At 60.3% G+C, this 52,872-nt stretch carries 38 protein-coding genes, 1 rRNA gene, 1 pseudogene and 1 CRISPR repeat array; of the genes and pseudogenes, 21 read left to right on the plus strand and 19 right to left on the minus strand.

Features of this window, described 5'->3' with window-relative positions; genetic code table 11:
• Positions 1-269: 269 nt before the first annotated feature.
• Positions 270-386, plus strand: a 5S ribosomal RNA gene (gene rrf / locus VGM51_01555).
• 253 nt (positions 387-639) lie between these two features.
• Here rrf and VGM51_01560 read toward each other — a convergent pair.
• Positions 640-921 (minus strand): hypothetical protein, encoded by a 282-nt coding sequence (locus VGM51_01560; GenBank protein HEY3411722.1) that lies wholly within the window; start codon positions 919-921, stop codon positions 640-642.
• 146 nt (positions 922-1,067) lie between these two features.
• On the opposite strand from VGM51_01560, the gene VGM51_01565 reads away from it, so the two are divergent.
• The 4 genes from VGM51_01565 to VGM51_01580 all read left to right on the plus strand — a co-directional run bounded on the left by VGM51_01565 (position 1,068) and on the right by VGM51_01580 (position 4,191).
• Positions 1,068-1,334: a transposase gene (locus tag VGM51_01565; GenBank protein ID HEY3411723.1), complete on the plus strand. Its 267-nt coding sequence runs from the start codon at positions 1,068-1,070 to the stop codon at positions 1,332-1,334.
• Between the two features lie 450 nt (positions 1,335-1,784).
• The gene (istA, locus tag VGM51_01570; GenBank protein ID HEY3411724.1) at positions 1,785-3,053 is read left to right on the plus strand and encodes an IS21 family transposase; all 1,269 of its coding nucleotides are present in this window, start codon (positions 1,785-1,787) and stop codon (positions 3,051-3,053) included.
• A gap of 14 nt (positions 3,054-3,067) precedes the next feature.
• Positions 3,068-3,850: an IS21-like element helper ATPase IstB gene (gene istB / locus VGM51_01575; protein HEY3411725.1), complete on the plus strand. Its 783-nt coding sequence runs from the start codon at positions 3,068-3,070 to the stop codon at positions 3,848-3,850.
• Between the two features lie 80 nt (positions 3,851-3,930).
• On the plus strand, positions 3,931-4,191 hold the full coding sequence (locus VGM51_01580) for a hypothetical protein (GenBank protein ID HEY3411726.1): 261 nt from the start codon (positions 3,931-3,933) through the stop codon (positions 4,189-4,191).
• Positions 4,192-4,720: 529 nt separating this feature from the next.
• Here VGM51_01580 and istB (VGM51_01585) read toward each other — a convergent pair.
• The 3 genes and pseudogenes from istB (VGM51_01585) to VGM51_01595 all read right to left on the minus strand — a co-directional run bounded on the left by istB (VGM51_01585) (position 4,721) and on the right by VGM51_01595 (position 7,817).
• Positions 4,721-5,521 (minus strand): IS21-like element helper ATPase IstB, encoded by an 801-nt coding sequence (gene istB, locus VGM51_01585; protein HEY3411727.1) that lies wholly within the window; start codon positions 5,519-5,521, stop codon positions 4,721-4,723.
• Positions 5,514-6,965, minus strand: coding sequence for an IS21 family transposase (istA, locus tag VGM51_01590; protein HEY3411728.1), 1,452 nt, complete (start codon positions 6,963-6,965; stop codon positions 5,514-5,516). Before istA (VGM51_01590) ends, istB (VGM51_01585) begins: the two co-directional genes overlap by 8 nt.
• 149 nt (positions 6,966-7,114) lie before the next feature.
• Positions 7,115-7,817: pseudogene (locus tag VGM51_01595) on the minus strand (integrase core domain-containing protein).
• Positions 7,818-8,150: 333 nt separating this feature from the next.
• Here VGM51_01595 and VGM51_01600 point away from each other — a divergent pair.
• Together VGM51_01600 and VGM51_01605 are read left to right on the plus strand one after the other, a co-directional pair.
• A complete protein-coding gene (locus VGM51_01600; GenBank protein HEY3411729.1) occupies positions 8,151-8,402 on the plus strand; it encodes a hypothetical protein in 252 nt (83 codons plus the stop codon).
• Positions 8,403-8,600: 198 nt separating this feature from the next.
• Complete coding sequence (locus VGM51_01605) at positions 8,601-10,646, plus strand: recombinase family protein (GenBank protein ID HEY3411730.1); 2,046 nt, start codon at positions 8,601-8,603, stop codon at positions 10,644-10,646.
• A gap of 336 nt (positions 10,647-10,982) precedes the next feature.
• On the opposite strand, the gene VGM51_01610 is transcribed toward VGM51_01605, so the two are convergent.
• From VGM51_01610 to VGM51_01625, 4 genes are all read right to left on the minus strand, one after another.
• The gene (locus VGM51_01610; protein ID HEY3411731.1) at positions 10,983-14,039 is read right to left on the minus strand and encodes an SMC family ATPase; all 3,057 of its coding nucleotides are present in this window, start codon (positions 14,037-14,039) and stop codon (positions 10,983-10,985) included.
• On the minus strand, positions 14,036-15,193 hold the full coding sequence (locus tag VGM51_01615) for an exonuclease SbcCD subunit D (protein ID HEY3411732.1): 1,158 nt from the start codon (positions 15,191-15,193) through the stop codon (positions 14,036-14,038). Before VGM51_01615 ends, VGM51_01610 begins: the two co-directional genes overlap by 4 nt.
• Before the next feature lie 196 nt (positions 15,194-15,389).
• Complete coding sequence (locus VGM51_01620) at positions 15,390-16,106, minus strand: ImmA/IrrE family metallo-endopeptidase (protein ID HEY3411733.1); 717 nt, start codon at positions 16,104-16,106, stop codon at positions 15,390-15,392.
• Positions 16,103-16,420, minus strand: a complete 318-nt coding sequence (locus VGM51_01625; GenBank protein HEY3411734.1) for a helix-turn-helix transcriptional regulator — start codon at positions 16,418-16,420, stop codon at positions 16,103-16,105. The genes VGM51_01620 and VGM51_01625 overlap by 4 nt, the downstream gene beginning before the upstream one ends.
• 644 nt (positions 16,421-17,064) lie before the next feature.
• Between VGM51_01625 and cas3 the strand changes: the two genes are divergently transcribed.
• The 7 genes from cas3 to cas2 are packed head-to-tail and all read left to right on the plus strand — an operon-like array spanning position 17,065 to position 24,971.
• Complete coding sequence (gene cas3 / locus VGM51_01630; protein ID HEY3411735.1) at positions 17,065-19,461, plus strand: CRISPR-associated helicase Cas3'; 2,397 nt, start codon at positions 17,065-17,067, stop codon at positions 19,459-19,461.
• Positions 19,462-19,471: 10 nt separating this feature from the next.
• Positions 19,472-20,164: a type I-C CRISPR-associated protein Cas5c gene (cas5c, locus tag VGM51_01635; protein ID HEY3411736.1), complete on the plus strand. Its 693-nt coding sequence runs from the start codon at positions 19,472-19,474 to the stop codon at positions 20,162-20,164.
• Entirely contained in the window at positions 20,161-22,068 is a 1,908-nt protein-coding gene (gene cas8c, locus VGM51_01640) for a type I-C CRISPR-associated protein Cas8c/Csd1 (protein ID HEY3411737.1), read from the plus strand. The genes cas5c and cas8c overlap by 4 nt, the downstream gene beginning before the upstream one ends.
• Before the next feature lie 32 nt (positions 22,069-22,100).
• A complete protein-coding gene (cas7c, locus tag VGM51_01645; GenBank protein HEY3411738.1) occupies positions 22,101-22,991 on the plus strand; it encodes a type I-C CRISPR-associated protein Cas7/Csd2 in 891 nt (296 codons plus the stop codon).
• Between the two features lie 11 nt (positions 22,992-23,002).
• A complete protein-coding gene (gene cas4, locus VGM51_01650; GenBank protein ID HEY3411739.1) occupies positions 23,003-23,641 on the plus strand; it encodes a CRISPR-associated protein Cas4 in 639 nt (212 codons plus the stop codon).
• Positions 23,631-24,671 (plus strand): type I-C CRISPR-associated endonuclease Cas1c, encoded by a 1,041-nt coding sequence (gene cas1c / locus VGM51_01655; protein HEY3411740.1) that lies wholly within the window; start codon positions 23,631-23,633, stop codon positions 24,669-24,671. Before cas4 ends, cas1c begins: the two co-directional genes overlap by 11 nt.
• 9 nt (positions 24,672-24,680) lie before the next feature.
• A complete protein-coding gene (gene cas2 / locus VGM51_01660) occupies positions 24,681-24,971 on the plus strand; it encodes a CRISPR-associated endonuclease Cas2 (protein ID HEY3411741.1) in 291 nt (96 codons plus the stop codon).
• Positions 24,972-25,100: 129 nt separating this feature from the next.
• Positions 25,101-29,188: a CRISPR direct-repeat array (repeat unit 37 nt; unit sequence GTTGCACCCGGCGGAAACGCCGGGTGAGGATTGAAAC).
• Between the two features lie 187 nt (positions 29,189-29,375).
• On the opposite strand, the gene VGM51_01665 is transcribed toward cas2, so the two are convergent.
• From VGM51_01665 to VGM51_01710, 10 genes are all read right to left on the minus strand, one after another.
• Positions 29,376-30,380 (minus strand): carbohydrate ABC transporter permease, encoded by a 1,005-nt coding sequence (locus VGM51_01665; GenBank protein ID HEY3411742.1) that lies wholly within the window; start codon positions 30,378-30,380, stop codon positions 29,376-29,378.
• A 79-nt stretch (positions 30,381-30,459) separates the two neighbouring features.
• Entirely contained in the window at positions 30,460-31,377 is a 918-nt protein-coding gene (locus VGM51_01670; GenBank protein ID HEY3411743.1) for a sugar ABC transporter permease, read from the minus strand.
• The gene (locus VGM51_01675; GenBank protein HEY3411744.1) at positions 31,359-32,714 is read right to left on the minus strand and encodes a sugar ABC transporter substrate-binding protein; all 1,356 of its coding nucleotides are present in this window, start codon (positions 32,712-32,714) and stop codon (positions 31,359-31,361) included. The genes VGM51_01670 and VGM51_01675 overlap by 19 nt, the downstream gene beginning before the upstream one ends.
• Before the next feature lie 138 nt (positions 32,715-32,852).
• A complete protein-coding gene (locus tag VGM51_01680) occupies positions 32,853-33,911 on the minus strand; it encodes a carbohydrate ABC transporter permease (protein ID HEY3411745.1) in 1,059 nt (352 codons plus the stop codon).
• A gap of 99 nt (positions 33,912-34,010) precedes the next feature.
• Positions 34,011-36,296 carry an extracellular solute-binding protein gene (locus VGM51_01685; GenBank protein ID HEY3411746.1) on the minus strand — a complete coding sequence of 762 codons (2,286 nt, stop codon included), beginning with the start codon at positions 36,294-36,296 and terminating at the stop codon, positions 34,011-34,013.
• A gap of 92 nt (positions 36,297-36,388) precedes the next feature.
• Positions 36,389-38,383, minus strand: coding sequence for a hypothetical protein (locus VGM51_01690; GenBank protein ID HEY3411747.1), 1,995 nt, complete (start codon positions 38,381-38,383; stop codon positions 36,389-36,391).
• Positions 38,384-38,440: 57 nt separating this feature from the next.
• On the minus strand, positions 38,441-39,229 hold the full coding sequence (locus tag VGM51_01695) for a DUF1559 domain-containing protein (protein ID HEY3411748.1): 789 nt from the start codon (positions 39,227-39,229) through the stop codon (positions 38,441-38,443).
• A 126-nt stretch (positions 39,230-39,355) separates the two neighbouring features.
• A complete protein-coding gene (locus VGM51_01700; protein ID HEY3411749.1) occupies positions 39,356-41,530 on the minus strand; it encodes an alpha-amylase family glycosyl hydrolase in 2,175 nt (724 codons plus the stop codon).
• An 11-nt stretch (positions 41,531-41,541) separates the two neighbouring features.
• Positions 41,542-42,546, minus strand: coding sequence for a LacI family DNA-binding transcriptional regulator (locus VGM51_01705; protein ID HEY3411750.1), 1,005 nt, complete (start codon positions 42,544-42,546; stop codon positions 41,542-41,544).
• Between the two features lie 181 nt (positions 42,547-42,727).
• Entirely contained in the window at positions 42,728-44,161 is a 1,434-nt protein-coding gene (locus VGM51_01710; protein ID HEY3411751.1) for a menaquinone biosynthesis decarboxylase, read from the minus strand.
• Between the two features lie 215 nt (positions 44,162-44,376).
• On the opposite strand from VGM51_01710, the gene VGM51_01715 reads away from it, so the two are divergent.
• The 3 genes from VGM51_01715 (at position 44,377) to VGM51_01725 (ending at position 46,140) form a co-directional block, all read left to right on the plus strand.
• Positions 44,377-45,030 carry a hypothetical protein gene (locus tag VGM51_01715; protein HEY3411752.1) on the plus strand — a complete coding sequence of 218 codons (654 nt, stop codon included), beginning with the start codon at positions 44,377-44,379 and terminating at the stop codon, positions 45,028-45,030.
• Between the two features lie 74 nt (positions 45,031-45,104).
• Positions 45,105-45,728, plus strand: a complete 624-nt coding sequence (locus tag VGM51_01720; GenBank protein ID HEY3411753.1) for an HAD-IA family hydrolase — start codon at positions 45,105-45,107, stop codon at positions 45,726-45,728.
• A gap of 160 nt (positions 45,729-45,888) precedes the next feature.
• Positions 45,889-46,140 (plus strand): hypothetical protein, encoded by a 252-nt coding sequence (locus tag VGM51_01725; protein HEY3411754.1) that lies wholly within the window; start codon positions 45,889-45,891, stop codon positions 46,138-46,140.
• 153 nt (positions 46,141-46,293) lie between these two features.
• Here VGM51_01725 and VGM51_01730 read toward each other — a convergent pair whose 3' ends face one another.
• Positions 46,294-47,286 carry a DUF2330 domain-containing protein gene (locus VGM51_01730; GenBank protein HEY3411755.1) on the minus strand — a complete coding sequence of 331 codons (993 nt, stop codon included), beginning with the start codon at positions 47,284-47,286 and terminating at the stop codon, positions 46,294-46,296.
• 203 nt (positions 47,287-47,489) lie between these two features.
• Between VGM51_01730 and selB the strand changes: the two genes are divergently transcribed.
• The 4 genes from selB (at position 47,490) to VGM51_01750 (ending at position 52,810) form a co-directional block, all read left to right on the plus strand.
• Positions 47,490-49,388: a selenocysteine-specific translation elongation factor gene (gene selB / locus VGM51_01735; protein HEY3411756.1), complete on the plus strand. Its 1,899-nt coding sequence runs from the start codon at positions 47,490-47,492 to the stop codon at positions 49,386-49,388.
• A gap of 234 nt (positions 49,389-49,622) precedes the next feature.
• Positions 49,623-50,252 (plus strand): hypothetical protein, encoded by a 630-nt coding sequence (locus tag VGM51_01740; protein ID HEY3411757.1) that lies wholly within the window; start codon positions 49,623-49,625, stop codon positions 50,250-50,252.
• A 200-nt stretch (positions 50,253-50,452) separates the two neighbouring features.
• Entirely contained in the window at positions 50,453-51,682 is a 1,230-nt protein-coding gene (locus tag VGM51_01745) for a glycosyltransferase family 4 protein (GenBank protein ID HEY3411758.1), read from the plus strand.
• A 75-nt stretch (positions 51,683-51,757) separates the two neighbouring features.
• Complete coding sequence (locus VGM51_01750; protein ID HEY3411759.1) at positions 51,758-52,810, plus strand: hypothetical protein; 1,053 nt, start codon at positions 51,758-51,760, stop codon at positions 52,808-52,810.
• Positions 52,811-52,872: the final 62 nt, after the last annotated feature.

Genomic DNA, 52,872 nt, shown 5'->3' on the forward strand with positions numbered 1-52,872 from the left:
ATGAACGATGAAGTATGAATGATGAATTCCGGACTCCGGCATTCATCGCTCATCGTTCATAATTCATCGTTTCCCTTCCTTCCCTCGTTTGCAGTTTTCAGGGCACAGAAACCCGGAGGATAGATGATGGAGTATGGAGGATGGAAAACGTCTTTCGCCATCCACACCTGTTCCTTCAGGCGTATCTTGACAATTTGACGAAGACGGTCGGTTGGTGATGAAGCGGTGGTTCGGTCCATCTTCCATCTTCCAACCTCCATCTTCCAGTTTCTGGCGGGAATGCCGGCGCGGAACCACACGTTCCCATCCCGAACACGACCGTGAAACGCGCCAGGGCCTATGGTACTCGGAGGGTAACCTCCCGGGAGATACGGTCCCCGCCAGATTACTTTACAGAACAACCTCACCTTAACCGGTGGGGTTGTTCTGCGTTATGGGGCTGAGGGCTGGGGGCTGAGGGCTGAGGGCCGAGGGGTTCCTAGTTCCTAGTTCCTAGTTCCGAGATCCGAGAGAGCCGGGTTCACCGCAGTGGGGCACGGAGGGGCGCGTAGAATATGCAGAAGGCACAATGATGATTGATGAATGGAGGGCGGCTGGTAGTGTCGGCGGGGACGCCGACACTACTGTGATGCCAGGCCCTTAGGATTTGTGGCGTTTGGCGAGCGCATCCGCCAGGCGGCGGAACTCCTTAAGCGCGGCGGCCGATTTGGCGGGCGTGCCGAGATCCTGCACCAGCATCACCGGAACGTAGTCCTTGCCGCCGATGCTGTTCAAGGACCGTGCGGCGTTCTGACGGTAGCCGTCCATCCCCATTCTGAGATTCTCCTGCGTGAAGAGACCCTCATTGCGGGGATCGTCGATCAACTGTGCGAGGCGGAGAGACTTCTCCCCGGTGTGGGGCGGCTCGCCCAAGGCTTTCAAGATTCCGATCCGCGCGTCGGAACCAGCGAACGGCTTCTCCGAGTAGAAAACGTCCTCTAATACGGGCCACTGAGCCTTTGGCCCTCCCCCCGTGGATTGGTCCACTTGAGTTGATAGGATGAGCTCCAGGAGAGGAGTCATCCGAAGTGAAGGGGAAACGCTACAGCGAGGAGCAGATCCTACGCGTTTTGCAGGAGATCGATTCCGGCAAGACGATCGCGGCTGTGTGCCGTGAACAGGGCTTGTCGGAGCAGACGGTCTACCGCTGGCGGTCGAAGTACGCTGGTATGCAGGAAGCGGACGTCCATCGCCTCCGGGTGCTGGAAGATGAGAACCGTCGGCTGAAGCACCTGGTGGCGGAGTTATCCCTGGACAACCAGGCGCTGAAAGAGCTGGCCAAGGGAAACTGGTAAGCCCCGTCCGCCGCAGACAGGCGGCGGGGCACCTGATACGAAGTGGGTTCTCGACGCGGAGGGCTTGCCGTCTGGTGTCGTTGTCGCGCGCGTCGCTCCAGCACAAAGGGGAATTGCGCTCCGCTCGCGACAACGAGGTTGTGGGGCATATCCGCGACATTCTGACGAAGCACCGGGACTACGGTTGCCCCCGGGTCCATGCGGAGCTGGCGCGGCGTGGGGTGGTTCTGAACCGGAAGCGGCTGCACCGTCTTTGGATGCAGGAGGGGTTCAGTTTGCGGTGCCGTCATCGGAAGCGGCGCCGGATACAGGGCAGCGGGGAGCGCGGCCTTGTGGCCAATCGGCCGAACTGTCAGCGGCGGGTGTAAAATGGACAAAAGGGCGCGGTTGAAAATTCCCCACCTGTAGGCGAGAGCGCCACCCTTTCCTGTAAGGGAAGGAGGTGGCCGTATGCTACGAGGAGGGACCGTGGAGAGAATACGGGAACTGAGGGATTCGGGTCTGTCGGTAAGCGAGATCGCCCGCCAGACCGGCTACGACCGCAAGACCATTCGGAAGTACCTGAAAACGACGGAGCCGCCGAGGTACGGGCCGAGGAGGCCGCGGCCGCCCAGGGAGTTGCCTTACGGGTACGCGAAGCTCGGTGCCTACCACCCTTACCTGGACCGACGCATGGACGAAGGCGTCTGGAGTGCCGTGGTCCTGTTCCGGGAGCTGCAGGCCCAGGGCTACGACGGCGGCTACACCCGGGTGAAAGACTACATCCGTCCCAAGAGGAAGGACGCCAAAGAGCTTGCGGTGCGGCGGTACGAGACGCCGCCGGGCAAGCAGGCTCAGGTGGACTGGGCGCAGATCGGCACCTACGAGGAGGACGGGGAGCGGCATCGGCTGTATGCTTTCGTCTTCACTCTGGGCTGCAGCCGGGCGCTGTTCGCCGATGCCTGCACCAGCCAGAGCATGAGCGTGTTCCTGAGGATGCATGAAGCCGCCTTCCTGGAGTTGGGCGGTGTACCCTCTGAAATCCTGTACGACTGGATGAAGACGGTGGCTTCCGGGGTGGACGAACGCGGCGAAGTACGTTGGAACCCGAAGTTTCTGGACTTTGCTAGTCACTGGGGCTTCACTCCAAAGCTCTGCCACCCGTACCGGCCCCAGACCAAGGGGAAGATCGAGAGCAGCGTCGGCTACGTGAGGAAGAGTTTCGTGACGGGGTTGAAAGCGGTTAGCGTGTCTGACACCAGCCGGCAGCTGAAAAGCTGGGTATGGGAGGTGGCGAACCGCCGGGTGCACGGAACAACGCACCGGGTGGTGCTGCAAGCCTGGAAAGAGGAAAGGGCATACCTTCAGCCGGCTGCCGGCCGTCCCTCCTACCCGTATGTGGAAGAGGAAACGCGCAAGGTCAGCCGCGATGCCTTTGTCGCCTACCACGCCAACCGGCTCTCGGTGCCGTGGGTGCTGGCAGGCTCACAGGTGACGGTTCGAGAGGGGCTGGAGCGCATCGAGGTGGTGAAGGACGGCGCGACGGTGGCGGTCCACCCGCTCCCTTTGGGCAAGCACCAGGTGCTCATCCAGAAGGAGCACCATGCCGGGATGCCGTACGCCCTGGAAGAGGCCAACAGTCACAAGCCGATGCTGCGGCTTTTGCGGCCGACGCCCGAGGTCGAGATCCGTTCTCTGTCTGTCTATGACGACCTCCTAGTCCTGGGAGGTGCCCAGTGACAGCAGTGACAGTTATCGAGCAACTCCACGATCACCTGCTACCACTGGGGCTGGCCGGTGTGGACAACAACTTGGAGACGCACTTGGAGCGGGCCGGCCGGGAGAACCCCTCTTACGCGGATTTCCTTTTAGGGTTGGTGGCCGAGGAGACGAGCTTCCGCAAGGACAAGAGCCTGACGGGAAGGATACAGCAATCCCGGCTCCCCTATGTGAAAACGCTGGAGCAGTTTGACTTCGCCTTCCAGCCGAGCATCGACAAGCGGCAGATCCAGGAGTTGCAGACGCTGCGCTTCGTGCACGAGGCGGAGAACGTGGTGTTTCTCGGACCGCCGGGAGTCGGAAAGACCCATCTGTCGGTCGCACTCGCCATGGAGGCGATGAAAGCCGGCTTCTCCGCCCATTACAGCACCGCCCAGGACCTGGTGACGGACCTCGGGAAGGCGGCCAGGGAGGGGAAGCTCGCTCAGAAACTGAAGACGTACCTGCGGCCGAAGGTGCTGGTCATTGACGAGATCGGCTACCTGCCGCTGGATGAACTGGGGGCTACGCTACTGTTCCAGTTGGTGAGCACGCGCTACGAGAGGGGAAGCATTCTTCTCACCAGCAACAAGAGCTTTGCCGACTGGGGAAGCATCTTCAACGACACGGTGCTGGCCTCCGCCATTCTAGACCGCCTGCTGCACCACGCCACGACAGTCAACATCCGCGGCCAGAGCTACCGGCTCAAGGAACGCAAGAAGGCAGGACTGTTGTCCGCTCCGGCGATAGCGCTGGAAGACAGCAAACCAAAGAACTGACCCACAAGGTCAGACAGGTGGGGAATTTTCACCCGCGCCCAATTGGGGATTTTTCAGGCGCCGTTGACAGGTGTCACAGGGTGATTGAAAACGCTGCCGACAATAAGGTCTCCGAAGGCGTCGATCCCGCGACAAACAACCCCGGCTGGAATACGATCAAGAAGCACTGTCCGAATCTAGCGAAGGTCGAGCTCTGTGGTGTTAACGTACCAGATTGGGTCAAGAAATGCATCAATTGCATACAGAAGGCCAAGGGTCATCTGACAATCGACGGTACGATCCGCAACTGGATCGACATCTATGGTGATGTGATCAAGGGGGCAACTAAAGGTGCAAAGTAATAAAGTGAGCACCGGGCGCTGGTTGCTGATGGCGTGTTTCTTTCTCGTCGGAATCGTGTGTGCTGCAGGAGGTTACACGGCAGGCGTTCGGGCAAGAGGCGAGGCGATCCGCCGTGCTTTGATACAACGGGACGCTGAGGACCAACTCCGCGCCGCATCCGCTTATCTCGGAGCCTTCACACGGGGCGACATGAACAATTTCGTATCGGTAGCCTCAGCACATACTTGGTCTCCTCGGGCTCTGTATTACGGAAAGTACCCCATTTCTCACTGGGTCCGTTTCTGGTACGATACACAGACGGTGGCACCGCGTCTTCAAGGGATCCGGAACATCAGACTCGGCCCGACCCTTACGAAGGACTTCCTAGAGTCCGCAGCCCCGTACGAGCTGCACGAAACCGGCTGGCGAGCCCTTGATCGCGGAAAATGATGAACGTCAACTAGAATTTCTGTTGGCGACAATTAGAATTACCGGGCCGTTGCCTCACGTAAAATCCAACCCGTCACACTCGGTACTTGCGATTGGTATCTACGTCTCACCCTCTCCCGCGGAACCGGCATCCGACGGGTCTTTCGGTTTCTGTCCATTCTTCCTCGCGGCCTCCATGCGGTAGCTCGGAAGATTTAGTTCCAAGATTACGCTGTGGTGGACCAGCCGGTCGATCGCCGCCGCAGTCGTCATCGGATCCTTAAAGATGCTTTCCCACTTCGAGAACGGCAGGTTGCTCGTAATCAACACGCTACCCCTCTCATACCGTTCGGCGAGGAGCGTGAATAAGACTTCCATCTCTTCGCGGTTCTGTTGCACGTAACCGAGATCGTCGATCAAGAGCGCGTCGTAGACACCCAGTCTCCGAAGCTTATTGGGCAGGACCAGGTCCCGCTTTGCCGCGAGCAGTTCCTGAACCAGCAGGCTCGTCGTCGTGTACCGCACCCGGTATCCCTTATGCACCATCTCCTGGCAAAGTCCGCACAACAGGTGCGTCTTACCGCTGCCCGGGTTCCCAAACGCCAGCACGTTCTCCTTGCGACCAAGGAAACCTCCGTCAAGGAGCGCCGCCACCTGTTGCTGCAACCGTCTCGGAAAGCGTGACAAGTCAAAGCTCTCCAGCGTCTTCTCCAGCGGCAGCCGCGATTCCCGTAGAAGCCTCTCGATCCGGTTTCGGCGCCGCACCTCGCACTCGCAGGTGAGAAGCTCGCAGAGGTATGCCTCGTAGGACAGCGATTCGGCGATGGCGGTCCTGGTCACCTCCTGGTAGGAGGCGCGCATCGCCGGCAGATGTAGTTCCTTCAACAACTCCTCCAGGCGGTTGGCGGTTGTGTCAGACATACGCTGCCTCCCGGCTCAGAAGACTGTCGTACGCGTAAAGATCCGCCACCGGCACCGCGATATCCGTCACCTTGGGCAATAACGCCGCCGTTGCCACCAGCGCCCTCACTGCCTCGACTGTCAAAACCTCTTCCTTTCCCAGCAAGTAGGAAAGTGCCGCGTCAACGCGCTCCTCGCTCTCCTTGGCCGCCATCTCCAGGATGCACAGATAGGCCCGAACACCCGTCCGTTCGTCGTTTGCGACCAGTCTGTCGTACGCTTCCCGGAACCGGCTGGTCGGGTACAGATCCTCCCTGTATCGGTACGAGAGGAACGCTCCCGGCTTTCTCACAAGGCTGTCGATGACGTGGCGGTACTGGATGTAGTGCTGGTTCTGGCCGATGAGCCGGGGCAGCGTCTCCACCAACACGCCGCCATACCGCACTTCGATCCGCTCTGAGAAAGCTTTGGCCTCCACCGTCTCACCGATGAGACGCGAGGGCAACGAATATGTGTTGTGGATCACCCGGATCGTGCTGCCGGGCCCCACAGTCAATCGCATCTGTCGACCGGCCGGAAAACGGGAAAGAGGCAACAGCGATAGACACGCCTGCTCCTCCCGGAACCGGACGGTCCGCCCTTTGTTCAGCCGTGTAAAGAGATCGGACAGGTATCGCTCGTATTCGGTCCGGCTTCCAAACTCCCGGCTGCCTCGAAGTCTCAGAGCCTGGTCCAACTTCTCCACGAAGCGGTGATGGCGCTGCTCCACATCGCCATTCTCGTTGGGCCTTCCCGGAGAGATGTGCTCGCCGGGGAAACCGCAGTGTTTCAAGAGTGCCTGGTACCTTTGTGTGAACTCGTCCTGGCTCTCCGGCTTCCTGACCGCCGCCGACAGGGAATCGGTCCGGTGGCGCTTCGGCACACCGCCCAGGGTCCACAGTGCGTTCTGCAGACCCTCCGACAGGCTCTCGAAACTCTCCGAGAAAACGAATGTTCCCGTCTCCCAGTTCGAGTACGTGAGCACGAAATGGTACAGCATGTGCCGAAACAGCACGCCGCCAATCGTCACGCCGAGCTTCGTCAGATGACAGAAGTCGCTCTCGCACACGTCGCCAGCACGGTGCAGTTGCGCAAAGAAGACTTCCTTCTGCGGCCCTTCGGTGGCCCGCCAGTGTTTCACCTGGCGCTGAAGAGTGCGCAACTGGCCGTCCTGGAATCGACCGGGATAGCGCCTCTGCAGATCCTCGAATAGAGTCAACGCCTGGAGGTCAGGATCCTTATTCAAAAGCTCTTCTACTTCATCCCATACGCCGACGAATGGATTCTCCCGTGTCCGATAGGCACGCGGCTTTCGCGTCGCGCTCGGGCTTTGCCCCCGATTGCGCCATGTCCTTCCCGTCTTTTCACACATTCCGGCTTTGGCCGCCGCTGCGGACAAAGGCTTTCCCGCTACAATCTCCCGCATCAGAATCACCACCTGTTGGTCTGTGACCATCGGCTGTCTCTACCTCCTTACTGTTCAAGAAGGATAGAAACCAGCCTCAGATCGACTCACAAAGCGGTAACTCTAGTTGTCGTCAACCATACTTTCATATTGTCGCTCATCACGGCCCTTCATCGGGCTGTGAATGCCTCTGGCATCAGCAACCCCAGGGCCGTGTGGGGCCGTTCTGAAATGTAATCTCGGTGCCAGGCCTTCAGTTTCCGGTGGACGTCCTCCAGTTACAGAAACCAGTTCTGGCTCAGGCACTCCTGGCGGAGTCTGCCATTGAAGGCCTCAACGTACGCTTTGTCGGTTGGTTTACCCGGGCGGCTGAACTCTACCGTCACCCCTTCACGATGCGCCCACTCGTCAAGGTCTTTCCCGATGAACTCAGGACCGATATCCACGTGGATGATCTTCGGCAGGCCCATCCGGCTCGCTGTCTGGTCCTTTGCCGTGCTCACATATCGATGGCTTGATCGATTCACCTGAAGCACGGCGCACGCCCTTCGCTCGCTCACGTCAAAGCCGACGCGCAGAAAAGAAACCAGATCTCTCTTCTGGGCCGGCTTCAGAACTTATTTCGCAGCACCTCCTGAAGCATGTGCTTGACGAGCGTCAGATAGGCGACCAAGCCCTTCTCCGCTTGTTCTCGTCATCGAGTTGGCGCAGCCGCTGCAGTTCCGCGACACCCATGCCGGCAAACTTGCGCTTCCAGCGGTAATACATCGGCTCCGTGATGCCCGTCTTCCGGCACACCTCGGTTACAGCCGTACCGCTCTCCGCCTGCCGTAAGTCATAGGCGATCTGCTGGTTCGTGTACCCCTTCTTCATCTGATTCCTCCTGGACACCGTCAGTATCCCAAATTCGGTAAATACTAGCGCAACCTGTGGATCAGTTTTCTGGGGACCAAGCAATCCTATCCGCGACACAGTGTCGCACCGTACGGATCTTTCCGTTTCGTGAGCGGATCCCTACATCGATGTCAATCCGCTGGACGTCGAGCCTCGTTAAGCGTCGCGGTACGCTCTCGGTATAAAATTCAGGCCAAATGCCACTATACAACATGACCGACTTCAACGTTTCGAAGTAGCCCGCCAACAGAGCGCTGGCAAGATTGCCCCGGGCAACAGGTCGGTTCCGGCGCAAGGCGGAAGGAGGGTCATATGGCCAAGGCAACAATCATTGGGACACTGCTCGAATCGCAGGAGGCAGGAGGGGTCGAGCGTGATCCCGGCGCGGCATTCACATCGTACTCCGACAGTGGGTCGGGCGCAGAATCCGGTGCAATCGCGCTATTCAACTTGGGTTCGCCGACATCCGAGGCGGACCTGAACCGCCGCCTCAACGAGGCGGCAAAGATCTTGGTGAGGGGGGCAATTCGGGCAGCGATGGCAGCCAAGTTGGGAGGCGAATGAGTCGGCAAAAGCTGCAATGAAAGATAAACAATGCATATAAAAATAAGATAGATATGTATAACGCTAACACCTGCCTCGGATAGCGCCTATATATGTTATCGGTATATAGGCGCCAACGTTTTCGCTGCAGGACATAACATTAATGTGTGCTATATTAATATGCAGCAGTCAAGTTGACGGCTGCGAAGGGAGCATCGCATGAAGATTGATCTCACACCTCCACGCGACGGTAGCGTCTACCGCGTTGGAGCGTACGTTCGGGTGTCTGTCGACGACGAGAGGAACGGCAGCCATACATTTGAGACGCAGAGGGCCCGTATTACTGAAAAACTCGACCGGATCTACGGCAAGGGCAACTACGTCGCCGACGAGTTCATTGACAACGGCTTGTCGGGAGGATACGGTCCGGAGCCCACTGGAAGTGAGAAACGAACCCGCCCAGGCTTCAAGAAATTCGAGACCGCACTGAAGACAGGTGCATACGACGCTATGATCGTCTATGACCTAAGCCGGTTTACACGGACGCCTCGATGGTTGGAGGTCTTCATAGACGACGTAGTTGAGCCATTTGGCATTCGGTTCATCTCCGCCAGAGAAGACGTGGACCTGGCAACAACAGAAGGGCGGAGCATGGCCCGCTTTTTGACGCTGGGGAATACGATGTTCCGGGAGGGTTTGAAGAAACGAATACAAGACGCTGTCGACACTCGCACCTCGCAAGGCTTTCTCCATGGCAACCCGGGTTATGGTTGGGCCTGGGAGCCCATACAGAACGTTCCCATCAAGGGACGCCGCAGGATAATTCGCAACGAGGAGCAGGGCCGCTGGGTGATCCAGATCAAGGACTGGGCTCTCGCAGGCTGGGGCACGGTTCGCATCGCGGATGAACTCAACAGATTGGGTGTGAGGACGCCTTCAGGTAATGGCGTATGGGCCTTCGGTAGCGCTCGCAATATTCTTGACAGCGTGCATCACGCGGGGTACATCAAGCCGAGACGCGGGGAGCTGACGCGAGGCGACCACTTCGACCGTCGCTACTACGACCTTGAAGACTACGAGCGCATCCAGGCGGTCCGCCCGAAGCGCGGCGTCCACAAACGAACCCCGCACGCCGCGAGTGAGCTCCTGAACGGAGTCGCCACTTGCGCCCGATGCGGTACACGCTTGTACATCAGTCTCTCCCGGAAAAGTGCATACCACAGTTACCGCTGCATCACGAAGGACGAGCGCGGGAACAAGACATGTCCGAAGGTGACTGTCCGAGGGGAATCGCTCGAGGCACTGGTGATCGGGCAGTTGGAGGAGTTCGCCGGCAGCCCTGACTTCAACGATACGATCGACCGCGAGGCCGCCCGTTCGGCCACGGAGGAAGAGCAGCGGAATATCGACCGCAGAGCGCACGTTCAACGAGAACTCGAGGGGATTAGCGTCCAATTCTCCAGGTGGGCGAATATGGTGACCAGGGAACTAATCACCGAAAACCAGTTCGCCGAATTCAACGTCGAACTCGGTTCCAAACAGTCGGCGCTGAACGCCGAGCTCTCGGACATCGAGAAGGCGCTGAGCGATCGGACTTCCCGCGAGCAGACACTGGTCCGTGTGCGCAAGGCCGTCGCGGATTTCCCCGCCGTCTGGAGGCATCTCAACCCAGACGAGCGCCGGGGAATGATCGCGCTCCTCGTCGAGCGACTTTTCGTTGACCGAGACGGAGACACGGCGACTGTAACCTTCAAGATGGCATGCCTTCCTGAGGTTGTGCTGCCCATGTCAGCGGTTCCGCCGCCCCGCAGCCGTCCAACAGGGGTCGAAACGCTGACGCTGCGGCAACTGGCGATCCTGCAGCACCTGCGGATGGGGAAAACCCCCTCGGAGGCGGCGGATGCGATGGGCGTGACCTACGGTTGCGTACAAATCACGCTAAGGCTGATCCGCAAGCACCTGGGCTACCACGAATTCAAGGACCTGATCGAGGTCGCGACACCCAAACTGAATGAGATGCTGCCATTCCTACCGATGGGACCCAGTGAGAAGCGTGATCCGGGCACGGTGCCAACTCTCACCGAGGCTGAGGGTCAGGTGTTCCGCCCGTTGGCGGCCGGGGCGACTTCTAAGGAAGTGGCCAGGCTCACGGGGTTCCCAAAGAAGAAAGTGGACGGCCACCGCGCGAACATCCTCCGGAAACTCGGTGCGAAGACGATTTTCGAAGCGTCACAGAAGGCCAGACCGCTCGGGTTGCTCGCGTGAGATGGCCGGCATCGGCGCGGGGAATCTCTGTCTGACGCGGCGGACGACCCCTAGTTCTCTGATCGCGGCGCCGTATGAGTCTGGGCCGGCGCGAACCGGCCCAGATATAACACAACACCAGCATCCGATCTCTGACGCCTGGCCGGGAGTTCTTGCATCCGTCTAGTACGGAATCCCTATCACCCGACAGAATGAATGCAAACAGACACCGGCCGCTGGCGCAGCGGGCTAGCCCATATGCGCCAGCGGCTTCACCGTGTGTCGACCGGGCCCAAATCCAAAGCCATCCGTGTGTGCTCTCGACTTCCGCTCGGACTGTCTCCTGCCTCTGATAAGTTACGCTGCAGATGTCGAGTGCTCGAAATGGGCCGTACTCCGGCCGGTTCCGTCATCTTGCACCACGAGGCGCGTGTCGATGCGTTGCCGTAGTTCCTCGACATGCGAAATGATCCCGACCAGACGCCCGCCCGCCTGCAGCCCCTCCAGCGTTGCGATCGTCTCGTCCAGTGCCTCGGGGTCCAGATGCCCAAAACCTTCATCAACGAAGATGGTGTCCAAACGAGCCCCGACGCTCTCCGCACAGACCACGTCGGACAGCGCAAGCGCGAGCGACAGAGCCGCCTGGAAAGTCTCACCACCGGACAGAGTATTGACGGGGCGATCCTTTCCGGTGTGGGCGTCTTCAGCGAGGATCTCGAGGCCCGCCGATCGGCGGCGATCGGAATTGTTTAGTCCTCTTAACAATCTGTACCGTCCGCTACTCATCGCGTGCAGCCGATGAGACGCAAAATCGAGAACCTGATCAAGGTACCTGGCGAGGACCCATCGCTGAAAGGAAACCGTGCCGTTGGCAACTTCGGCGATGTGCCCGATGACCTCACAGCGTGCCCGGCGTGCGACCACCCTGGTCTCGATCTCCTCGGCGCGGGCGATACACGAATGTAGGTTTTCGATCTCCTGTTCCTGCGTAGCGATAGAACCCACCAAATCGTCGTGGAACCGTTCGGTCTCCTCTTTGCGGGTGAGTAGGAGGGCGAGGTTCGGGGCTTCGGTGCTGGCGGTTGCCGTCGCGGCACGTTGGGCACGATCTTCCGCGGCGAAGTAGTCGCTATCGAACTGCCGAATCTCCATTTCCAGATGAGAGAGGCTTGGAACGCTCGCAGCGGCCAGGTCAAGGGACTCTTCATCAGCGAAGTCGGAACCCTGCATGAGGGCCTCGAGATGCTGCTGCGCCGCAGCCGCCTCAGCGGTGCGTTCGGCCATGCCTTCTGTGGTTGCTTTGAGCGCTGCGCCGGCGCGGACAACCTCAATGTGGGCGGAATGCGCGTCCGACTGAGCGGATTGCAGAGCCGTTCGCAACAATTCAGCCGATTCGTGCGCGGCGACGATGGAGTTCTCCAGGGCGGAGGCATCGGCAAACTCGGTCGGCAAGGCCCCACGACGTGCTTCAAGCACGGCGTTGCGGCCGCTGAGATCGAGTTGTGCCGCCTCTCGCTGTTTTCCTGCCTCAGCCAAGGCAGTGGAAGCGCCTGCATGCACAGCCGTCAGGCACTGCAATTCCCCCTGAAGGGACGGCAGGCGATCCGATGCTTCCTTGGCAACGGTAACCGCGTCCCTATGCAGCGCCAGTTCGACACCGAGTTCTTCAGTGTCCTTAGGTGCCGCTGCACCGAGCGTCTTCAGCAGCGCCGCGCGTTGCTTTTGTGTCGCCGTGATTGCCTGACGTTGGTCGCGGACGTCTCCCTGGGCCACTCGCGCTGCCGCCTCCAGAGCGCGAGCGTCTGTTTCCGCCTGTGTGACGGCCGACTGTTCCGGGACGCTCTCCTCCAACGTAGCGGGAGCGGGGTGTTTGAGCGACCCGCATACCGGGCAGGGCTTGCCTTCGGTCAGGTTTCGGGCCAGCATGCCTGCGGCCCCCTCGTCCCATTGGCGCCGCCAATCGTCTGCTACATTGCGGGCTGCCGCGGCCGATTCATCAGCCGTGCTGGAGGTCGCCTCACGGTCGACCAGTTCATCCTCCTCAACAAGCAGTCTCGTTTCGACAGCATTCAGATCCTGGCGTTGATCATAGGTTTGTTGCGCTGCCCTGAATCTCGCCTCTGCGAGGGCTAACTCGCCAGCGGCCGCGGTCGCGCCAGCCAAAGCCTTGTCGGCGGCGTTAACCGCGGCCTGGGCGGCGTGAACCCGTTCAGTATCCGTCCGCTCGACGTCCATGGCGACGTCCAATGCAGCCTGCGCGGCATCAACGGCTCGGAGCGCTTCATCTACGTCCGCTGCCGCCTTCCGAAGCCCCTCCAAATACTGGACCCTCTTGTCGGCGTCGGTTCGCTCGCCCGCCCGCGCGTTCTCCCGCTCCACAAGTGCTACCTTATCCTGCGCGACGGCCTCAGCCCGGGCCAGATTCACTTGGGCAGCGGCTACGGCCACTTGAGCAGTCTTCACCGCACCTTCCGCCTTATTCCTGGCGTCGAGCACGGGAACGACTGGCTGTGCCCGCCGGGCGGATCCCGCCGTTGCCCGGTACGCTTCGATGAGAGGAGACCGCTCCGTCACCTCCAGCAACGCTGCATCCGCCTCCGATTTCTCCGCCAACGCCGCTGCCTGACGCTGTCCTTCGGCGAGGTGGGATTGAGCCAATGCACACGCTGCCCTGGCAATCCCCAACTGCTGATTCTGATCTACCAGCGTAGCGGCCCGGAGAACTAGCCACTCGCGGTAGTCATCAACCGTGTCCTCATCCAGGACGCCACGTAACTCATCAATGTCACTCTTGATCTCGGATTCCAGGGCCTTCTGCCGGTCGCGCAATCCCTCCTGCAGAACCCGGCATCGGTCGGTCGAGAAGAGGCGTTCGAGGATGGGCTCCCGTTCTTTCGAGGATGCGCGAAGGAAAGCTTCGAATTTCCCCTGGGGGAGCACAACCACCTGTCGGAACTGCTCCAACGTGAATCCCAGGATCTCCGCGACGCGTTCGGTCACCGTTGTTGGTCTGTCAGCGATCACGTGACCATCGCCATTGGAATTGCAATCAGTACGGTCCCACAGGATCGCCTGGGGCGGCTGGGTGGTCATACCCGCCCCCTTCTTTCGTGGCCGAGCACACTCGAGCGAGCGCCGGACACGGTATTCCTTGTTACCGTGGTTGAAGTCGAGAACTACCTCCGTTGCCTGATCGGGGTGCGCATAATCGCTGCGCAGTTGCTCGGGCGTGCGGTCACCGCCAGACGTCCCACCATAGAGTCCAAGGCACATCGCGTCAAGGATTGTCGTCTTCCCGGATCCGGTCTTGCCGTGGATGAGGAACAGGAGTTCCGGGCCGAGCGCATCGAAATCGATAACGACCTCGTCGGCAAATGGTCCAAATGCTTGCAGTGTGAGCCGGGTTGGCTTCATAGAGTACCACCTTTCATCCCATCGTCAATTACACTGAGGAGTTCGCGTGTGTGCTCTGCTCCAATCTCGTTACCCGTTACGTCGGCGTAGAACTGCTTGAACAGGTCCTCAAGGCTCAGAATGCGGGCGTCCGCAGGCGAAATGCCGCCGAGTTCGCCCGCCACCCCAATCTCTTTTCGCCTGACGGCAAGGCAGTGTGGATACACCCCGGCCAATCGCGCCGCGGCATCGGACACGAGCGCATCGTCCGTGTAGACGATCTCCAGGTAATCGTCCGTTGGCCCATAGCGATCCGAGCGGGTGATAAGGTCGTCGAAGCGGCCCTCAATGGACCGCACGTCATGGATCGGCGTGAGCGGTTCCTGCCGTATCGTCACCATGCCTCGCTTACAGATTTCCACCACGGAAACAGACTTTTGGTGATCCTCGTGGAATGAGTACTTCAATGGTGACCCGGCGTAATGGACATGTTGGCGCGTGCCGTGCGTTTGCGGTCTGTGCAGATGGCCCAACGCTACGTAGGAGAATCCGTTAAAGATGGACGTCGGAATCTCGCCGGCGCCCCCGACGCTGAGTTCCCGTTCGGCCTCTTCCGTGGATTGTCCGCCCGCCACGAAAGCATGGGCGACCAGTATGCAGCGCTCGCCCTCGACGAGCTTTTCGCGGGCTCGCGCAACGAGTGCCGCCATCGCCGCCTCGTGGTCGTGCAGCCCGACGGTTGAATCATCCAGCAGTTCGCGCACGACGGCCGGGTGAGTGTACGGCAGGGCAATGACTCTGACGGGTCCGTGCCGATCGGTGACATCGAAGGCAGTGATCGCCGGGTCCAGTGGGCCGACGATATGAAGGCCCATCGACTCCAACATCCCGGAGGCGAACCCAAGGCGATCCGGGCCATCGTGATTCCCTGCGATCAACAGGACCTTGAACCCGTGATTTTGGACCAGGGTGCTCAGTACGTCGTCCAACAGGCGTACCGCCTCAGCGCCTGGGATGGCGCGGTCGTAGACATCGCCGGCGATAACAATCAGGTCGGGCTTTTCCCGGACCGCGATGCCCGTGATCCGATCCAGGACAAGGCGCTGGTCTTCGAGCAAACTTCGGCCGCAAAGCCTGCGACCGAGATGCCAATCAGCGGTGTGAAGTACTTTCATTATTCCGTCCTCCTTTGCGCCCAGCGTGCCAGGGCAACCAAGATGCGCGATCCTTTTACGTCCACTCGATTCTCCTTTTTGAGCCGGTCTAGTTCGGCCCTCTGTTCACAAGACCTGCATACGCATTGTACGCTAATATGCGGATTAGCGTAGTATCGATGCAATGATGGCAGTCTTCGGAGTCGAACGACAAGGATCATCGAACGAGGGTGGGTGTTAAACCGTGTCGCACCAGGTAGCCCAGGCGCGAAAGGCGAATTTGTGCCGCTTCGGACGAGACATTGAACATTTCGGCGATCCTTGCAGTGAGGTGCGCACCTTCAGTCGAGGATTCGTACACAGGACAAGGCATGCCGGTAGCATCCAGGTAATCAACTACGGCACGGCGAGTCCCTGTGGCAGGCATCAGGAGGGCGCCACAGCAGAACCCCGCCTGCCATTCCATCCAGTCTGATTGCTTTGCCCGTAGGATGGTGCGTCGCTGGCAGACCTGCCGATTGGTGGTCTCGGTGTCGAGGAAAAGACCCGAGGTCGGCTCTCTGCGTTCAAACAGTGGAGCATGAAAGTGTACATGCCCATACTCGTGTGCCAGCGTAGTACGAAGGCGGTGCTCGCGCTGGCTGTTCGTTGTCAGAGTAGATGCAATCTTGACGCGAGGCAGCTTTCCGCGGATGAACTCGGTCATACCTTCAACGTCCGGCCCTTCAGCGGTCAGGTCGGCATATACATCGAGGTCGTCAGCATCACATTCGATCAGGGTCGTGAGCGCATTCGTCGGCACCGGCAGCACCACCTCGCCGCAATACCGCTCCAGGTGCTGCACGATAATTGTCTCACAAAGGTGGTCGAGCTCTTCCTCTAGATAGTAAGGGCGCTGAGTGAATCGACCGGTAGCATCGTTGCACCACTTCAATGGTGGTCATCCCCTAGCGACCGGCGAAATGCCTTAAACGCTTCGCGCACCTGTCCTTGATCAACGGCGATGTCGCGGATGTCGCTTGGCAGCTGTCCGGCCAGAAAGCACAGGTACTCAACGTCCAAATCAAGTAGGACGGCGATCTGCCGCAGGAGATCCTCGGAGGGTGGGTTCCGGCGGTCGTGCTCGATGTCGTTCAAATACTGAGGCGAGATCGGCTTACCGTCGTCCTTCATCAGTCTTGCCGCCAGGTCCTTCTGGCTCAGCAGCTTGGCCTTGCGGGCTGCCGCAATGACTTTTCCAAATGCCATAATGCCTCAGTATTCAGAGATCCGCTGATTAGCGGTTAAGACGCATTCGTCACGGTGAGTGTAGTTCCTCCGTTCCCGATGCGCCAAGTAGTGCACGCGATGGGTCATCAAAGCTGCGCCTAGACAGCCCGCCAGCCATGCCGAATTCGCTGCGGCGGTTTGCACCCACGTAATCTACCTCGCCCCACTGGTCGAAGGTTCGTCGTTGGTGCTCGACGAATGGGTCACACCGCCTGGCCACCGAACGACCGAGGCGCCATCTTTCGCCGAGCATTTCTCTAAGCCCCGGCGACAGTCTCCAAGCGTCGATCGCCAGGTTTGTCACGAGGCGCTAGGCCGGCCCCGAGGGTGACTATTGGCCGCAAACGCCTGGGATTCCACGTGAAAAATCTACAGTCCCGCACAGTTCAAGCCATGAACACGGGGACGAATGAGTGTTTCTAGATGTGGCTTCGGAGTTAACCTTCATAGCACCGCACGATTCTCTCCGTACCCACCTTTCTACGTGAAGCGTCGTCAAATTCAAGCATCTGTATCTCGGTCCGTGCGTGGTCCTAAGTTGCGTCCCCACATATTCACACCAGGCATGGACATAGTGCTGTCCATGCGCTACCCATACCATGGGTTCAGTGAGGAACACCACGATGCCGAAACCACGCTTTGCAGCCCACACACCAAACGACGACGGCCGATGGCAAACGCTCGAAGACCACCTGCGTGAAGTATCTGAGCTGTGTCGCAAGTTCGGGGAACCGTTAGGTTTCGGGGAAACCGCTGCATGGATGGGGCGCCTACACGACATTGGCAAGGCTAGTGACGGTTTTCAAGATTACCTCACTCGGTGTGATGCCGCAATGCATGGAGGGCCACCTCCGCCGCCGCACGGGCCCGATCACTCGACTGCCGGAGCACAACGCATTTGGAGTGAGCGCGGTGATTCGCCCTTCAGGCACCTTGCCTGCGAGATCATTGCCCTCTGCATTGCTTCCCATCACTCCGGATTGGTCGATTCTGTTGCGCCCGATGGAGTAGATATTCTCAGCAAGCGTCTGGCAAAACCAACTGAACCCGCAGGAGACGGGTTCGACGGCGGCATCCTGGAAAATCTGATCCGCCCACTCGAATCTTCAACAATGGTTGACGAGTTCCGAGAACGGTTGGAACAGGTACTTGACGGGACGCAGCCGCAACTCGTCCGTGACTTCAACCTTGGTTTCCTCACCCGCTTCCTGTTCAGCGGGTTGATCGACGCCGATCGTCTGAATTCCGCAGGGCGCAAGCCCTTGCCAAAACCGCAATGGCCTCATTTGGTTGACGTACTTGAAGCCAACCTTAGGTCTCTCTCTGGTGACCGTCAAATAGACGAGATCCGATCCGGTGTCTCACTGTCCTGCCTTGAATTCGCAAAGCGGGAGAACGGGATATACCAACTGACCGTACCTACTGGAGGAGGCAAGACCCTTGCGAGCCTTCGATTCGCGCTCCACCATGCTGACCGGTGCCAAATGGACCGCATTGTCTACGTTGTGCCCTACACGTCGATCATCGACCAGAACGCCCGCGTTGCCCGCTCTGTGTTCGCGTTTCTCGAAAACCGGGGCGAAACGATAGTTCTTGAGCACCACTCAAATCTAACCCCCGAACGGGAGACTCGCCAGAATAAGCTGCTGTCTGAAAACTGGGACGCTCCGATCATATTCACAACTGCTGTTCAGTTGCTCGAAGCACTCTTCGCTGGCGGTACAAGGGGAGTACGGCGCCTTCACCAACTGGCCAATTCCATCATTGTCTTCGACGAGATCCAAACAATTCCGATTCGAACCGTTCACCTCTTTAACAACGCCATCAACTTTCTCGCCAGGCAGTGCGGATCGACAGTCGTGTTCTGCACGGCGACCCAACCGCTTCTCGACCAGGTTGACGCGACCAAGGGAGCGGCAGGATTAACACCTTCATGCCAAATGGTCCCTGACACAAAGGGTTTGTTCAAAGCGCTCAAGCGAACAACAATTGAAGACCGATGCAAGGCGGGAGGATGGTCGAGAGCCGAGGTCAAGGAATTGGCTCTTGAGCGGTTGACGGAAGCCAGCAGCGTACTGGTGATTGTCAACACCAAGGGCCAGGCAAGGGAACTCTTCCAAGACTTGCAGGATAAGGCAACTCTTGTGTATCACCTCACCACGAGCATGTGCGCCGCTCATCGTGAATCCGTGTTCAGCAAGATCAATATCTGCCTGAATCAAAAACGGCGCGTGCCCGTGATATGCGTCAGCACCTCGCTGATCGAGGCCGGCGTTGACGTGGACTTCGGCAGCGTCATCCGCTATCTGACAGGCCTTGATTCCATCGCTCAAGCCGCCGGACGCTGCAATCGAAACGGCCTACAGGATACAGGGCAAGTACTTGTCATCAACCCGGCAAACGAAAACCTCGACCGATTACCTGAGGTTAGGATTGCGAGGAATGTTGCCCAGCGTGTACTGAGTGAATTCCGCGCCGACCCTGCTCAGTTCGACAACGATCTGCAGAGTCCGGCGGCGATGACTCGCTTCTATCAGTACTACTTCTTCGAGCGAGCACACGAAATGGCTTATCCCGTAACGCTCAGCGAAGCCGGGAGGAAGGACGATCTGCTGTCATTACTGTCAACAAACCGCCTGTCTGTCGAAGCGTACAAACGATCGACGAAGACAGCCCCCCAACACCTCCTTCGTCAGTCATTTGGGGCCGCCGGAAGTGCATTCAAAGCCATTGACGCTCCCACTGAAGGCGTGGTCGTGCCTTACGGCGAACAGGGCAGGAGCATCATCGCGGAATTGCTCGCGGCCTCTCGAATGGAAGAGAGACGCCTCTTGCTGAAGCGAGCGCAACGGTATTCCGTGAATCTGTATCCACACGAGATCCAGGAGTTGACACGGCGGGATGCGCTCAGAGAGTTTTGGGAAGGAAGCGGTATTCAATACCTTGACGAACGCTACTACAGCGATGAATTCGGCGTGAGCCTGGAACCGGTTTCAGATCTCTCGCCGCTCATCGTGTAAGGAGGAGAGTATGAAGGATGCCATCGAATTCAAGGTTTCGGCGCGATTTGCGTTGTTCACCGATCCAATTACCAAGATCGGCGGGGAGAAGAGTACGTATCACCTCCCAACTTATGAGGCGCTGAAAGGGATTGCGAAGTCGGTCTACTGGAAACCAACCTTCGTGTGGGTCATCGACAGGGTGCGTGTTGTGCGGCGCATCCGCACGCAATCGAAAAGCATGAAACCCCTGGAATACGGCGGCGGAAACACCTTAGCGATCTATACCTATCTGGCCGATGTCGAGTATCAGGTGGCGGCGCATTTCAAGTGGAACCCGTTCCGAGAGGACCTGCAAGAGGATCGCGACACGGACAAACACTGGCATGTCGCGCAGAGGATGGTGGAAAAGGGCGGCCGGCAAGATGTCTTTCTGGGCGCACGTGAGTGCCAGGGATATGTCGAACCATGTGTTTTCGGGGAAGGGACCGGCCATTACGATGACGCTGGCGAACTCGCCTACGGTCTGATGTTCCACGGCTTCGACTACCCCGACGAGACTGGCACTAACGAACTCCACAGCCGATTCTGGAAGCCGGTAATGACAGACGGAATAGTAACATTCCCGCGCCCCGAAGACTGCACAGTGCGGAGATTTGTGCGGGAAATGATACCAAACCCGCCAAGTTCCGTCGGTCTTCAAGAGGAGGGATTGCTGAAATGAGCTGGCTGGATAACCTGTGCAGGACTTACGAGAACAACAGCGAGCACGTTGGAGACCGAAACGATGACATACCTCTGCTGCCGCTATTCCACAGCCTCCAAAACGCGCAGGTCGATGTGGTGCTCGATGGGGATGGCAATTTCCTGCGGGCAGCCGTCGTCTCCAAGGATGACGCGCGGACGATCATCCCTGCGACGGAGGAATCCGCAGGCAGGTCTGGAGGCAAAATCGCCCCGCATGCTCTTTGTGACACGCTGCAATATGTCGCCGGTGACTATCTGCGCTGGGGCGGCAACCCAAGGAAGGAGAAGAATGAGTCGGGGTTTGAGGATTATATCGCTGGGCTTGATGGCTGGGTTACCTGGTCCCGCGATCAACAACTTCGTTCGGTCTTGACCTACCTGCGAAAAGGCCTGTTGATCTCGGACCTCGTGGAGTTCAAAGTGCTCTGGGCGTCTGGCGAGAAACTGGCTGAGAGAACGAAGGATTCATCGAAGCCCTACCCGATATTCAAGGCCGTCTCCGGTAATAATCAGGCAACCGCATTTGTGCGGTTCTCGGTTGAAATACCTGGAGACCCGCAGTCTCATCTCTGGCTCTCCCCACGCCTGAGAGATTCCTGGCGGGATTACTACAGAACCTCGCGAAGCGACTCTTATGGAGTGTGCATGGTGACAGGCAAAACGAGTCGCCTTGCGCACAATCACCCGAAGTTCATTCGGTATCCGGGCGACGGCGCGAAACTGGTCTCGTCCAACGACAGTGCCGGATTCACCTATCGTGGGAAGTTCACAGACGCTCGTGAAGCGTGCGGCATTGGAGTCGATATCACACACAAGGCACACAACGCGCTTCGCTGGCTGATCGCGCGCCAGGGATACCGCGATGGAGACCAAGCCATTGTCGCATGGGCGATCAGCGGCGCCAACGTCCCTGACCCTTGCGCTGACACCTTCGCCCTTCTTTTCGGCGGAGATCAAGATCCAATCCCGACAGACTCTGGCTATACGGCCCAGGAAGTGGGACATGCGCTGTCTACCAGAATTGCCGGCTATTCCGCGACACTAAACAACACTGACAGTGTCTCGGTGATTGGTCTCGATTCGGCCACGCCAGGCCGGATGGCAATTCGCTACTATCGGGACCTTACCGCTTCCGAGTTGCTCAGACGCGTGCAGTCATGGCACGAAGAGTGTTCCTGGTTGCAGCGCTTCGGCAAGGACAGGGTGTTTGTCGGCGCGCCGGCTCCGCGCGACATCGCCGAGGCCGCATTTGGCAGTCGGCTCGACGGCAATCTGCGAAAGGCAACGGTGGAACGGCTCCTTCCCTGCATCGTTGATGGTGCGCCGATTCCCAGCGACCTTGTCGATTCTTGCGTGAATCGGGCAGCCAACCGGAATGGGATCAAGCCGAACAGCAGCGAATGTTGGGAATGGGAGAAGTCCCTTGGCATTGCTTGCGCACTTTTCAGATACACGCACAAAGAAAGGGGATATGCGATGGCACTTAATCGAGAGCGAAACTCCAGGGATTACCTTTACGGCCGTCTGCTGGCCCTGGCCGAACACCTGGAGAGGCGGGCGCTGTCTTACGGCGATGAGAAACGGGCGACCAACGCCGAAAAACTGACGCAACGATTTTCGGACCGTCCATATGCAACGTGGCTTCTGTTGGAAACGGCACTGACCCCATACTGCGTGCGTTTGAGCACGAAGAGCCCGGGCTTTCTGTATGGAGTCAAACGTGAGATGGACTCGGTGATGGACCTCTTCATTACCGACGAATTCACGTGCGACCGTCGCCTGACCGGCGAGTTCCTTCTGGGTTACCACTGCCAGAGGGCGGACCTGCGCTCGAAGCCAACCAAGGACGATGACGATTCGGACCCGAACGACGATGAATAGGCACGGAGAATACCTCAAACAAGGAGAGTGAGATGAGTCTGAGCAACAAGATCGATTTCGCAGTAGTTTTCCGGGTAACCAATGCCAACCCGAACGGCGATCCTCTTAACGGTAACCGCCCTCGTACAACCTACGACGGGTTGGGGGAACTATCTGATGTTTGCCTTAAGCGGAAAATCCGAGACCGTCTGATGGACTCAGGCCAGGCCATCTTCGTACAATCGGACGATCGAAAGACCGACAACCATGTCAGTTTGCGGTCTCGCGCCGATGCCATCCTCAAAGGCGTCAAGACTCGCGAGGAATCCGCCAAAATGGCCTGTAAGACATGGATGGACGTTCGTACCTTCGGGCAGCTATTCGCATTTCAGGCATCTGGCAGCAAAAAGGGAAAAGGCCAGGATGCCGAAGGTGCTCCCGACGATAAGTCCGTTTCCATCGGCATTCGCGGCCCAGTAAGTGTACAGTCGGCGTTTAGTGTGTCGCCTGTTAGCATTACGAGCATTCAGATCACTAAGAGTGTAAGCGGCGAGGGAGACGGGTCCAAGAGAGGTTCTGACACGATGGGCATGAAGCACCGCGTTGACTGCGGTACCTACGTCTTCTTCGGGAGTATGAATCCCCAACTGGCCGTAAGAACCGGATTCAGTGATGCAGACGCCGAAGCCATCAAATCGGTATTACCACGACTGTTTGAGAATGACGCATCGTCTGCTCGGCCTGAAGGGAGTATGGAAGTGCTGAAAGTGATTTGGTGGAAGCACAACTGCGCGAGCGGACAAGCGTCTTCGGCGAAGGTGCACAGGAGCCTGACTGTCAATGATACCGATGATGCGGAGAACCTTCTTGTGTTCGCCACTGGCACCGGGCCTTCAGATAGTATCGACAACTGGCCCAGACCCGAAATCATCGACGGAAAGTGAACGCGAATGCAATGAGGCATATCGGACGCTTGGACGAAGTCCTCATCTCGGCAATTGAGCACTACTCATACTGCCCGCGACAGTGCGCACTGATCCATGTGGAGCGCGTTTTCGATGAAAACGTGTTCACTCTCCGCGGTCAGCAGGCGCACGCACGCGTCAGCGAGGCAACAACCACAATGGAGGGCGACGTTCGAATGGAACGCGCCCTCCCGGTGTGGTCGGAATCCCAGGGGCTCTTCGGCGTCGCCGACCTGGTGGAGTTCCACCCAAACGGCGCCGTGATCCCCGTCGAGTACAAACACGGGCCGCGCCGCCCCAGCCGCCACGTAGACCTCCAGCTCTGCGCCTATGCGGTGTGTCTAGAGGAGATACTCGGGGTATCCGTCGCCAAGGGCGCCGTTTTTTCAATCAAGTCCAAACGCAGGCGGGAGGTGACCTTCACGCAGGACCTGCGGGGGCGTATGAACCAAACGGTGGAGGCGATCAGGGCCGTCTTGGCGCAGGGTTCGATGCCGCCACCGGTCGATGATGCCCGTTGCCCCACATGTTCGCTCGTGGAAGCATGCATCCCCGCCGCGCTCGTTGCCGCCGCGAAACCACGAGATGTCTTCAGCATTCCCAAAGAGGAGGCGCACGATGCCGCGTGAGCTGCTCAACACACTGTTCGTCACCCAACCGGATTGCTTCGTTCGGCTGGAAGGTGAAACCCTGCAAGTCGAGCGCGAGGGAAAGAAGGTGTTGCAGGTCCCCGCCCTTCACCTCGGCGCCGTCGTCCTCTTCGGTCATGCTCAGATGTCGTCGCAGGCGATGGCCAAATGCGTATCTGAGGGGCGCGAGGTCACCTTCCTTGACTATTCCGGCCGGTTCCGTTGCCGCGTAGTGGGCCCGGAAAGCGGTAATGTGCTGCTGAGAGCGGCGCAGTATGACGCCTACCGGTCCGAAGAAAAGAGCGTTGCGATTGCCGCCGCCATCGTTGCCGCCAAGATACGCAATGCGCGGCAGACCGTCATGCGCGGGGCCAGAGACACCAATATCGAGGATATCGCGAACGCGCTGCGAGGAGCGGCGGCAGAGATGGCAGGCGTGGTGCCGCTCCTGAGAGACTGTCGGACAGTGGACGAGGCACGAGGACTCGAAGGACAGGCCGCGTCCGCGTACTTCGGCGTATTCGGCCTCCTCATCAGCGCGCCGGCGGCCCATTTCTCTTTCCAGTTCCGCACCCGCCGCCCACCGCGCGACAGGGTGAATGCGTTGCTCTCGTTCCTTTACGCGCTTCTCACATCCGATTGCGTGGCAGCGGCCTCCGGCGTGGGCCTGGATTCGCAGTTCGGATATCTCCATGCCCTTCGGCCCGGGCGTCCGGCACTGGCCCTCGACCTGATGGAGGAGTTCCGGAGCTGCATTGTTGATCGGCTCGCGCTTAACCTCATCAACCGCCGCCAATTGAAGGCGGAACATTTCAACGTTCGGGAGGACGCAGGTGGCAGCGTGCTCCTGAATGATGCGGGGCGCCGCATCGTGCTGGAAGCCTATCAGAGGCGGAAGCAGGAAAACGTCGGGCACCCGTTCCTGAAAACCACGATGCCGCTGGGATTGGTCCCCCACCTGCAGGCGAGGCTTCTGGCACGCCACCTTCGGGGCGACCTGGCGGCATATCCCCCTTATCTGAGCACATAAAGGCACACGATGGACATCCTGATCTCGTATGACGTCAACTCGCTCACAAAGGAGGGTCGGAGCCGGTTGCGACGCGTTGCCAAGGCGTGCAAGAACTTCGGGCAACGGGTTCAATTTTCGGTCTTCGAGTGCAGTGTGACGGATACCCAAATGGAGAAGCTGCGTCAAAAAGCGCTGAGCATCATGGACGAGAAGGAAGACAACCTTCGGATCTACTACCTCAAGGGCCCCCGCAAGGATTACCTGGAAGCGCACGGTCGGGACATGTACATCGACTTCCACGATCCGCTGGTGGTATAGCGCGAAACGGAAGTGATTCAAGCATGAGCGCGGCATTCGCGGCGGAGCCGACGCTCAACAGAGGAGGTTTGTCGATGGAGACGTGGGAAGTCGGGTTGGCCAGCCCAGATTTCCACGCGTAAAATGGCCGTTGCACCCGGCGGAAACGCCGGGTGAGGATTGAAACATTCTTTTCATTACATTATTTCCAATTCCTTCATGTTGCACCCGGCGGAAACGCCGGGTGAGGATTGAAACAGCGCCTGCGGGATGCCATCCTGAAGCACACCGGGAGTTGCACCCGGCGGAAACGCCGGGTGAGGATTGAAACAAGACGTGCTTTGATTACGGTCAAGACCCGCACAGGTTGCACCCGGCGGAAACGCCGGGTGAGGATTGAAACTTCCGTGCCACGATTATCCGTGTACGTCCCTGCCGGTTGCACCCGGCGGAAACGCCGGGTGAGGATTGAAACCATATCACCTCCCATCCTCAGCCGTCCTAAAGATGGTTGCACCCGGCGGAAACGCCGGGTGAGGATTGAAACCCCGCCGGCCACCACCGACCGCCTGAAACGTCTTGTGTTGCACCCGGCGGAAACGCCGGGTGAGGATTGAAACTTGACCACCCGCAAGTGGATCACAATGCCATACAGTTGCACCCGGCGGAAACGCCGGGTGAGGATTGAAACAAGAAAATGGTTCGTGCCCTTGAGGCGGCCATGGTGTTGCACCCGGCGGAAACGCCGGGTGAGGATTGAAACAAGACGACTCAAACGTCTTGTGGACCGGTGGACGGTTGCACCCGGCGGAAACGCCGGGTGAGGATTGAAACTAACCGGACAATATCCTCGATCATCGCTCCTCGAGGGTTGCACCCGGCGGAAACGCCGGGTGAGGATTGAAACCCACCAAGGCGGTAGACACGTTTTTCGATCGACACGTTGCACCCGGCGGAAACGCCGGGTGAGGATTGAAACGAGCCAGAAAGCGCCGATCTGTGCGAAATCCCAAGTTGCACCCGGCGGAAACGCCGGGTGAGGATTGAAACTACATCGAGCAGGACGGCTGGAGATGCAAGGTGATGTTGCACCCGGCGGAAACGCCGGGTGAGGATTGAAACATACGCATTGACCACCCCAGTCGAATAGGTGTGCGTTGCACCCGGCGGAAACGCCGGGTGAGGATTGAAACTTCCAGAGCCGAAACGACCTGTAAATCCCCAAACCACGTTGCACCCGGCGGAAACGCCGGGTGAGGATTGAAACACCCATCTCCAGATCCGGAACCGATCGAAACGCATGTTGCACCCGGCGGAAACGCCGGGTGAGGATTGAAACGCTCGATCCAATCAGATGATCGGCGCGGGATATAGCGTTGCACCCGGCGGAAACGCCGGGTGAGGATTGAAACATCACGCTGTTCGCGTGCTCGACCAGGTCCTTGCGTTGCACCCGGCGGAAACGCCGGGTGAGGATTGAAACAGGATGCTCGATGCGGCCGCGCCGAAGACGGCCGTGTTGCACCCGGCGGAAACGCCGGGTGAGGATTGAAACGGGATTCGGTCCAGGGCCATCAACACGGCCCGTGCAGGTTGCACCCGGCGGAAACGCCGGGTGAGGATTGAAACGCTGAACGGCAAGCGAAAAAACCCAGCGATTTACCAGTTGCACCCGGCGGAAACGCCGGGTGAGGATTGAAACGTCTTCGTCGTCCATCAGTCCGGTCAGGTCCACAAGTTGCACCCGGCGGAAACGCCGGGTGAGGATTGAAACCCGGCGTGGACGGATTCGCGCGGAGGGTACAACCAGGTTGCACCCGGCGGAAACGCCGGGTGAGGATTGAAACGTCGTTTAGGCTGTAAATCGACGTGTCCCCAGCGGTTGCACCCGGCGGAAACGCCGGGTGAGGATTGAAACCGTTTACCGACTTTATGAGGGACGGCGTTGTTGTGGTTGCACCCGGCGGAAACGCCGGGTGAGGATTGAAACATCAGCGACTGAGGCTAGCCGCTTTACATCGTCACGTTGCACCCGGCGGAAACGCCGGGTGAGGATTGAAACCTGTTCGGACTCGTCCCGTCGTCCAGGCTTCGCTGTGTTGCACCCGGCGGAAACGCCGGGTGAGGATTGAAACTCGTGTGGTCTCTCCTGCGGGGCGGTGGACGCATCGTTGCACCCGGCGGAAACGCCGGGTGAGGATTGAAACATCGTGAGCACTTGGATTAGCAGCTCGCCCCCGCTCCGTTGCACCCGGCGGAAACGCCGGGTGAGGATTGAAACGCTGTCCGTCGGCCACGGTGCCGGCGCGCTATCGTCGGTTGCACCCGGCGGAAACGCCGGGTGAGGATTGAAACGTCCCGCTGCGCCTGTGGCCGCTCTTGGGCAGGAGCCGTTGCACCCGGCGGAAACGCCGGGTGAGGATTGAAACCCGGAATCCAAGTCGAACATCTTAAACGTAGCGTGCGTTGCACCCGGCGGAAACGCCGGGTGAGGATTGAAACACAGAACAGCGATGGACACGCTCCGGCAATCCGGGTTGCACCCGGCGGAAACGCCGGGTGAGGATTGAAACATAGTCTCAATGATTGGATTCGTACGAGGTAGGGGTTGCACCCGGCGGAAACGCCGGGTGAGGATTGAAACCTAAGGCTCGATGATTGGCTCCCGGTGGCATCATTGTTGCACCCGGCGGAAACGCCGGGTGAGGATTGAAACGCTTTGATCGCGGCATAGATGTTGGGGGTCGCCGGCGTTGCACCCGGCGGAAACGCCGGGTGAGGATTGAAACTCCTATACCGTTGCCGGGTATACCGATACGGCCGTTGCACCCGGCGGAAACGCCGGGTGAGGATTGAAACCACTGGAAAGCGCAACCGGCGGTAAGCCATCCATGTGTTGCACCCGGCGGAAACGCCGGGTGAGGATTGAAACACCGTCTCCGCAGCCGGGGCTGGCGCGTTTGCGTCGTTGCACCCGGCGGAAACGCCGGGTGAGGATTGTAACTTTCGCAGGGTCCGTCCAAGATACGGGGCAAACGAGTTGCACCCGGCGGAAACGCCGGGTGAGGATTGAAACCCGCCGGACAACGCGCGGGCGTTCGCCGCGGCCCTCGTTGCACCCGGCGGAAACGCCGGGTGAGGATTGAAACTAGCACAACGGTGGGTTTTACGCAACGGCGAGCGGCGTTGCACCCGGCGGAAACGCCGGGTGAGGATTGAAACTTCTGCGTCGTTGGGTGTCGCGTGCGTGGTATGAGGGTTGCACCCGGCGGAAACGCCGGGTGAGGATTGAAACGGGATCGCTTTGTTTTTGCTCTTTTTGGCCGCGTATGTTGCACCCGGCGGAAACGCCGGGTGAGGATTGAAACGTCTGCTTGTGGGGTTGTTCAAGTGGCTTGCCGACGCGTTGCACCCGGCGGAAACGCCGGGTGAGGATTGAAACGGCTTCATCAGTTATCTAAAAGGGCGGGTGACTGTATGTTGCACCCGGCGGAAACGCCGGGTGAGGATTGAAACAAACGTTCGAGGATGGCGGGAATCGTGTGCTCCTCGCGTTGCACCCGGCGGAAACGCCGGGTGAGGATTGAAACTGGAGATGGAGGCGCACATACTGCGTATCGTAGCGTTGCACCCGGCGGAAACGCCGGGTGAGGATTGAAACATAGAGGATGGCGGCGGGGTGTTCCGCCGGGTTGGTTGCACCCGGCGGAAACGCCGGGTGAGGATTGAAACGGCCGTCGCTTGCACGTCGAACGATTCATAGTTACGTTGCACCCGGCGGAAACGCCGGGTGAGGATTGAAACAACATGGCGACGGTAACGCCTCCGGCGGCGTAGGCGGTTGCACCCGGCGGAAACGCCGGGTGAGGATTGAAACAAACTCTTCCGGCGACCGCGCAAACAACGCACAGGTTGCACCCGGCGGAAACGCCGGGTGAGGATTGAAACAAGCTCGGTGGAGATGAACGGGTGCGCGGCCCTTGCGTTGCACCCGGCGGAAACGCCGGGTGAGGATTGAAACGGCTTTGAATGAGTGCAACCCCCCTTCCCGCCTGTAGTTGCACCCGGCGGAAACGCCGGGTGAGGATTGAAACGATTACGTGTATGAATCCCTACTCAAATACCCCGATGTTGCACCCGGCGGAAACGCCGGGTGAGGATTGAAACAAGTACCGTGACGTCTTAGCGAAACTGTACCCGGGTTGCACCCGGCGGAAACGCCGGGTGAGGATTGAAACATACCAGACGGGTTCGTCGCTTACGGGCATGAATGTTGCTTCCGATGTAAACCCCTTGCGCGCTTGCTGCATCGGGCCCTCGAGTCCGGTGAGGACTGAAACGCGTTGCTGTAACTGCCTGGTCACACCCACCGTCCGAGACCTGCGGAACAGAAGCGATTTGAGCACGTAATATTATGTGTACTTTTCAACGTTTGACGCCCGTGAGCGTGATGCCCTGAACGAAGTACCTTTGTGCGGCGAAGAAGAGGACCAGCACGGGGATGAGGCTCATCATGCTGCCGGCCATCAGAAGGTTAGTCTTGGTGCTGTAGTAGCTGCTGAAGCTGGCCAGTAGCAATTGCAGCGTGAACTTGCTGGGATCGTTCAGGTAGATCAGCGGCCCCATGAAGTCGTTCCAGCCACCCATGAAACCGAAAATGCCCAGTGTGGCCAACACGGGCTTGCACAACGGCATCATCAGTTTCCACCAGGTCTGAAATGGGTTGCACCCGTCGATCCGGCTGGCGTCTTCCAATTCATCGGGGATCGTCTTCATGTGCTGGCGCATCAAAAAGATGCCCCACGCGCCGCCGAACAGGGCCGGGACGATGAGCGGGCGGAACGTATTGATCCAGCCCGCCTGCCGGAACAGGATGAACGTCGGCAGCATCGTGACCACGCCGGGGATCATCATCGTGCCGAGGATCGCATAGAACAAGGCGTCGCGCCCGGGAAAGCGCAGTTTGGCGAAAGCATAGGCGGACAGGCTCGTCGTGAACAACCCGCCGATAAGGCCGATGAGCGTGATCAGCAGCGTATTCCGAACGCCCTGAAAGAACGGCACCGTGTCCACGACCTCCTTGTAGTTCTCCCACGCGGGCGCGATCCTGGTCTCTTTCACCACCGCCGATGCCGGCACATCCACGGCCTCTGCGCGGCCCCTTATCCGAACCTGGGACCGGCCGTTCTCGTTTTCCACAACGACTGTGTCCACCATCGTCTTGACCCCGTCCAGCACGACATACGTGAAAGTCTGGCGCGGGAGCCATTCCGGCAGAGGCGTGAAGATGTTGCCCTCGGTCTTGAGGGAAGTCGAGAGCATCCACACGAACGGCGCGACCATCAGCACCGTGCCTGCAAGCAGGAGGCAGTGAGTGATGACGTTCCACATTCGCGTGAACCGCTTTTGTGACTGGAATGAACTAGCCATGTTCAGGATTCAGGATTCAGGGTTCGGGATTCAGGATTCTGCCATTCATCGCTCATCGTTCATCATTCATCGTTTGCCGCTACACCGTCTCATAGAAGACCCAGCGGTTCGCGACGCGGAACTGAACGATCGTCACGCCGATGATGATGATGCCAAGGACCCACGCAAGGGCGCTGGCGTAGCCCATGCGGTAATACGTGAACGCCTGCTGCCACAGGTAGAACATATAGCTTGTGCTCGCGTGCTCCGGGCCACCCTGCGTCATGATGTAGATCTGCCCGAAATACTGGAATGCGCCGATGGCGCCCATCACACTGATGAAGAACGTGGTCGGCGTCAGCATCGGCCACGTAACGTAGAGAAACTGCTGCCACGGCTTCGCGCCGTCAATCGACGCGGCCTCGTAAAGGCTCTGCGGGACCCCTTGAAGGCCCGCGAGAAACAGGATGAGGTTCGGCCCCAACCCGCCCCATACCCCCATCAATATGAGCGCCGGCTTCACCCAGAGTGGGTCCTGAAGCCATTCAGGGCCCTTAACGCCCAGCTTCAGGAGCTCCATGTTCAGCAGGCCCTTCTCGGGGTTGAATATCCACTGCCACAGCAGCGCGATTGCGACCATCGAACTCACCGCGGGCAGGTAATAGATGGCGCGGTACCAGTTGATTCCACGGATCTTCCGGTTGAGCGCCAGCGCCAGCAGAAGCGACAGCGCCATGCCAATCGGCACGCCGATGAAGAAGACCAGCGTATTGACGAAGCTCTTCGCGACGATCTCGTCCGCGCCGATGCGGGCGAAGTTGCTCACGCCGGCAAAGCGGGGTGGACGGAACATGTCCCACTTGGCGAACGCCAGGGCCAGCGACATGAGGATGGGGATAAACCCGAAGATGAGGAACCCCAGCAGGGGCGGGGTGACGAACAGATAGCCCCACAGCGCCTCGCGGCGGGCCATGGCGCCACGCTTCACCGACCGCCGGCTCACTGGTCCATCTGCCACGAGTTGTCCAGTCCTTTCTGAACGTACGGCTTCATGAGCTTCAGGCCTTTGGCCGCGCTCAGCCGGCCGTCCCAGACCGGCGTCATCCGCTGTCCGAACTCGTCCAGCCACTCCGTTGTCGGCGCCAGCGTGGCGATGCCTGGGCGCTGGTTGATCGCTCCCTGGATGAAGACTTCGGCATGCCGCGGCCGCTTGTCACGCTGAAGGAAGACATCCGTATACGCCAGCGCTCGCTGATTCGGTATCTGAAATCCCTGCAGCGATTGTACCGCCTGCCCGCGGGGTCCGGCCAGAAACTCCACGAACCGCCACGCAGCGGCCTTGTTCGGGCAATCGCGCGCGATGCCAAGGCCCACGGAGCCGGACCAGCCGGCAGGCTTTCGCGTCCTGGGATTGACCGGGATCGGGGCCACATCCCAGTCGAAATTCAGCGTGCGGTAATGTGGCACGGCCCAGCGACCCGTGATGATGCATGCCAGTTTCCCGGTGTCGAACATCGGCCCCGGGTCGAACGATCGGCTTTCCCGGGGCGTGGGGGCGCAATGGTACTTCAGCGCGAGGTCCGCCACCCACTGCATGCCTTCCACGGTTCGCGGATCGTCGGCCATCATGAAGCGCCGCCCGTCTTTGCTTATGACTTCGCCGCCAAGCGACCAGACTGCCGATTCCCAAGTGAAAGCCGCGATGCCGAACTGGTCCATGACGCGCGGGTACTTCCGGTTCGGTACGGTGAGGCGTTTCCACACGGTCACCGCCTCGTCCCACGTATATGGCTTCGTTGCGGAGGGGAACGGTATGCCCCCGCGGCGGAAGAGGTCTTTGTTGTAGTACATCGCGAACGGCCCAATGTCCTTCGGAAGCGCATACAGGGTCCCACGCCCAAGCATTCTCTCTGCGGGGTCGTACCGATACCGGGAAAGCGCGCTGGGCCAGAACTCTGGGAGTTTGATCACAGCGCTCTTCGCAATGAAATCGGTGAGGGGGCACATCGCATCCTTCACAACGAACGCAGGGAAATCTCCGTCAGGAATGTAGAACACGTCCGGCGGGGTCCCGCCCGCCATCATGATCTGCAGCTTCTGCATGTAGTTCTGCGGGACCTGGATGTAGCGTACGTGGATGTCGGGGTTTTCACGCTCAAATTCGTCGACCAGTGTGCGGAAGACGGCCTTCTCTTCCGGGCCGCCCCAGCCGGTGAAGATGATCTCGCCAGGCTTGCGATCCCAGCCTCCGGCGACCCGGCGCCCGCCTCCGAGGAGCAGCGCTACGGCTGCCGCGGCGGTAAGGCCGAGGACGATCAGAAACGCCGGGAAGAGATAGCGGTTCGGATCCTTCATGGTACGAACGCGTGACGCGAACTGGACAGGCGAAAGGTACGACAGTATTCTACACGCCCCATCAGAATAGTCAAGAGCGAATGCACCGCGGCCCGGCGGACCGGATGTGCCGGCGAGAGACACCCGAATCCCTGCCAATCAGCCCTTGACGCCGCTGACGACGATGCCTTGGATGAACTGCTTCTGAGCGACGAAGAACAGGATCAGCACGGGCATCAGCACCACCAGAGTAGCGGCCATCATCAGGTGCGGCGTATCCGTTCCGTACTGGCCCTTGAAGAGGTTCAGACCAAGCGCCAGCGTGAACTTGTCGGTGTCGTTCACATAGATGAGCGGGCCCATGAAATCGTTCCAGGCGCCCATGAAGGTGAAGATCGCGATGGTGGCGAGCGCGGGGATGGAAAGCGGGAGAATGATGCGCCACCACGTGCTCAACGGTCCGCAGCCGTCGATGCGGGCCGCCTCTTCCATCTCGAACGGGATGCCCTGGAAGAACTGGCGCAGCAGGAAGATGCTGAACGCGCCGCCGCCGAACCAGGCGGGCACGATGAGCGGCAGGAAAGTATTGATCCAGTGCAGCTCCTTGAAGAGGATATACACCGGAATCATGGTCACCTGGCCGGGGATCATCATCGTGGCGAGAAGCAGGATGAACAGCGGCTGGCGGCCCCGGAAGCGGAGGCGCGCGAAGCCGTAGGCGCACAGGGCAGCGCTGAGGGTCGCGCCCAGGACGGTCAGGACCACGATAATGAGCGTGTTCTTCAGGAAGACGATGAAAGGCATGCCGGGCTGAGTGAGAGCGTTCTTGAAGTTCTCCCAGTGCGCTCCGATGCGCTTCACAGGCGTGACATCGCCTGGCGGAACCTTTCTGGTACCCGCAGCCGGTACACCGTCTTTGATGTCGAATACTTCAGTCTTGTTACCTGAAGGTCCAACAATCGCGACGGTGCGCCCGTCGGGCAGCCGACCCATCGGGTAGGAAGTGAGATCCCAGTGAAACATCACCGGCTTGTGCGGGAAAAGGCTGGGAGGGTACTCCGCGGTCTCCTCGACGGGCTTCAGCGCCGTGCCGACCATGAACAGGAACGGCATGATGAACAGAACAACGCCGAGGAGCAGCAGGGCGTACGCGAAGATATTCGCGAGAAAGGCGTTGGCCTTCTCGCCGCGCTTGGTATGTGGGAGGGTCGTCTGCATGAAACTGATGAGTCAGGAAGTGTAAGAGATGATCGTTGAATGTAGCGCCTGGCGGTCCCGGCATTCTTCATTCATAATTCATCGCTCATAATTCGCTGCTTACTCCCTCGATCCTTCGTAGTGGACCCAGCTCTTGCTGCTGCGCATCACCAGCGCGGTCAGCGCGAGTACGATGGCGAACAGCACCCACGCGAGCGCGCTGGCATAGCCCATCTGAAACTGCTGGAACCCCTTCTGGAACAGGTACAACACGTAGAACAGGGTGGCGTTGTTCGGGCCGCCGGACGTCATCACGTACGCCTGGGTGAAGACCTGGAAGCTCCCGATGATGCCCATGATCAGGTTGAAGAAGATAACCGGGCTGAGCATGGGGAGGGTGATCGTCCAGAACTTCCGGAAATTGCCGGCGCCGTCTATGCTGGCCGCCTCGTACAACTGTGTGGGAATCCCCTGCAGGCCGGCCAGGTAAATCAGCATCCCGCCGCCAACACCCCACATGCTCATGATGATGAGCGCGGGGAGCGCGAACGTTTCGCTGCCCAGCCAGTCGATGGGTTTGATGCCCATCGAAGCGAAAATACCCATTTTGTCCAGCGCGAAGTTCAAAATCCCGAAATCCCGGTTGAAGATGCGCCACCAGAGGACCGCCACGCTCACCCCGCCAACCAGCGAAGGCACGTAGTAGATCGTCCGGAATACCGGAATGCCCTTCACCTTCTGGTTCAGCAGGATAGCGATGGCCACACTGAGGACCAGGCCGATGGGCACGCTGAATACGCTGTAGATGGCGGTCACCCTGAGCGCCATCCAGAATTTGGGCTCCTGGGTGAACAAGCGGTGGTAATTATCCAGGCCAACCCACTGTGCGTGATGGATCGGTGTGATGGCGTCCCACTGGCACAGGCTCATCAGCATCGATGTCACGATGGGGAACAGGCTGAAAATCAGCAGGCCGATGATCCACGGCGAGATAAAGAGGTAGCCGATGCGTTCTTCCCAGCGCGCCAGTTTGCCGATGGGGCCACTCCGCTGAAAGAAGACGACGATTCCCGCCACGATCAGGCTGCCCAGCACCGCCAGCACTCCCAGCACCCTGGACCACGGAACCAGCGGAAATGCCTTAAGCGTGCGGTATTTCAGCAGGAAGGCGTTCACCTGCGGCTCGAGATTCGCCAGGGCCTTCGCGGGGGGCACCTTATTCAGCGTGAGCACCTGCTCCCATACCGGGTCCAGAATCTGGTTGTACTCGTCAGGGTTGGCGGTTCGCGGCGCGATCTCGGCGTAAGGGATGGAGTCCAGGAAAGCGTGATCGTTAATCGTGCTGCCGGGTGTGAGAAACGCAGGCCCGTACGCAACGGATTTCAGCGCCGGGATCGCCAGCCCAAGCCGGCTGTTCTGGGCCTGGCCCTCCGGTCCGGTGAGAAATTTCACGAGTTCCCACGCTTCCTTCGGGTGCTTTGATCTCGCGGCGATGCTGTAGGCGACCGTTGCGATGACGCTGAAACGTTCTTTGTCGTGCGGCATGACGGCGCAGTCCCAGCGGAATTTGTTCATCTCTCGGAAGCGCGGCACAAGCCAGCGGCCATAGCCGATGAACATCCCGAGATGGCCGTTGCTGAACTCAGCCTGGGCGTCGCGCCCGGCGGCCGCGGATGTCGTGAGCGCCACGTGGTCTTTGTAGTCCAGATCGTGCAGGAACTGGAGGGCCCGAACGCCATCGGGGCTGTTCAGCGCGAAGCGCTTTCCATCCGGCGTGAACATGCGCGCGCCTGCCTGGCGATACCAGCAGTACTGCATCATCGTTCCGCCGATGTACTGCAGGCCGTATTGATCGATCCGGCCATCGCCGTCAAAATCGTGGGTCAGCTTCTTCGCCGCGTCACGCATATCTTCCCACGTCCACTTGTCCGTGGGGTAGGCTATCTGGTCGCGATCGAAAAGGTCCTTGTTGAAGAAAAGGACCTGCGTCGTGAAATCCTTGGGCAGGCCGTAGAGGTGGCCTTTGTCGCGGAAGCCGTTGATCAGCCTCGGAAAGAAATCGCTCGTGTCGAACTTCGAGGCTTTGATATACGGGTCCAGATTCAGCAGCACCTGCTTCTGCGAGTAAATGGGGAAGTTCTCTACAGACATGTAGAAGACATCCGGGGGGATGTCTCCGGCCAGCATTGTGCGAAGCTTGTCGTCGAACTGGGGCGCGAGGATGTATTTGACGTCAATTTCGGGGTGCTTGTCGTGGAAGGTCTTCAGCAGATCTTTGGTGATCCGCACTTCCGGCGGCGCCCCCCACCCCATATAGGAGATTGTGACGTTCGCCCGCACGGGAGCGATGAGCGCGCAGAGTGTGGCGCCAAGCGCGACAAGTGTCGAAAGAGCTTTGTTGAGCATGTGCGGACGGGTATATGAGGTCTGGTTTCAAAGTGGGGAGACAGCCTTCGCCATCTCCCCACTTCCTGGATCAAGGCTTCAACGCTAGTATATTACGGTTTGATCGCTTTGAGGGCGTCGAGCAACGTGATCGTGCCGCTCGCATCCTTGTCCATTGCGACGAATGTCGGGTCTGTTGCCGGTGTGGGTCCCGCGGCGAGGCCCGCGGCCACCTTCAGGATATCAACGACCGCGGGGCTGCCGTTGGTGTCCGTGCGGATCATCGTGGCAACGTTGCCGGCGCCGGTGTCAATCGCGCGGTTGCCTGGGTTCAGGGTATCGTAGTCCAGCGATTCCGTTGGCAGTCCGGAGTCCGTCACGATAACGTATTTGTACTCAGTGCTGTTCTGGACCATGCTGAGCGGCCCGGTGGTGAACGTGTTCGTCTTGCCGGACACCGCGGTCAGCGGGAATCGGGTTGCGGGGTCCGTATCAAAGTCGAAGAGAACGAGCTGCTTCCCCGCGGCTATGGCCGTGGCCGCCTTGCCGGTGAAATCGATCAGGTTGAACGTGACGGTAACCGGCGCGCCGATGTAATACGTGAAGTCGTTCGGGCCGGCCACGGTGATGACCGGGTGGCGATCCCGCCGATTCAGCGTATCGTAGTCGGTGATCGGAAGGTTCGGGTCCGACTCGTTGACGATGACGAACTTACAGGTGGCGGTACCAACCTGCACCAGATACGGCACGTCGGTCGTCCATTCGTTTGTCTTGCCGGCAACCGGAACCAGCTTCTGCTTGCCGCCGGCGCCCACAAAGAAGGCGATCCACGGCGTCTTGCCCGGTGGCACGAGCCCGCCGTTGTCCACGAGTGTCAGATTTACGGGCATCGGCGCCTGGAAATCCACGGAGTTTGCTGTCGGTGTCACAACCACGCCCCCGAGGCTCTTCGCATTGCTCACCACCAAATGGTAACGGTGGCCATAGACGAGCGCAGCCGTGGTGAGGTTAACCTGCCGGGCGTTTACCCCGTCGATAGCAGCCGCACTTACGGCTACGACGGCGTTGCCGTTATCGGTATCGGTCAACGCGTAGTTGGCGGCCACGTCTCCGCCCGTGCCTACGTTGTCGGAGAATTGAACGTAGACATGCGTGGCGTCGGTGTAGCCTGCCTTCGAGACGTCAAAAGGCGTGGTGGCGTTCACGATGGTGTATGGCACCTGCTGCGTCGCGATTCCAAGGCCGTAGTTGGGGTCGCCTGTTCCTGCCGTGGGCTGGGAACGAATACCCGCCTCGTATGGGGACGAGTCGATGGCGGCGCGCGGGTGGTTGTTGTTCAGATCCCGGATGCTGATGTAGAACTGCAGGTAGATCGTATCGCCGACCGCGGGCGCGGTGAGGTTGCCACTCACAGTGAAATCCGCAAATGGTATCCGCATCTCGATGCCACCGGTATTGCCGGTCCCGTCGCCGTTAGCGTAAGCGATTTCGGCTCCGGTGCTGCCCACGGAGTGGAACTTGGTGGCCCCGGCCGGTACTTTTCCTGCCGCGTCAGAGCCAAAGTAGTCTCCGCCGGGGAACTGCCAGCCATTCAACGCCGCGTTTGGCGTATTCAGGTAGCCCCAACCGTTCACGCCATCTGTGAATGCGGCGGACGACTTCACGTTGGCCTTGATGACTGCGTTCGGGTTCTTCGGGTAGTTATAGGTCACCGGGATGCCATACGGGTCACCGGTTGTTGTTGCCACCGCGATTGCATCGTTGGCCCCACCAAGATGGATCGGAATCGACCAGTCGCCGTGCATCGTCTGCAGGCTGTAGTATGGCAGGCGAACGAAGATATAGAGGGCGTTGCCGCTGTTCGTGACGTACACGTTGGTTACATCGGACGGTTTGGCAAGCAGGGTGTCCGCCGGATCGTTGATCCCGCGTGCCGCATCGACGGTAAGGTTGTCCTTGGGTGATGATGCCACGGGGGCGCCGTACTCAGCGTCAAGTGTTCCGTCCACCACCGGGGTCGCATGGGCCGCAACGGTCAGCGCTAAACCGGCGGCGCCAAGCGCGACGGCAAGTGCAAACGATCGGATAGTAAGCAAAGGTTTCTTCACGGGGTATCCTCCATTCGTGTCAAGACGGTAGAGATATTCCAGGGACGGGAAAGGGAATCACTGAAGGTTGTAGGCGAATGTCATCTTGTTATAGTCCCACGTGCTGAACCAGCCGACGTGGGAATCGACGAACAGGATGACGTTGCCGCCGTTGTGCCGGCCGGGGAAGTAGAGCTTACCGATCTGGGCGCCGTTAATCTCCCGGTACTTGTTGATCGGCATCGCCAGGCTGCCGTAGTTCTTGTAGCCGAACCCGCCGGTGGGCGTCCCGAAAACCTGGCCGTCGTCCTGGTTCGCGGTGCCGTATTCGGTAGTCAGGTCCGACTCGCCGTATTTGTTGACGGCATTGTCAAGGGTTTGCCCGGCGGGCGGCATGGAGAGGGGGTAGCCGTTGTGGTTGCCGGTGCCCGGCGCTTCGGCAAGTTGGATCATCTTGGCCGGGCTCTTAACTGCGGAGATGGTCCTCGCCGCGTACCCCACTTTGGGATCCTGCGGAACAGAACACGCGGCGTTCATTGTGTAAGACACGTTGCTCTTCGGATCAGAGGGGCAGCGATAGACATCGAAGCTCTTGATGCCGGGGTAGACGTTTTCGCTCCACCCGAGCCTGTCGCCCCATTTCTGTGTGCCTCCCTGAAGAGGGAAGTGCTCATCATTGTCGGTATAGTACGCCTGGAACGCAATACCGAACTGCTTCATATTGCTGATGCAGGTGGTCTTCTTCGCGCTTTCGCGCGCTTTGGCGAAAACAGGGAACAGGATGGCCGCCAGGATCGCAATTATCGCGATGACCACCAGCAGTTCGATGAGTGTAAACGCCCAGTTATGTGATTTGTTTGTCCTCATGGGACTTCCTCCAGCGAGCCTGCGTCGTGCAGATCCCGCATTTGTTATGCTCGTGAATACGTATTTACAGCGATTCACCGTTTTCCCTGCGCCCCCGACTAACGGAGTGGCCGCCGGGTAAGCGGGTCACCGCATTGGCGTTAGCACCGCGGCACTCCACGGCGCGAGCTTGAGACTCAGATGCTCGTTGGTGACGGACACGTCACCGCCATTCCAGACGTCCTTCCACTTTGCGGATGCGGACAGTTTAGTGACGGGAACGGAAACGATTTGTTCCATATCCGACGCGTTGAACGCTGTGATGAGCGAACCCGCGTCACGTGGCGTGCCCCGCAGAAAGGCAGCGAATCTGCCGCCCTCGGGGGCCACAAGAGTATCGGTATCGGAGGATCGAAGCGCGGGGCTGGCACGCCGAAGAGCGATGGCGCGCTTGAACGTTTCGCGCAGGCTCGAATTCCACTTTTTATCATCCCAGACCATCGGCGCCCGATTCCACGGATCGCCACCGCCGGCCATCCCGTTCTCGTCACCGTAATAAACGGCGGGAGCCCCCGGCGAAGTCATTTGAAACACCGTGGCAAGCGCCGCCTTGCGCTCATCGCCGCCGCACTCGTTCATCAGGCGCGGCACATCGTGGCTGCCAAGCAGGTTGTACATCACGACCGTTGACTGCGGCGGGTATTGGATGTTGAGCGTGTTCAGCGCGGCCACGAATAGGGCGGCGTCCGACCGTCCGCGGGCGAAGAAATCCAGCACGGCGCCGCGAAAGCGATAGTTCATCACGCTGTCGAACTGATCACCCTGCAGCCATGGCGTGGCGTTATCCCATATCTCGCCAACGATGAGGGAGTCCTTCTTTGTTCCCTTCACCGCCGAGCGGAATTTCACCCAGAAGTCATGCGGCACTTCGTTCGCAACATCAAGGCGCCAGCCGTCGATGCGGCAGCGCTCAATCCAGTACGTGGCGACTTTGAGAATGTACGCGGCGCAATCCGGGTTGTCCGGGTTCAGCCGCGGCATCCATTTGAGGCCGGCCCATCCTTCATAAGGGATGTCGCGCTCCCCCCGGCCCTGATAATGCGTGAGGGGATCCAGGACCGGGAAAGAGGTTATGCGGTACCACTTCGCGTATTTGCTCTTCTCCTGGTTCTTGAGGATGTCCTGGAACATCGGGTTGTAGACACTGGTGTGGTTGAATACGCCGTCCAGCATCACGCGCATACCGAGTTTGTGGGCCTTGTCGCACAGCGCCTTGAGAGTCGCCTCGTCGCCGAAGTCGGGGTCCACCTTCAGGTAATCCGTGGTAGCGTACTTGTGACTGTCCGGGCCGAGGAAGATGGGATTCAGGTAGATACCGTTCGCCCCCAGCGCCTTGATATACGGCAGTTTGTCGATGATTCCCTTGAGGTCCCCGCCCCAATAGTGACTGTTGGGATTATCGGACACGGTCGCAAGCGGCGCCTCCCAGTTCGGCACACCGACGGGCGGCTTGCGGTCGTTCGACTTGTCGCCGTTGAAGAAGCGCTCCGGGAAGACCTGGTACCAGACCGTGTCTTTCGCCCAGGCCGGCGTCTCGAATAATGATAATGAGTCCATGTTCACTTCAAACGGCCTGTAGCCTCCGCCGTCGGGACGAGGGTCCGCGACGAGGCCGTCGGCGCCGAAGGTCCATCGGGATTGTCCGTCCCGAAGGATGAAGGCGTAATCCATTTGCCCTCGAACCGGCGCCGTGACGGCCCACGCTTCGGTCGTTCCGTCGAATCCAATTCGTTTCAGTGGCGTTTCCACCGCGTAATCGAACTCGGTGCTTCCAGCCGGATGTTTTGGTCCAAGGTACATACTCACCGAGTCAACATCTTCGGCTCCTGTGTGAACCGTAAACCGGGCGTGGGTCCTGTTCACCTTAAGCAGGTCCATGCCCTGATGCTTCACCGCAAAGGCCACGATCTTGCCGTCTCCGCGCTTGTGCTCCGGCATCGAGCCGTCCGGTGCGATCCACAGGGCGCTGTTGCCGTCCGGAGGGACCGGGGTGCCCGCATTCGGATCGGACATCCACTTGCCGTCCACCACGAACTTGTACTGGTATGAGCCGGGCTCAAGGTCCAGCTTCGCCGTCCACAGTCCATTGTCGCCCTTCGCCATGGCGAGGGCGCTGGAACTCCAACTGTTGAACGTACCGGCAACGTACACACGAACGGCGTCCGGCGCCTTGTAGGTAAGCGTGACGGGCACGGCGTGAGCGGACGCGGCGAGCAGTATGCACGCGGCGAGCCGCGCCCCTACCGCGATGCAAGAGCCCATGCCGGGATACGTCACGAGGAGGCCCTCGCGACGAGTTCACATGGCACGAGCAACTGGCACGGTGGGGTGTCCTTCTTCTCGATGCGCTGAATCAACAGGTCGGCCGCCTTGGCGCCGATCTCATTGACGTTCACGCTCACGGACGAGAGCGGCGGGTCCGTATGCGGGCAGAAGAGCGAATCGTTGAACCCGACAAGGGCCACATCGTCCGGAACGCGCAGCCCGCGCTCCTTGATGCTGACCAGTGCGCCGAGCCCAATGAGGTCGTCGATGGCCAGTATCGCGTCCGGCTGTTGGTCGAGCAGCCGGTGCGCGGCGGATCGCCCGCCCTGCTCCCCAAAATCCGCCTCCACGACCAGATCGCGGTCATAGCGGATGCCGGCGTCCTCGAGTCCCTGGCGATAGCCGATAAGCCGGTCCTGGGAAACGGTCAGGTCATGCGGACCGCTGACGTATCCGATGCGCTTTCGGCCCCTCTCCAGCAGGTGACGGACCACCATGGCCGCTCCGCCGATATTGTCATTGTTCACGCTGAACAGGTCCGGACTGCCGTCGTAGCGCCCGATGAGGACGAACGGGAAACGGTGGTCTCGTAGGCGCTCTATCCGTTCGTCGTGTTCAAGGCTCTCGAGGATGATCAGCCCGTCCACGCGGTTGCTTGCGAAAAGCGAATCGTAAAACAGGCGCTCGCCATCGGCGGAGCGCGACGCAGAGATCGACAGGTAGTACCCCTGATGCGCGGCGCGATCCATCACGGCGGTGATCAATTCGGCGTAGAAGGGATCCTTTGCGAAATCCTGGCGGGTGCGGCGGACAGCGAGTCCGATGGTATCGGAACGCTGGCGGCGAAGGCTCCTCGCCTGGGCGTGCGGCTGGTACCCATTGCGCTTCACGATGTCCATAATCCGGTCCCGCGCGGCGGGATCGACACCGGCGTCCCCGCCGAGTACGCGTGACACCGTCGGTTGCGATACGCTGGCGAGTTCGGCTATCTTTTTCTGTGTGAGTGGTTTCATGATTCCTGTGTGGAATACGTATTCGAATACGTATTCACAATGATAGTATACAGCAAGGCGAAATGTTTTCCTACATGGAATTTCTAACGCTCACCGGTAGGTCGGGCCTCTGTGCCCGACGCCTCTATGGCGGGCACGGCCCGTACGGACCGCCTGTAGGGGTGGAGACTGACCTGCCGGCTCAGATCCCCAACCGGCCCCAGATTGCGTCCACTTTGGCCTTCACGCCGGGATCCATCTCTATCTCCGGCGGCCATTCCCGGGTGAAGCCTTCCGACGCCCATTTGGCCGTCGCATCGATTCCCACGTGCCCACCGTAACAGGCGTACACCGACGCGTGGTCCAACTGGTCCACCGGCCCCATCGCGATTTCCAGATCACGGCTTGGGTCGATATTGCCGGTCGCCTTCCAGAGGACTTCGGTCGGGTTCTGAACGTCCACATCCGCGTCCACCACGATGATGATCTTGGTAAACATCATCTGGCCGAGACCCCAGAGCGCGTGCATCACCTTGCGCGCGTGACCGGGGTACCGCTTTCGGATACTCACGATGGCGAGGTTGTGGAATGCCGCCGCTACCGGCAGGTTCATATCCACGATCTCCGGCACCTGTGTCTTCAGCAGCGGGAGGAAGAGACGCTCCGTGGCCTTGCCAAGCCAGGCGTCCTCCATCGGCGGCGGGCCGACGATGGTCGCGGGATACACGGGGTCCTTCCGATGCGTGATGGCCGTCACGTGGAACACCGGGAACGGTTCGGCCGGCGTGTAGAAACCGGTGTGATCGCCGAACGGCCCCTCGATCCGCCTCTCCGCCGGGTCCACATACCCCTCGATCACGAAATCCACGTCGCGCGGCACCGAGACGTCGATCGTCTTGCACTTCACCATTTCGACCGCCTGCTTCCGCAGGAAGCCGGCGAAGAGCATCTCGTCGATTTCCTTCGGAAGCGGCGCGGTCGCGCTGTAGGTGTAGGCGGGATCGCCGCCGAGGCAGACCGCCACCTGGATGGGCTTCGCTCCGGAATCGACCATATGCTCCATGCCAACCTTGTGCAGCTGCCAGTGCATCCCGGTCGTCACGTCGTCGAAAACCTGCATCCGGTACATCCCCACGTTGCGCTTGCCGGTGTTGGGATCGTGCGTGAACACGAGCGGCAGCGTGATAAACGGACCGCCATCAAGCGGCCAGCACGTCAGCACAGGCAGCGCGGAGAGGCGCGGCGGTTCCATCACCACTTCCTGGCACGGCGCCGTGCCCTTTCCCTGCTTCGTGAGGTATTTCGCCAGTCGCGCATATTTGAGGCCCATCGCGATCTTGGCGCCCAGTCCCTGCGGGATGTCCGGCTTCGTGAGGTCTGCGATCTCTGCGGCCAGGTCATCCAGCCGTTCCGCGCCCAGCGCCATCGCCATGCGCCGTTCCGAGCCGAACGCGTTGATCAGCAGCGGGAAATCGTAACCCTTCGGCTTCTCGAAGAGCAGCGCCGGCCCGCCGGCCTTCATCACGCGGTCGGCGATTTCGGTGATCTCAAGGTTCGGATCGGCCGGGTAGGCAATCCGCCGCAGTTCGCCCGCATCTTCCAGGCGCTGAATGAACTCGGTCAGTGAATTGTACATGGTGGGGTTCCAGGTGTATTGGGTATCCGGTGACGGGTGCCGGATTACCGGTTTCCCTCATTGGGTTTCCCTCATATGATAGCCTTCAGGTTGCAAGAAGCCCGACTCCCATCACCTGACACCCGACACCCGTCACCCATAGCCTGCCCCGCCGCCTGCGACATGCCTCCCGTCTCCTGCCTCCGGTTCCCCAATCCTGCTAGAATAAGTTCGTTATGCTTTCATCCGAACCAACCACAATCACGCTTCGCCGCCTCACGGCGGGCATCCTGTATCAACCCGTTGCCATCGACCGCCAGTCGCTGGCCAATTTCTACGCCCAGGCATCCACCGTCTTCGAATTCACAACGTTCAACCTCCTCCCGGATGGCGGTAGGATGTCGCTGGGAGCCGCAGGCCAGGAAGATGACCTCATCATCCAGCCGACCCGCACACAGGTCAATATGAATCTCGGGGCGCCCTGGGAGGCCGTCGTTCAGCGCGCCATGGGCCAGTTCGATGCCGTCCGCCAGTTCCTCCGCCTTAGCCAGTACGTGGCTTTTGGCGTGAAGATCGTGGGCAGCTTCGCGCTTGGCGAGCCATCCGCCTCGTTCCTGGAGCACCGCCTCATCCGCTCGGATGCGCCGCTGGACCGCCTCGGCCTGGGCCGCGTGGGCACAGGCTTCCGCGTGAACTTCCGCCGCGACGAGAATATCTGGGACGTGCGGATGGAGCCGCTGTTCCAGGATTTGAGCCAGATATACGTGGAAGTGGACGCCCAGAAGACCCAGGCATTCACCGACCTCCGCGACGCCCAGTCCTGGCTGGAAGGCGTGGAGCGCTACATTAACCGCGAGCTCCTGGATTTCCTGCGAAACCTCCCATCGTAAGGGCTGGGGGGCAAGGGCTGAGGGCTGCGAAGGACCCGACCCGCCTCAGCCCTCAGCCCTGATCCCTCAGCCCTATGACTTACCTGTTTGACCTCGATGGCACGCTTCTGGACAGCACGGAACTCCTGCTGGAAGGATACAAGCACACCGCCCGCATGCACCTCGGCCGCGAAACGCCGGACGAGGAATGGCTGGAGCATTTCGGCAAGCCCCTGCGCGACCAGATGGCGCTCTTCGACGAAGATCAGGCCGATGAGATGGTGTGCACATACCGCGCGTTTTACGACGTCCACCACGACGACCTGATCCGCATTTACGAAGGCATCCCAGACATTTTGAAAACGCTGCACGAGCAGGGGCACAAACTGGGTGTGGTGACGTCGAAACTGACGAAGTTCTCCCACCGCGCGCTGGAGTGGTTCGATATCGACCGGTATCTGGACGTGGTTATCGGCGAGGACCTGGTGTCCGCCCACAAGCCCGACCCCGCCGCTGTGATCCTCGCGCTGAAGGAACTATGCTCCGAGGCAAATGGTGCATGGATGATCGGCGACAGCCCCTACGACATCCAGGCCGGCCAGGGCGCCGGATGCAGAACCGCCGCCGTCCTCTGGGGCCCGTTCAACCGCGAAACCCTCGCACCCTACAACCCCACCGTCTTCCTCGAAGACCCGCGGGAGATGCTGGGGCTAGGATAGACGTCACTCTGGCGTCGCCTTGCCTCACGCGCTATGGGTACTATCTTTCCGCTCCCTCTATCACGCCCAACTGTGACCTTTGAACTACTGACGCGTGCCAACCTCTGTTCCATCATCCGTTGAGGAGAGAGCTGACGGTGGCCCAATTAGGAGGTCTGCTATGAAAAACGCCCGCCAATTCCTGGCCGGGATAGTGTCTTGCTTTGCGCTCAACTTCGCGGTAATCTGGTGCAAACTCGTTATGCCGTGGCTTTTCCACTGGATCCCTGAGTGGTTTGTGATGATTGCGAATGTGCTGATCCCCATGATTCTTCTGTGGAAGCGGCAATGGGCGTGGGCGGCCGGGATCGTTGTTGGGACCTTCGCAGCGTGGGGCGTCTTGATGCTGCTCATAGGCGCAAGCATGGGCTGATCGTGGCCGCCGCCGTCCAACTCCCCGAGCGGCCCCGGCAGTTCGCACCGGCCCGGGATTAGACCTCTGCTCTACCGTGGGTATCGCCCTCTACAACCGCCCGTTTTTGCTGAAGACTCGCAGAACCTGCTGGAGCTCGTTTGGACCAGCACCTTACCCCTGCGTCCACACGAAATCGCTCGTGCAGTCTGGCGGCCTGATATCGGTGCTCCCCCAACCGGAGATGCAGAACCTGTTGCGCTGAACCAGCCCCACGGTCGTCGGGCTGGAGGCTTTGGTCGTCTCGACGTTCAACGCTCGAATCCGCATGAAATGATAGCGAGCGTACTGCTTCGCTTCCGCCGCAACTATCCGCTTGTACCGGGCCAACTGCGCCTTCGACAGACCGGTTGGAGGCAACGGGCGTTCATAGGCGTACTTCGGGGCCTTCACCATCACCGGTGTGCGTACGGTATCGGTGATGACGTACACTAGCACATCGAACGCCTTCGGGTTGATGGACGACAAACGCATCGGATAGACCGGCCGCTTGCTGGGGAAGGTGAGCTTCAAGGGGGCGAGCGTACCGGTCGCGAGGCCCCGGGCCGATTCGGGAACCCGTACCCGGCATGCGACGAAGGCCCACCCCTCCCTGACGTACTGCGCGATTGGACCTATCGCCGCCGGGGGCATGTGGTAGTTGTTTTCCATGAGCCAGCGCAGCAGCGCACCCGACCTGGTCGCCGCCAGCACGGAAACGTCGTAAGCGCCAACCGGCTTTCGCTCCAGCACGGTAACCGCCGCCCTCGGTCGGCCGGCCATGTCCGCGCCCGCAGCCTTCATACCCTGTGCTTCGCTGGGGTAATCCGGCTCGGCGAGCTTTGCCAGTTCGTGGAAGAGGGCTCCCTTGACGATGGACACCCTCGGGCGCTTTGGCACCGGGATGACCCAGGCAAAATCGGCCGCATTTCCGGTGAACCCGGGGCTGATCACCAGCGTCTCGATGCCGTGGCGAACCATCACCATCGCTTTCTGCGACGGCTCGTTGACCAGCGACCGCTCCCGGCCGAGTTTCCACTGCGCCTCAGTCGGCATGAACCCGCCATCCGCCGACGCCGCGCCGGCCATCAACGCTGCAACCACCGATACAGTCCATCGTGTTCTCATAGGTAGCTCCTCTTGACATCGTTCAGACAGGTGATTCGGCTTCCGCCACAGTATAAGTGCCCGTCAGCCCGCGAACCCTTCATTCGTCGCCTCGCCCGTTCGGGATGCCGGCGGGGACGCCGGCGCTACCGTGATCGCCGCGTCGCCCCCTCGTCCCCCCCCTCAACCCATCTCCCCCTCCCCAACGGCGCTATCATCCCGGTATGGATACAGCGCTCAGACCATTCCTCATCGGCACCGCCGGACATGTTGACCACGGCAAGACCACATTGGTTCAGGCGATCACCGGGACAAATACCGACCGCCTGGCGGAAGAGCAGCGGCGCGGGATGTCCATCGATCTGGGATTCGCGGAGTTCCACCTGCCGTCCGGTCGCGTGGCCGGCATCGTGGACGTTCCAGGACACGAGCGCTTCCTCAAGAACATGCTGGCCGGCGCGGCGGGCGTGGATTTCGGCCTTCTGGTCGTCGCGGCGGACGAGGGCGTGATGCCGCAGACGGTCGAACACCTCGCGATCATGCAGGCGCTCCATATCCCGCGCGGCATCACGGTCTTGACCAAGGCCGACACCGTGGACCCGGACCACCTTTCCATCGTCACCGACGACGTGCGGGCCGCGCTTGCCGGGACATTCCTCCAGGACGCGCCCATCCTGGCGGTGGATTCCGTGTCCGGCCGCGGACTGGACGAAGTCGTGAGCCGACTCGATGTGACCGCGGCCTCTCTCCCGCCGCACGATCTGGACCGACCGGCTTTCCTGCCGGTCGACCGCGTGTTCAACCGTCCCGGGTTCGGCCTGGTGGTCACGGGCAGTCTCCGCACGGGGCGCCTGCGCGAAGGCGATGCGGTCACGATCTACCCATCCGGCAAAGCCGCACGAGTAAGGGGCCTTCAGACGTTCGGGCAGAAGGAAGCGATCGCGGAGGCGGGGATGCGCACCGCGGTCAACCTCGCCGGCGTGGATGCCGACGATATCGAGCGCGGCGACGTCATCGCCGCGCCTGGGTCGCTTACCGCATCGGATCGCATCAACGTGAGCATCGAGGCGGAAGGCCTCATCCGCCCGCTCAAGCATCGGGCGCGGGTCCGCATACACATCGGGACCGCAGAGATCCTCGGACGGGTGCTATTGTGGGAAGGCACCGAACTGCGCCGCGGCGGCACCGCGCTGGCCCAACTCCACCTGGAAACGCCGGCCGCCGTTCGCAAGGGCGACCGATTTGTGCTTCGATGGTACTCGCCCCAGGACTTCCTCGGCGGCGGCGAAGTGCTGGAACCGGCCGCTGCGCCGTTCCGCACCCGGGAGGAAGCCGTCGTTCGCCGCCTCAACGCGATCCGTCAGGGCGACCCGAAAGAGATTGTTCTCGAAGCCCTGGCAACCGCGGGAGCCATGCCGCTGACCGTGGAGGCGATCGCGCGTGAGTCGGGCATTGCGCCGGACGAAGTCCGGGCCATCCTGGACGCAGGCGCCGCCGTGCGCACTTCGGCCGGCTTCCTCGGCGCCGGCGCCATCCGAAAGGCGTCGCACGCGTTGCTCGGACGGCTGTCCGCTTTCCACAAGAGGGCTCCGCTCCGCCCCGGAATGCCCAAGGACGAACTTCGCACCCAGGCAAGCGGAGATGTGCCATCGGCGGCGTTCGAGGCTATCCTTGGCTCTCTGGCGGACACCGGCGCAGTCGCGGTCGAACATGGCCTGGTCCACTTGTCCAGCCACTCCGTCCAGTTGAGGCCCGACCAGCGGGAAGCGGCCGCCGAAATCGGGGCCATCTTTCGCGAGGCCGGCTGGCAGCCACCCTACGAGATCGAGATCACACGATCGATGGGACCGCACCGGGCCACGCGTGAACTCTGGGAGTTCCTAGCGGCTTCCGGAGAACTCGTGGCTCTGGCGCCGGGGCTCTACCTGCACCGGGACACCGCCAACTCCGGCATAGCGGCCATTCGGCGCCTCCTGCGTGAGAAGGGAAGCGTGACAGTCGGCGAAGCGCGGGACGCCCTCGGGGCGTCGCGTAAACTCGCCGTACCGTTCATGGAATGGCTGGATACCCAGCGCATCACGCGGCGCGACGGCGACCATCGCATCCCGGGCCCCGTCATATAGGAGACTGAGGGCGAGGGGCGGAGGGCTGAAGGCCGTGAGTAAACGTCAGGCGCCGGCCGCCCGGCACGCGACACCTGCTACCCAGCACCCGCCACCCTGCACCGGGGGGACCCCGCGCCCGTGACTTGCCCCCGGCAAGCATTGCGCCCTAGACTTTTCACGTGGCCTTCGCGTTCACGCCTCCCGCGTGTGTGCCCCGTGTAACGGCCTGCGAGAATATCGAGGACCTAATTCATGACCGACGCCGCGCTGGACGAATTCTGGCAGCGGGCCATGTCCGCGATCAAGGGCCGCATCATTCAGCCTACGATGTGGCGTGCGCTCGAACAACTTAAGCCGCTCCTGATCGAAGACGATACACTTATCCTCGGCCTGTCCAGCGGTCTCGCCTACCATGCCAGCCACCTTACCTCGTCGGACCGCCGCAACGCCGTGGAAAACGTCCTCTCCGACATGCTCGGAAAGCGAACGAGCTTCCGCATCATCGAAGGCGATACGCTGGAAGACTGGGAGCAGGCCAAAATCCGCGATGCCGCGGCGCAGTCGTCCAATGTCGCCAAACGCGTGGCGCGCGACCGGGGACGCGCCCTCGAAGAGTCGTGGGAAGACGTCTCGGACGAGATATACCGCGTTTACAGCCGCATCCCGCTGAAGCAGCTGCCCCAGAACCGCGCCGCCTTCTTCAAAGCCGCCCTGCCTCTGCTGAATGATGCCCGCCAGAAATACATGACAGGCGATAACGGCAAGGAAGAGACCAGCCAGCGCGCGTACGCACGCACCATCGAGAAGGTCGCCACCCTGAGTGACCTCCCGCCCACCTGGGTAGCCCTGGAACTCCAGAAACTGGCCGAGCGGGACAGGTAGAGTTCCGGGTGCCGGGTGCCGGGTACCGGGGCCACGGAGGCCAACCTACCGCCTCACGCCTACTGCCTACTGTCTACTGCCTACCGCCTACCGCCTATTGCCTACTGACTACTGACTACTGTCTACTGTCTACTGCCTGCTGTCTGCTGCCTACTGCCTCCTGCCTACTGTCTCCTGACGCACCGTGCTACAATTGGGATATGAGAACAGACGCTCCCAAGCCGGACGACCTCGCACGCTTCCCGTACCTGAAGGACGTCCTGAACCGGATTGAAGTCGCTTATATCGCAACCTACCCGCCCACGGAGTGCGGAATCGCCACCTTCACCCAGGACAGCCTCACCGCGGTCCGCAAGTTCACACCATTCAGCCATCACCTGGTTGTGGCGATGAACTACCCCGGTGAAACCCAGGCCTATCCGGACGTGGTGAAATTCCAGGTCGACAAGGCCACCCCCGAGGATTACGACGACGCCGCGAAGTTCATCAACGAATCCAGCGCCACCGTGCTGCATGTCCAGCACGAGTACGGCATCTTCGGAGGAGATCACGGCGACTATATCGTCCGCCTGATGGAGCAGATCAAGAAGCCGATGGTCGTTACGCTGCACACGGTCCTGGCCGCCCCCAACCCGAAGCAGAGGGAAATCGTGGAGCAAATGGGGCGTTTGGCCAACCACCTCATCGTGATGATTGATATGGGCCGTCGCATCCTGATGGACCACTACGATGTGGACCCCGCGAAGATCGTCGTCATCCCGCACGGCGTGCCGAACGTGCGCAAACGCTCAAGCGACGCCGCCAAGAAGAGCCTCGGCCTCACCGGCCATACGGTGCTGAGCACCTTCGGCCTCATCAACCGGGGCAAAGGGCTGGAACACGCCATCGAAGCGATGGCCAAAGCCGTGGAGAACCATCCGGAAGCCCTTTACCTCATCCTGGGGCAGACGCACCCCGCCGTCCGCAAGGAGCATGGCGAAGAATACCGCAATGAACTGAACAGCCTCGTGAGCAAATACGGCCTCCAGCGGAACGTGAGGTTCAACAACCACTACCTCACATTGGAAGAGCTGGTAAACTACCTGTCTGCGACGGACATCTACATCACGCCCTACCTGAACAAGGACCAAATCACCAGCGGAACGCTGGCTTATGCCCTAGGGTGCGGAAAGGCTATCATCAGCACGCCCTACCTATATGCCGAAGAAATGCTGGGCGACGGGCGCGGCATTCTGGTCCCATTCAGGGATTCGGATGCCATCGGCGATGCTTTTATCCGCCTCCTGGACGACATCCCGTACCGGCACAAACTGGAAACCGCAACCTACAAATACGGCCGGCGCACCACTTGGTACAACGTCGCCATCGAGCACCTGAACCTGTTCTATCAGTTGATGAATCGCGTGAACGGCGGTCAATCGCCCGGGTAAGCCCGGCCGGCGCACAGGATTGAAAGCGGCTGCCGGTCCCGGTCCCGCAAAATCGCCCGCTCGGAACAACCCCATATGGAAACAACCCTCACGTACCCGCCGCTCCGGATGTCGCATCTGCGCACGCTCACGAACAATTCCGGAATCATCCAGCACGGCTGGTATTCGATGCCCAACGAGGTCACCGGATACTGCACGGACGACAACTGCCGCGCCTTCCTCGTCGCGGTTCAGGCATATCGCCGGAACCCGGATCCGGAATTGCTCCGCCTGATCGGCATCTATCTGTCGTTCCTCAGGGCCGCGAGAAACGACTCCGGCGCATTCCGGAACTTCATGTCCTATCAGCAGTTCTTCCTCGACGATTACGCATCGGAAGACTGCCTGGGCCGCGTCCTCTGGGCGCTCGGATACGCGATGCGCTTCCCGCCCCATCCATCCGTCGCCGTCATCTGCGAGGACCTCTTCCACGAAGCGTTCACCTGGCTGAAGGACTTCCGCAGCACGCGTGGACGCGCCTACGCCATTCTAGGGCTGCGAAACTACCATCTGGCCCGCCCGGACGACGCCCGTGCCCTGGAAGCGGTCAAGTGGCTGGCGGCCGAATTGTCCGACAAGTTTGACGGCTACGCCACGGGCGCCTGGCCGTGGTTCTCCGGCCGGCTCACTTATGCCAACGGCATCCCGCCGATGAGCCTCCTGCTCGCATCGGAAGTGACCGGCAACAAGCGTTACTCCGATATCGGCCTGAAGACCCTTGACTGGCTCACGAGCGTCATCGTTAGAGACGGCGTGATGTCCCCGATCGGATGCACCGGCTGGTACGACAAAGGCAGAAATCGAAGCCAATGGGATCAACAGCCCATCGATCCCGCCGGAATGGTGGGCGCCTACCTGACCGCCAACCGCGTTACGGGCGACAAGGGGTATCTGGACCTCGCGAAGATCGCCTACGATTGGTTCCACGGGAGCAACGATCTCGGCGTCAGCCTGTTTGACCCGGTAACGGGTGGCTGCTGCGACGGGCTCTCCCGGCAGGGCGCCAGCGGCAATCAGGGCGCCGAGAGCTCGCTGGTGTACTACCTCGCCACGATGGCTTACCGCCGTGATATCCCGGTGGCACTGTAGCGCTCGCGCCCCAATCCAAACACAAAGCGGCGAGGCTCAAACGGGATCCCGTTTGAGCCTCG

It is taken from the genome of Armatimonadota bacterium, assembly GCA_036504095.1.
Classification (GTDB): domain Bacteria; phylum Armatimonadota; class DTGP01; order JAKQQT01; family JAKQQT01; genus DASXUL01.

Coding starts and splice junctions, on each gene's coding strand:
- VGM51_01725 (HEY3411754.1), top strand. CDS start 45,889: ATGAAAAACGCCCGCCAATTCCTGGCCGGGATAGTGTCTTGCTTTGCG.
- istA (HEY3411724.1), top strand. CDS start 1,785: ATGCTACGAGGAGGGACCGTGGAGAGAATACGGGAACTGAGGGATTCG.
- VGM51_01715 (HEY3411752.1), top strand. CDS start 44,377: ATGCTTTCATCCGAACCAACCACAATCACGCTTCGCCGCCTCACGGCG.
- VGM51_01610 (HEY3411731.1), bottom strand. CDS start 14,039: ATGAAGCCAACCCGGCTCACACTGCAAGCATTTGGACCATTTGCCGAC.
- VGM51_01700 (HEY3411749.1), bottom strand. CDS start 41,530: ATGGGCTCTTGCATCGCGGTAGGGGCGCGGCTCGCCGCGTGCATACTG.
- cas1c (HEY3411740.1), top strand. CDS start 23,631: ATGCCGCGTGAGCTGCTCAACACACTGTTCGTCACCCAACCGGATTGC.
- VGM51_01720 (HEY3411753.1), top strand. CDS start 45,105: ATGACTTACCTGTTTGACCTCGATGGCACGCTTCTGGACAGCACGGAA.
- cas2 (HEY3411741.1), top strand. CDS start 24,681: ATGGACATCCTGATCTCGTATGACGTCAACTCGCTCACAAAGGAGGGT.
- VGM51_01685 (HEY3411746.1), bottom strand. CDS start 36,296: ATGCTCAACAAAGCTCTTTCGACACTTGTCGCGCTTGGCGCCACACTC.
- cas4 (HEY3411739.1), top strand. CDS start 23,003: ATGAGGCATATCGGACGCTTGGACGAAGTCCTCATCTCGGCAATTGAG.
- VGM51_01600 (HEY3411729.1), top strand. CDS start 8,151: ATGGCCAAGGCAACAATCATTGGGACACTGCTCGAATCGCAGGAGGCA.
- VGM51_01750 (HEY3411759.1), top strand. CDS start 51,758: ATGGAAACAACCCTCACGTACCCGCCGCTCCGGATGTCGCATCTGCGC.
- cas3 (HEY3411735.1), top strand. CDS start 17,065: ATGCCGAAACCACGCTTTGCAGCCCACACACCAAACGACGACGGCCGA.
- istA (HEY3411728.1), bottom strand. CDS start 6,965: ATGCGGGAGATTGTAGCGGGAAAGCCTTTGTCCGCAGCGGCGGCCAAA.
- VGM51_01625 (HEY3411734.1), bottom strand. CDS start 16,420: ATGGCATTTGGAAAAGTCATTGCGGCAGCCCGCAAGGCCAAGCTGCTG.
- VGM51_01605 (HEY3411730.1), top strand. CDS start 8,601: ATGAAGATTGATCTCACACCTCCACGCGACGGTAGCGTCTACCGCGTT.
- VGM51_01745 (HEY3411758.1), top strand. CDS start 50,453: ATGAGAACAGACGCTCCCAAGCCGGACGACCTCGCACGCTTCCCGTAC.
- cas8c (HEY3411737.1), top strand. CDS start 20,161: ATGAGCTGGCTGGATAACCTGTGCAGGACTTACGAGAACAACAGCGAG.
- VGM51_01710 (HEY3411751.1), bottom strand. CDS start 44,161: ATGTACAATTCACTGACCGAGTTCATTCAGCGCCTGGAAGATGCGGGC.
- VGM51_01695 (HEY3411748.1), bottom strand. CDS start 39,229: ATGAGGACAAACAAATCACATAACTGGGCGTTTACACTCATCGAACTG.
- VGM51_01740 (HEY3411757.1), top strand. CDS start 49,623: ATGACCGACGCCGCGCTGGACGAATTCTGGCAGCGGGCCATGTCCGCG.
- VGM51_01680 (HEY3411745.1), bottom strand. CDS start 33,911: ATGCAGACGACCCTCCCACATACCAAGCGCGGCGAGAAGGCCAACGCC.
- VGM51_01730 (HEY3411755.1), bottom strand. CDS start 47,286: ATGAGAACACGATGGACTGTATCGGTGGTTGCAGCGTTGATGGCCGGC.
- cas5c (HEY3411736.1), top strand. CDS start 19,472: ATGAAGGATGCCATCGAATTCAAGGTTTCGGCGCGATTTGCGTTGTTC.
- VGM51_01615 (HEY3411732.1), bottom strand. CDS start 15,193: ATGAAAGTACTTCACACCGCTGATTGGCATCTCGGTCGCAGGCTTTGC.
- VGM51_01705 (HEY3411750.1), bottom strand. CDS start 42,546: ATGAAACCACTCACACAGAAAAAGATAGCCGAACTCGCCAGCGTATCG.
- selB (HEY3411756.1), top strand. CDS start 47,490: ATGGATACAGCGCTCAGACCATTCCTCATCGGCACCGCCGGACATGTT.
- istB (HEY3411727.1), bottom strand. CDS start 5,521: ATGTCTGACACAACCGCCAACCGCCTGGAGGAGTTGTTGAAGGAACTA.
- VGM51_01675 (HEY3411744.1), bottom strand. CDS start 32,714: ATGAAGGATCCGAACCGCTATCTCTTCCCGGCGTTTCTGATCGTCCTC.
- cas7c (HEY3411738.1), top strand. CDS start 22,101: ATGAGTCTGAGCAACAAGATCGATTTCGCAGTAGTTTTCCGGGTAACC.
- VGM51_01665 (HEY3411742.1), bottom strand. CDS start 30,380: ATGGCTAGTTCATTCCAGTCACAAAAGCGGTTCACGCGAATGTGGAAC.